Annotated in this window: 54 protein-coding genes, 1 other RNA gene and 2 pseudogenes (2 of these 57 only partly in view); 23 read left to right on the top strand and 34 right to left on the bottom strand. The window is 72.0% G+C overall.

Annotated elements, in window-relative coordinates:
- Positions 1 to 505 carry the 5' portion of a hypothetical protein gene (locus tag SRB17_RS04450; protein WP_153534719.1) on the bottom strand. The gene continues 155 nt to the left of window position 1, outside the view, so the window shows 505 of its 660 coding nt (coding positions 1–505); the start codon lies at positions 503 to 505; the stop codon falls past the left edge of the window.
- A 205-nt stretch (positions 506 to 710) separates the two neighbouring features.
- The gene (locus SRB17_RS04445) at positions 711 to 1,163 is read right to left on the bottom strand and encodes an RrF2 family transcriptional regulator (RefSeq protein WP_153534717.1); all 453 of its coding nucleotides are present in this window, start codon (positions 1,161 to 1,163) and stop codon (positions 711 to 713) included.
- 196 nt (positions 1,164 to 1,359) lie between these two features.
- Between SRB17_RS04445 and SRB17_RS04440 the strand changes: the two genes are divergently transcribed.
- From SRB17_RS04440 to SRB17_RS04430, 3 genes are all read left to right on the top strand, one after another.
- Positions 1,360 to 2,037 carry a DUF3105 domain-containing protein gene (locus SRB17_RS04440; protein WP_153534715.1) on the top strand — a complete coding sequence of 226 codons (678 nt, stop codon included), beginning with the start codon at positions 1,360 to 1,362 and terminating at the stop codon, positions 2,035 to 2,037.
- A complete protein-coding gene (locus SRB17_RS04435; protein ID WP_323374960.1) occupies positions 2,037 to 2,672 on the top strand; it encodes a DUF305 domain-containing protein in 636 nt (211 codons plus the stop codon). The genes SRB17_RS04440 and SRB17_RS04435 overlap by 1 nt, the downstream gene beginning before the upstream one ends.
- A gap of 234 nt (positions 2,673 to 2,906) precedes the next feature.
- Positions 2,907 to 4,850, top strand: coding sequence for a S53 family peptidase (locus SRB17_RS04430; RefSeq protein WP_153534713.1), 1,944 nt, complete (start codon positions 2,907 to 2,909; stop codon positions 4,848 to 4,850).
- A 55-nt stretch (positions 4,851 to 4,905) separates the two neighbouring features.
- Here SRB17_RS04430 and SRB17_RS04425 read toward each other — a convergent pair whose 3' ends face one another.
- From SRB17_RS04425 to SRB17_RS04400, 6 genes and pseudogenes are all read right to left on the bottom strand, one after another.
- Positions 4,906 to 5,190 (bottom strand): DUF397 domain-containing protein, encoded by a 285-nt coding sequence (locus SRB17_RS04425; RefSeq protein WP_153534711.1) that lies wholly within the window; start codon positions 5,188 to 5,190, stop codon positions 4,906 to 4,908.
- Positions 5,162 to 5,554 (bottom strand): annotated as a pseudogene (locus tag SRB17_RS04420) (DUF5753 domain-containing protein); the annotation flags it as partial. The pseudogene SRB17_RS04420 and the gene SRB17_RS04425, both read right to left, overlap by 29 nt.
- Before the next feature lie 47 nt (positions 5,555 to 5,601).
- Entirely contained in the window at positions 5,602 to 6,825 is a 1,224-nt protein-coding gene (locus tag SRB17_RS04415; RefSeq protein ID WP_153534709.1) for an MFS transporter, read from the bottom strand.
- A 121-nt stretch (positions 6,826 to 6,946) separates the two neighbouring features.
- Positions 6,947 to 7,996 carry an endonuclease/exonuclease/phosphatase family protein gene (locus tag SRB17_RS04410; protein ID WP_153534707.1) on the bottom strand — a complete coding sequence of 350 codons (1,050 nt, stop codon included), beginning with the start codon at positions 7,994 to 7,996 and terminating at the stop codon, positions 6,947 to 6,949.
- Positions 7,997 to 8,182: 186 nt separating this feature from the next.
- The gene (locus SRB17_RS04405) at positions 8,183 to 8,812 is read right to left on the bottom strand and encodes a TetR/AcrR family transcriptional regulator (protein WP_323374959.1); all 630 of its coding nucleotides are present in this window, start codon (positions 8,810 to 8,812) and stop codon (positions 8,183 to 8,185) included.
- 99 nt (positions 8,813 to 8,911) lie between these two features.
- Positions 8,912 to 10,498, bottom strand: a complete 1,587-nt coding sequence (locus SRB17_RS04400; RefSeq protein WP_153534705.1) for an MFS transporter — start codon at positions 10,496 to 10,498, stop codon at positions 8,912 to 8,914.
- 199 nt (positions 10,499 to 10,697) lie between these two features.
- Between SRB17_RS04400 and panB the strand changes: the two genes are divergently transcribed.
- The 3 genes from panB (at position 10,698) to SRB17_RS04385 (ending at position 13,675) form a co-directional block, all read left to right on the top strand.
- The gene (gene panB, locus SRB17_RS04395) at positions 10,698 to 11,582 is read left to right on the top strand and encodes a 3-methyl-2-oxobutanoate hydroxymethyltransferase (protein ID WP_153534703.1); all 885 of its coding nucleotides are present in this window, start codon (positions 10,698 to 10,700) and stop codon (positions 11,580 to 11,582) included.
- Positions 11,583 to 11,792: 210 nt separating this feature from the next.
- Positions 11,793 to 12,818: an ATP-binding cassette domain-containing protein gene (locus SRB17_RS04390; protein ID WP_153534701.1), complete on the top strand. Its 1,026-nt coding sequence runs from the start codon at positions 11,793 to 11,795 to the stop codon at positions 12,816 to 12,818.
- Positions 12,815 to 13,675, top strand: a complete 861-nt coding sequence (locus SRB17_RS04385) for an ABC transporter permease (RefSeq protein WP_153534699.1) — start codon at positions 12,815 to 12,817, stop codon at positions 13,673 to 13,675. Before SRB17_RS04390 ends, SRB17_RS04385 begins: the two co-directional genes overlap by 4 nt.
- A gap of 11 nt (positions 13,676 to 13,686) precedes the next feature.
- Here the strand turns inward: SRB17_RS04385 and SRB17_RS04380 are convergent, their stop codons facing one another.
- Together SRB17_RS04380 and SRB17_RS04375 are read right to left on the bottom strand one after the other, a co-directional pair.
- Positions 13,687 to 16,965, bottom strand: a complete 3,279-nt coding sequence (locus SRB17_RS04380; protein WP_153534697.1) for a BTAD domain-containing putative transcriptional regulator — start codon at positions 16,963 to 16,965, stop codon at positions 13,687 to 13,689.
- 14 nt (positions 16,966 to 16,979) lie between these two features.
- Positions 16,980 to 17,456, bottom strand: a complete 477-nt coding sequence (locus SRB17_RS04375) for a DUF6578 domain-containing protein (protein ID WP_153534695.1) — start codon at positions 17,454 to 17,456, stop codon at positions 16,980 to 16,982.
- 107 nt (positions 17,457 to 17,563) lie between these two features.
- Here SRB17_RS04375 and SRB17_RS04370 point away from each other — a divergent pair, with 107 nt between their 5' ends.
- Positions 17,564 to 18,334 carry a site-2 protease family protein gene (locus tag SRB17_RS04370; protein ID WP_153534693.1) on the top strand — a complete coding sequence of 257 codons (771 nt, stop codon included), beginning with the start codon at positions 17,564 to 17,566 and terminating at the stop codon, positions 18,332 to 18,334.
- Here the strand turns inward: SRB17_RS04370 and SRB17_RS45315 are convergent.
- The 3 genes from SRB17_RS45315 to SRB17_RS04360 form a co-directional block, all read right to left on the bottom strand.
- Positions 18,331 to 18,495, bottom strand: coding sequence for a hypothetical protein (locus SRB17_RS45315; protein ID WP_194293896.1), 165 nt, complete (start codon positions 18,493 to 18,495; stop codon positions 18,331 to 18,333). The genes SRB17_RS04370 and SRB17_RS45315 overlap by 4 nt on opposite strands.
- A gap of 62 nt (positions 18,496 to 18,557) precedes the next feature.
- Complete coding sequence (gene npdG, locus SRB17_RS04365) at positions 18,558 to 19,271, bottom strand: NADPH-dependent F420 reductase (protein WP_153534691.1); 714 nt, start codon at positions 19,269 to 19,271, stop codon at positions 18,558 to 18,560.
- A gap of 35 nt (positions 19,272 to 19,306) precedes the next feature.
- Positions 19,307 to 20,380: a sialidase family protein gene (locus SRB17_RS04360; RefSeq protein WP_153534689.1), complete on the bottom strand. Its 1,074-nt coding sequence runs from the start codon at positions 20,378 to 20,380 to the stop codon at positions 19,307 to 19,309.
- A gap of 208 nt (positions 20,381 to 20,588) precedes the next feature.
- Here SRB17_RS04360 and SRB17_RS04355 point away from each other — a divergent pair, with 208 nt between their 5' ends.
- A complete protein-coding gene (locus SRB17_RS04355; protein WP_153534687.1) occupies positions 20,589 to 21,191 on the top strand; it encodes a hypothetical protein in 603 nt (200 codons plus the stop codon).
- A gap of 48 nt (positions 21,192 to 21,239) precedes the next feature.
- Positions 21,240 to 22,526: an MFS transporter gene (locus SRB17_RS04350; protein WP_153534685.1), complete on the top strand. Its 1,287-nt coding sequence runs from the start codon at positions 21,240 to 21,242 to the stop codon at positions 22,524 to 22,526.
- Here the strand turns inward: SRB17_RS04350 and SRB17_RS04345 are convergent, their stop codons facing one another.
- Positions 22,527 to 22,760 (bottom strand): hypothetical protein, encoded by a 234-nt coding sequence (locus tag SRB17_RS04345; RefSeq protein ID WP_153534683.1) that lies wholly within the window; start codon positions 22,758 to 22,760, stop codon positions 22,527 to 22,529.
- A gap of 58 nt (positions 22,761 to 22,818) precedes the next feature.
- On the opposite strand from SRB17_RS04345, the gene map reads away from it, so the two are divergent.
- Together map and SRB17_RS04335 are read left to right on the top strand one after the other, a co-directional pair.
- Complete coding sequence (gene map / locus SRB17_RS04340) at positions 22,819 to 23,676, top strand: type I methionyl aminopeptidase (protein WP_153534681.1); 858 nt, start codon at positions 22,819 to 22,821, stop codon at positions 23,674 to 23,676.
- 108 nt (positions 23,677 to 23,784) lie between these two features.
- Positions 23,785 to 24,432: a heme oxygenase (biliverdin-producing) gene (locus SRB17_RS04335; RefSeq protein ID WP_153534679.1), complete on the top strand. Its 648-nt coding sequence runs from the start codon at positions 23,785 to 23,787 to the stop codon at positions 24,430 to 24,432.
- A 12-nt stretch (positions 24,433 to 24,444) separates the two neighbouring features.
- On the opposite strand, the gene SRB17_RS04330 is transcribed toward SRB17_RS04335, so the two are convergent.
- Both SRB17_RS04330 and SRB17_RS04325 read right to left on the bottom strand, forming a co-directional pair.
- The gene (locus tag SRB17_RS04330) at positions 24,445 to 25,089 is read right to left on the bottom strand and encodes a PhzF family phenazine biosynthesis protein (RefSeq protein ID WP_323374957.1); all 645 of its coding nucleotides are present in this window, start codon (positions 25,087 to 25,089) and stop codon (positions 24,445 to 24,447) included.
- Complete coding sequence (locus SRB17_RS04325) at positions 25,082 to 25,963, bottom strand: hypothetical protein (RefSeq protein WP_323374956.1); 882 nt, start codon at positions 25,961 to 25,963, stop codon at positions 25,082 to 25,084. Before SRB17_RS04325 ends, SRB17_RS04330 begins: the two co-directional genes overlap by 8 nt.
- A gap of 174 nt (positions 25,964 to 26,137) precedes the next feature.
- On the opposite strand from SRB17_RS04325, the gene efeO reads away from it, so the two are divergent.
- From efeO to SRB17_RS04305, 4 genes are read left to right on the top strand one after another with little or no spacing between them, the layout of a single operon-like run.
- Positions 26,138 to 27,274 (top strand): iron uptake system protein EfeO, encoded by a 1,137-nt coding sequence (efeO, locus tag SRB17_RS04320; protein WP_153534677.1) that lies wholly within the window; start codon positions 26,138 to 26,140, stop codon positions 27,272 to 27,274.
- A 2-nt stretch (positions 27,275 to 27,276) separates the two neighbouring features.
- Positions 27,277 to 28,539, top strand: coding sequence for an iron uptake transporter deferrochelatase/peroxidase subunit (gene efeB, locus SRB17_RS04315; protein ID WP_153534675.1), 1,263 nt, complete (start codon positions 27,277 to 27,279; stop codon positions 28,537 to 28,539).
- Between the two features lie 3 nt (positions 28,540 to 28,542).
- On the top strand, positions 28,543 to 29,415 hold the full coding sequence (efeU, locus tag SRB17_RS04310; protein ID WP_323374955.1) for an iron uptake transporter permease EfeU: 873 nt from the start codon (positions 28,543 to 28,545) through the stop codon (positions 29,413 to 29,415).
- Positions 29,375 to 30,367 carry a hypothetical protein gene (locus SRB17_RS04305; RefSeq protein ID WP_153534673.1) on the top strand — a complete coding sequence of 331 codons (993 nt, stop codon included), beginning with the start codon at positions 29,375 to 29,377 and terminating at the stop codon, positions 30,365 to 30,367. Before efeU ends, SRB17_RS04305 begins: the two co-directional genes overlap by 41 nt.
- A 26-nt stretch (positions 30,368 to 30,393) precedes the next feature.
- Here SRB17_RS04305 and SRB17_RS04300 read toward each other — a convergent pair whose 3' ends face one another.
- From SRB17_RS04300 to SRB17_RS04280, 5 genes are all read right to left on the bottom strand, one after another.
- The gene (locus SRB17_RS04300; protein ID WP_153534671.1) at positions 30,394 to 31,128 is read right to left on the bottom strand and encodes a bifunctional DNA primase/polymerase; all 735 of its coding nucleotides are present in this window, start codon (positions 31,126 to 31,128) and stop codon (positions 30,394 to 30,396) included.
- Positions 31,129 to 31,177: 49 nt separating this feature from the next.
- Positions 31,178 to 31,822, bottom strand: coding sequence for a TetR/AcrR family transcriptional regulator (locus SRB17_RS04295; RefSeq protein WP_153534669.1), 645 nt, complete (start codon positions 31,820 to 31,822; stop codon positions 31,178 to 31,180).
- A 26-nt stretch (positions 31,823 to 31,848) separates the two neighbouring features.
- Positions 31,849 to 32,838 carry a small ribosomal subunit Rsm22 family protein gene (locus SRB17_RS04290; protein ID WP_323374954.1) on the bottom strand — a complete coding sequence of 330 codons (990 nt, stop codon included), beginning with the start codon at positions 32,836 to 32,838 and terminating at the stop codon, positions 31,849 to 31,851.
- 109 nt (positions 32,839 to 32,947) lie between these two features.
- Positions 32,948 to 34,129, bottom strand: coding sequence for a serine hydrolase domain-containing protein (locus SRB17_RS04285; RefSeq protein WP_323374953.1), 1,182 nt, complete (start codon positions 34,127 to 34,129; stop codon positions 32,948 to 32,950).
- Positions 34,069 to 35,370: a multidrug effflux MFS transporter gene (locus SRB17_RS04280; protein ID WP_153534665.1), complete on the bottom strand. Its 1,302-nt coding sequence runs from the start codon at positions 35,368 to 35,370 to the stop codon at positions 34,069 to 34,071. The genes SRB17_RS04285 and SRB17_RS04280 overlap by 61 nt, the downstream gene beginning before the upstream one ends.
- A gap of 84 nt (positions 35,371 to 35,454) precedes the next feature.
- Here SRB17_RS04280 and SRB17_RS04275 point away from each other — a divergent pair, with 84 nt between their 5' ends.
- Complete coding sequence (locus tag SRB17_RS04275; protein WP_153535751.1) at positions 35,455 to 36,480, top strand: Gfo/Idh/MocA family protein; 1,026 nt, start codon at positions 35,455 to 35,457, stop codon at positions 36,478 to 36,480.
- Between the two features lie 73 nt (positions 36,481 to 36,553).
- Positions 36,554 to 37,312 (top strand): SDR family oxidoreductase, encoded by a 759-nt coding sequence (locus SRB17_RS04270; RefSeq protein WP_153534663.1) that lies wholly within the window; start codon positions 36,554 to 36,556, stop codon positions 37,310 to 37,312.
- A gap of 230 nt (positions 37,313 to 37,542) precedes the next feature.
- On the opposite strand, the gene SRB17_RS04265 is transcribed toward SRB17_RS04270, so the two are convergent.
- The 3 genes from SRB17_RS04265 to SRB17_RS04255 all read right to left on the bottom strand — a co-directional run bounded on the left by SRB17_RS04265 (position 37,543) and on the right by SRB17_RS04255 (position 40,335).
- The gene (locus SRB17_RS04265) at positions 37,543 to 38,781 is read right to left on the bottom strand and encodes a D-alanyl-D-alanine carboxypeptidase family protein (RefSeq protein WP_323374952.1); all 1,239 of its coding nucleotides are present in this window, start codon (positions 38,779 to 38,781) and stop codon (positions 37,543 to 37,545) included.
- A gap of 163 nt (positions 38,782 to 38,944) precedes the next feature.
- Positions 38,945 to 39,928, bottom strand: a complete 984-nt coding sequence (locus tag SRB17_RS04260) for an aldo/keto reductase (RefSeq protein WP_153534661.1) — start codon at positions 39,926 to 39,928, stop codon at positions 38,945 to 38,947.
- 80 nt (positions 39,929 to 40,008) lie between these two features.
- Positions 40,009 to 40,335 (bottom strand): nuclear transport factor 2 family protein, encoded by a 327-nt coding sequence (locus SRB17_RS04255; RefSeq protein WP_153534659.1) that lies wholly within the window; start codon positions 40,333 to 40,335, stop codon positions 40,009 to 40,011.
- 127 nt (positions 40,336 to 40,462) lie between these two features.
- Between SRB17_RS04255 and SRB17_RS04250 the strand changes: the two genes are divergently transcribed.
- Both SRB17_RS04250 and SRB17_RS04245 read left to right on the top strand, forming a co-directional pair.
- Positions 40,463 to 41,008: a DoxX family membrane protein gene (locus SRB17_RS04250; RefSeq protein WP_323374951.1), complete on the top strand. Its 546-nt coding sequence runs from the start codon at positions 40,463 to 40,465 to the stop codon at positions 41,006 to 41,008.
- Between the two features lie 58 nt (positions 41,009 to 41,066).
- The gene (locus tag SRB17_RS04245; RefSeq protein WP_153534657.1) at positions 41,067 to 41,411 is read left to right on the top strand and encodes a MazG-like family protein; all 345 of its coding nucleotides are present in this window, start codon (positions 41,067 to 41,069) and stop codon (positions 41,409 to 41,411) included.
- A 34-nt stretch (positions 41,412 to 41,445) separates the two neighbouring features.
- Here the strand turns inward: SRB17_RS04245 and rnpB are convergent.
- The 4 genes and pseudogenes from rnpB to SRB17_RS04220 all read right to left on the bottom strand — a co-directional run bounded on the left by rnpB (position 41,446) and on the right by SRB17_RS04220 (position 45,261).
- Positions 41,446 to 41,847: RNase P RNA component class A (rnpB, locus tag SRB17_RS04240), an RNA gene on the bottom strand.
- Positions 41,848 to 41,965: 118 nt separating this feature from the next.
- Positions 41,966 to 42,712, bottom strand: a pseudogene (locus SRB17_RS48410) (DMT family transporter); the annotation flags it as partial.
- Between the two features lie 55 nt (positions 42,713 to 42,767).
- A complete protein-coding gene (locus SRB17_RS04225; protein ID WP_153534653.1) occupies positions 42,768 to 43,589 on the bottom strand; it encodes an AraC family transcriptional regulator in 822 nt (273 codons plus the stop codon).
- A 238-nt stretch (positions 43,590 to 43,827) separates the two neighbouring features.
- Positions 43,828 to 45,261: an RNB domain-containing ribonuclease gene (locus SRB17_RS04220; protein ID WP_153534651.1), complete on the bottom strand. Its 1,434-nt coding sequence runs from the start codon at positions 45,259 to 45,261 to the stop codon at positions 43,828 to 43,830.
- Positions 45,262 to 45,594: 333 nt separating this feature from the next.
- On the opposite strand from SRB17_RS04220, the gene yaaA reads away from it, so the two are divergent.
- Positions 45,595 to 46,377, top strand: a complete 783-nt coding sequence (gene yaaA, locus SRB17_RS04215) for a peroxide stress protein YaaA (RefSeq protein ID WP_153535745.1) — start codon at positions 45,595 to 45,597, stop codon at positions 46,375 to 46,377.
- A 71-nt stretch (positions 46,378 to 46,448) separates the two neighbouring features.
- On the top strand, positions 46,449 to 47,114 hold the full coding sequence (gene eda / locus SRB17_RS04210; protein WP_153534649.1) for a bifunctional 4-hydroxy-2-oxoglutarate aldolase/2-dehydro-3-deoxy-phosphogluconate aldolase: 666 nt from the start codon (positions 46,449 to 46,451) through the stop codon (positions 47,112 to 47,114).
- A gap of 11 nt (positions 47,115 to 47,125) precedes the next feature.
- On the opposite strand, the gene SRB17_RS04205 is transcribed toward eda, so the two are convergent.
- From SRB17_RS04205 to SRB17_RS04195, 3 genes are read right to left on the bottom strand one after another with little or no spacing between them, the layout of a single operon-like run.
- The gene (locus tag SRB17_RS04205; RefSeq protein WP_323374950.1) at positions 47,126 to 48,394 is read right to left on the bottom strand and encodes a bifunctional RNase H/acid phosphatase; all 1,269 of its coding nucleotides are present in this window, start codon (positions 48,392 to 48,394) and stop codon (positions 47,126 to 47,128) included.
- 22 nt (positions 48,395 to 48,416) lie between these two features.
- Positions 48,417 to 49,160: a zinc ribbon domain-containing protein gene (locus SRB17_RS04200; RefSeq protein WP_153535743.1), complete on the bottom strand. Its 744-nt coding sequence runs from the start codon at positions 49,158 to 49,160 to the stop codon at positions 48,417 to 48,419.
- Positions 49,157 to 50,008, bottom strand: coding sequence for a Nif3-like dinuclear metal center hexameric protein (locus tag SRB17_RS04195; protein ID WP_323374949.1), 852 nt, complete (start codon positions 50,006 to 50,008; stop codon positions 49,157 to 49,159). Before SRB17_RS04195 ends, SRB17_RS04200 begins: the two co-directional genes overlap by 4 nt.
- Before the next feature lie 188 nt (positions 50,009 to 50,196).
- Here SRB17_RS04195 and SRB17_RS04190 point away from each other — a divergent pair, with 188 nt between their 5' ends.
- Positions 50,197 to 51,753 carry a hypothetical protein gene (locus tag SRB17_RS04190; RefSeq protein ID WP_153534645.1) on the top strand — a complete coding sequence of 519 codons (1,557 nt, stop codon included), beginning with the start codon at positions 50,197 to 50,199 and terminating at the stop codon, positions 51,751 to 51,753.
- Positions 51,754 to 51,849: 96 nt separating this feature from the next.
- Positions 51,850 to 52,008 (top strand): hypothetical protein, encoded by a 159-nt coding sequence (locus tag SRB17_RS45310; protein WP_194293895.1) that lies wholly within the window; start codon positions 51,850 to 51,852, stop codon positions 52,006 to 52,008.
- Positions 52,009 to 52,069: 61 nt separating this feature from the next.
- On the opposite strand, the gene SRB17_RS04185 is transcribed toward SRB17_RS45310, so the two are convergent.
- The 3 genes in view from SRB17_RS04185 to SRB17_RS04175 are tightly spaced (at most 55 nt apart) and all read right to left on the bottom strand, a layout consistent with a single transcriptional unit that may run on beyond the window.
- On the bottom strand, positions 52,070 to 53,011 hold the full coding sequence (locus SRB17_RS04185; RefSeq protein ID WP_153534643.1) for a 3-oxoacyl-ACP reductase: 942 nt from the start codon (positions 53,009 to 53,011) through the stop codon (positions 52,070 to 52,072).
- A 14-nt stretch (positions 53,012 to 53,025) separates the two neighbouring features.
- On the bottom strand, positions 53,026 to 54,102 hold the full coding sequence (locus SRB17_RS04180; RefSeq protein ID WP_153534641.1) for a Zn-dependent alcohol dehydrogenase: 1,077 nt from the start codon (positions 54,100 to 54,102) through the stop codon (positions 53,026 to 53,028).
- Positions 54,103 to 54,157: 55 nt separating this feature from the next.
- On the bottom strand, positions 54,158 to 54,616 hold the 3' portion of the coding sequence (locus SRB17_RS04175) for a MaoC/PaaZ C-terminal domain-containing protein (RefSeq protein ID WP_153534639.1). It continues 417 nt past the right edge of the window; only the last 459 of its 876 coding nucleotides appear in the window; the start codon falls outside the window, past its right edge; its stop codon occupies positions 54,158 to 54,160.

Here is a 54,616-nt window from a genome sequence, read left to right as displayed (position 1 = left end):
GCCCGCTGTCCGCCGGCAGCGTCCTCAGACCGGATCCGGCGGGCGGCACCAGCACGCCCACTTCGTAGTCGGTGGGGTGCGAGCCCAGCGCGCCGACCAGGTGGGGGACGTCGGCCTGGTCCTTCATGCCGAACGCGACGATCGTGTACTGGTCGTCCGACGCGTCCTTGTACAAAGCCCCGATCACGCCACGGCAGCCCTTGCTCGCCCCGATCAGCGCGGTCAGGTTCGGACCGACCATGCCCGAGCCGGTGCAGTTCGGTCCGCCCGACTGCTTGACCTTGGTGTAACCGTCGACGTGTGCCGGGAACGCCTGGTCCGCGGTGACCATGGACATCGGCACCGCGGACTTCGCCGGTTCCGACGGCCCCTCCGAGGGAGCGACCGGCGCGTACCCCGCCGCCTTCGCCGCTGTCTCGTGCCGCGTTCCGTGCCCCGCGCTCAGCCAGAATCCCACCCCGGCCACCACGGCCACCACGGCCACGGCACCGACCGTGGCAGTCACCGCTGCGAGCTTGCGGCGTGGCGGACGCTTCGCAGGGGCCTCGCGCTCAGCCGCGCCCGGCTCGTGGATCCCCCCGCTGTGGATCCCCCTGCTCTTCTCGAACTCTCTGACGAACTCGTTCCACCGTTCGTCATCCGTCCCCTGGTTCCCCTCCATCACACGCGCACCTTAACGGCCACCGGTGAACGCGCCGCGTCGAGAGCCGTCAACCGGCTTGCGGCCCCCGGGAGATGCCCAGCAGCAGCGAGCCCGTCGGCTCGGCGACGATCTCGGCGACGGTGACCGGGTCCAGCGCCGCGTAGAAGGCCTCCTGGGCCCGGCGCAGGGCGCCGCGCAGCCGGCAGCCGGTGTTCAGCGGGCAAGGGGCCGTACCCGTCGTACCCTCGCAGTCGACCACGTCACCGTCGCCCTCGAAGGTGCGCACCACCGCGCCGACCGAGGCCGTACGGCCCTCGGCGGTGAGGGTGAGGCCGCCGCCCCGGCCGCGCCGGGCGTCGACGAGGCCCAGGTGCTGGAGTTCGGCGACGACCTTCGCGGCGTGCGTGTAGGGCACGTCCATGTCCGCCGCGACCTGGCGGGTGGTGGGCATGGTGTCGGCGGCCACGGCCAGGCGCATCAGGACGCGCAGGGCGAGGTCGGTGGAGCGCAGGAGCCGCATGTCACGAGCGTAGGTAATACGCATCCACGGTTCAAATTATCCCGCCCCAGTCGCCCCGCCCCCGATCGCCCCATCCCTCCCCCCGCTCCCGGTTGCCTCTTTGCCGAGCCCTCTCTACGGAAGTCGACCCCTGCCCCATTACGATCAGCGGGCCCCACCCTTCCCGTTGCCGCCCCTTTCCCCAGAAGGACACCTCATGGGTTCCGCCAAGAACAGCAGCGCGGCGCGCAAGGCGCGCATAGAGGAGATGCGCCGCGCCGAGCGTGCGCGCGAGCGCCGCAGCCGCGTACTCACCATCGCCGCGAGCGTGGTGATCGTCGCCGGCCTCGTCGTCGGCGGCGTCGTCCTCGTGAACTCCCAGTCCGGGAAGAAGAAGGACGCCGCGAGCGACTCCAAGGGCTCCGGGAGTGCCGGGGACTCCGGGCACTGGACCGCCGACAAGGACGGCGTGAAGACCTGGTCCGGCAAGCTGTCGCGGACGCACGTGCAGACCAAGGTGTCCTACCCGATGCACCCCCCGGTCGGCGGCAACCACAACCCGATCTGGGCGACCTGCGACGGCACCGTCTACACCAAGCCGCTGCAGGACGAGAACGCCGTGCACTCGCTGGAGCACGGCGCGGTCTGGGTGACGTACACCAGCAAGGCGAAGAAGGCCGACGTCGACGCGCTCGCGGCGAAGGTGAAGAAGACGCCGTACTCGCTGATGAGCCCGTACGAGAACCAGGCCGCGCCGCTGATCCTCTCGGCCTGGGGCCACCAGGTGACCGTCAAGAGCGCGGACGACCCCGAAGTGAGCAAGTTCTTCGCCGCCTACGTCCAGGGCCCGCAGACCCCGGAGCCGGGCGCCGCCTGCACCAGCGGGGCGATGTAGTGAAGCGTCGGCACGTCGGCTGGGTCGCCGGGGCCGCGGCGGCGGTGCTCGTCGCGGCCGGTGCGATCACGTACGCGGTCGCCGAGGACACGAGCGGCGGCTCGTCCGTGCAGACGCCGGCCGCCGAATCGGCGGACGCCGGGTTCGCCCGGGACATGGCCGTGCACCACCAGCAGGCCGTCGAGATGTCGTACATCGTCCGGGACCGCACGCAGAACGCGGAAGTGCGGCGGCTCGCCTACGACATCGCGCAGACGCAGGCCAACCAGCGCGGCATGCTGCTCGGCTGGCTGGACCTGTGGGGGCTGCCGAAGGTGTCGGCGAAGCCGCCTATGGCCTGGATGGGTATGGGCGACATGCCCGAGCGCGGGGACGGCTCGCTGATGCCGGGTATGGCGACCGACACGGAGCTGAAGAAGCTCCAGTCGCTGAGCGGCGGGCAGGCCGAGGTCTTCTACCTGCAGCTGATGACGGACCATCACAAGGGCGGGATCCACATGGCCGAGGGCTGTGTCGCCAAGTGCGCCGTCGGGGTGGAGAAGCGGCTCGCGCAGGGCATGGTCGACGCGCAGCAGTCCGAACTCCGGATAATGGCCCAGATGCTCAAGGAGCGGGGCGCGAAACCGCGTTCGTGAACGGCGGGCAACCCCTTTCACAACACCGCCGCACGGACGAAAGCCTCAAATCACCCCAACTGACGGTTCCTTGAGCTTCTCTTGACCTTTCCGTTCCCCTGGCATGAACGGTTCATCGAAAGAGTGACCCCCATCGTGTGATCCATACGGTCGGCCGAAACCGCCGCGGGCCGGCACGCGGACGCATGACGTACCGACCACGACATGCATGCGAACCGCATCGCAGGGGGTTCTATGAGATCCAACCGCGCCAAGCTGCGCGCCATGAGCATGGCAGCGACGCTGCCCATGGTCGCCGGCGCGCTGGCGCTGGGCATACCCGCGGCACACGCTGCGGACAGCCCCGCTCGTGAAACACTCAAGGGCACCAAGCCGCTGTGGGCCACGGCCAAGGCGGACAAGGGCGCGACCTCGAACAGCGCCCAGGTGAACGCCCGGGTCTACCTGGCCGGCAAGAACGCGGCGGGCCTCGCCGCCTACGCCAAGTCCGTGTCCGACCCCAGCTCGCCGCTCTACGGCAAGTACCTCAGCGCCAAGAAGGCGCAGGCCGCCTTCGGGGCCACCAAGGCCCAGGTGGCCGCCGTCAAGACCTGGCTGACGTCGGCCGGTCTGAAGGTCACCGAGGTCACCCAGCACTACGTCGCCGTCTCCGGTGACGTCGCCGCCGCCGAGAAGGCGTTCGGCACCCAGCTGCACAACTACGCCAAGGGCTCGGCGACCTATCGCGCCCCGGCGCAGACGGCCACCGTGCCGACCGGCCTCAAGGGCACCGTCCTGACCGTCACCGGCCTGGACAACGCCCCGCACAGGTCCGACCACGACGACCAGCTGCCGCCGCCGGACGCCGTGTTCAAGAACGCCGGGCCGTTCTCCTCGTACTACGGCTCGAACACCGCGAGCACGCTGCCGGACGCGTACGGCGGCAAGATCCCGTACGCGATCAAGGGCTACACCGGCAAGCAGCTGCGCGCCGCGTACGGCGCGGGCTCCTACACCGGCAAGGGCGTCCGGGTCGCCATCACCGACGCCTACGCCTCGCCGACCATCGCCTACGACGCCGGCACGTACGCGGTCAAGCACGGTGACGCGGCCTGGAAGACCGGCCAGCTGCACCAGGTGCTGCCGAAGAACTACACCAAGACCAAGGAGTGCGGCGCGGCCGGCTGGTACGGCGAGGAGACCCTCGACGTCGAGGCCGTCCACGCGGTCGCCCCGTCCGCCGACGTCACGTACGTCGGTGCGGCCTCCTGCTACGACGACGACCTGCTGGACTCGCTCAGCAAGGTCGTCGACAACCACCTGGCCGACATCGTCTCCAACTCCTGGGGCGACGTCGAGGCCAACCAGACCCCGGACCTCGCGGCCGCCTACGACCAGGTCTTCCAGCTGGGCGCGGTGCAGGGCATCGGCTTCTACTTCTCCTCCGGTGACAACGGCGACGAGGTCGCCCACACCAAGGTGAAGCAGGTCGACACCCCGGCCAACTCCGCCTGGGTGACGGCGGTCGGCGGTACGTCCCTGGCCGTCGGCAAGGGTGACGCGTACGAGTGGGAGACCGGCTGGGGCACCGAGAAGGCGACCCTGTCGACCGACGGCAAGAGCTGGGTGGGCTTCCCCGGCGCCTTCACCTCGGGCGCGGGCGGCGGCACCAGCAAGACGGTCGCCGAGCCGTACTACCAGAAGGGCGTGGTCCCGGACGCACTCGCGACGGCGAACAACGCCGCCGGCAACCGCGTCGTCCCGGACATCGCGGCCATCGCCGACCCGAACACCGGCTTCCTGGTCGGCCAGACCCAGACCTTCGCGGACGGCTCGGAGCAGTACAGCGAGTACCGCATCGGCGGCACCTCGCTCGCCGCTCCGGTCATCGCGGCGGTCCAGGCCCTGGCCCAGGAGGCGCGCGGCGGCAAGGCGATCGGCTTCGCCAACCCGACGATCTACGCCAAGTACGGCAAGCAGGGCGTCTTCCACGACGTCACGGACAACCCGACCGGCTCCGGCCTGGCGGTCGCCCGCGTGGACTTCGCCAACGGCTACAGCGCCGCCGACGGCCTGCTGACCTCGGTCCGCAGCCTGGGCAAGGACAGCTCGCTGTCCGCGGTGAAGGGCTACGACGACGTGACGGGCGTCGGTTCACCGGCGGACGGGTACGTGCAGTCGTACGCGAAGAAGCACTGACGCTCCGCTGAGGGGCGGGGGCCCGGGGTCGCGAAGACCCCGGGCCCCCTTTGCGTTACTCGGACTTGAGCGCGGTGATGAAAGGGGTCCAGGCGGTGGGGGGGAGGAGGAGGGTGGGGCCGTGGGGGGCGGTCTTGGAGTCGCGGAGGGGGATGAGGTTCGGGATATTGGCTGCTACTTCGACGCGGTTGCCGCCGCTTTCGTTGCTGTGGCTCGACTTGCGCCAGAGGGCGGCACCGGGGAAGTCGCTGGCCACTTCTACGCAGTCCCCGCCGTCACCGTTGCTGTAGCTGCTCTTGAACCAGAGCGCATCACTCAAGTCGATCCGGTCGCTTGCCATTTCGGTAATCCTCTGCCGCTGCCTTGATCATGGCCAGGGACGTGTCTGGTGACAGCGCGACGGCCCTGAGCCGATCGTTTGCCTTGCGGTACTGCTTCACGAGGGCCGGATCGTCGATGGTGTCACCGCTGTACGACGCCTCGATGCAGAGCAGCGGCGGCGCGTCCGGGAAGGCCGTGACCTTGATGGATGCGGCCATCAGGGGATACGCCCCACACGTCCGCGGAACGATCTGCGGAGTGATCCGGTGCCGCTCGGCCAATGCCACCAGCCGGTCGAGTCGTTCGGCCATCTCCGGCGGCGACAGGATCGGAGCGGTGACCAGCGACTCATGCAGGATCGCCCAGTACTCCGGAGTCGGGTGGGCGGGTGGGCGGAAAACGGGGGTCCAGGAGGGCACAGCCCCCTGGGTCAGTGGTGCAGTGCCGCCGCCCCCTCCGGCAAGTGAGAGGCAACCAACCTCTCCCGCCCCACCGACGGAGTCCCCCGGCGACGGTCCACCGCCCACGCCACGCTCGCCACGCCCAGACCCAGCACCGCGAGCATCGCGCCCGCCAGTGCCGGGGACGTCGTACCGAAGCCCGCCGCCAGTGCCAGGCCGCCGATCCAGGCGCCGCCGGCGTTGGCCAGGTTGAAGGCGGCCTGGTTGGCGGAGGAGGCCAGGGACGGGGCCGCGGCCGCCTTCTCCATCACCATCAGCTGGAGCGGCGAGCCCGTGATGAACGCCGCCATGCCCAGCAGGGCGACCGCCGGCGCCGCGCTCCACTCCGCCCGCATCAGCACCGGGAACAGGAGCAGCACGAGCCCCAGCGAAGTCAGGCCGCCGAACAGCGTTCCCCGCAGGGAGTGGTCCGCGAGGCGGCCGCCCAGCAGGTTGCCCGCCGTCGCGCCCACGCCGAACAGCGCCAGGAGCAGCGTCACGTTCGTCTCGGCGTACCCCGCAGTCCGCGTCAGCATCGGGGTCACATAGCTGTACGCCGCGAAGAGCGCGCCGAAGCCGGCGACCGTCGTACCCAGAGCCAGCCAGACCGGCAGGGACTTCAGCGCGGCCAGTTCGCCGCGCAGGCCCGTCGGAGCGGACGCGTGCGCCCCGTCCCGCGGAACGAGCAGCGCCAGCGACGCGATCGCCGCGAGGCCGATGACGCTCACGCCCAGGAAGGTGGCCCGCCAGCCCAGGTGCTGGCCGACCAGCGTGGCCACCGGTACGCCCGCGATGTTGGCGACGGTCAGACCGAGGAACATCAGGGAGACCGAGCGCGCCTTGCGCTCCGGCGGGACCATCGTCGTGGCGACGACCGCTCCCACGCCGAAGAAGGCGCCGTGCGGCAGGCCGCTGAGGAAGCGGGCGGCCAGCAACGCGTCGTTGCCGGGGGCGAACGCCGACAGGGCGTTGCCCAACACGAACAGCGCCATCAGGGCGATCAGCACCGTGCGGCGGGACATGCGGGCGGTGAGTGCGGCCAGCAGCGGGGCGCCGATGACGACGCCGAGCGCGTACGCCGAGACCAGGTGTCCGGCGGTGGGGATCGAGATGTGCAGGTCGTCCGCGACGTCGGGCAGCAGGCCCATCATCACGAACTCGGTCGTACCGATTCCGAAAGCGCCGACGGCCAGAGCGAGCAGGGCCAGGGGCATGAAGGGCCTGTGCCTTTCCAGGTGGGAGTCGACTCGACGGGAGAGTCGACGAGAGCGGAGTTCCGTACCAGCATATGTTCAGCTGCGGAACAAAGCCTCTCAGGCCCAGTATTCCAAGGGGTTACGAGGACGTGTCGAGCTTCACACGGGCGGCCACCGGAAGGTGGTCGCTGCCGGTGCGCGGCAGCGTCCAGGAGCTCTCCGGCTCCACGCCCCTGACCATGATCTGGTCGATCCGCGCCATCGGGAACGACGCCGGCCAGCTGAACCCGAAGCCGCTGCCCGCCGCGCCCTGGGTGGAGCGCATCTGGGAGGTGACGGCGTTGAGCGAACGGTCGTTCATCGTGCCGTTCAGGTCGCCGAGCAGCACCACCCGCTTCAGCGGCTCGTCGGCGATGGCCTCGCCGAGCGCGTCGGCGCTCCTGTCGCGCTCCCGGGCGGTGAACCCGGCCTTCACCTTCACCCGCACCGAGGGCATGTGGGCGACGTACACCGCGATGGGGCCGTGCGGGGTGGTGACCGTGGCCCGCATCGCGCGCTTCCAGCCGAGCTTGATGTCCACCGCGCGCACCTCGCTCATCGGGTACCTGCTCCACAGGCCGACCGTGCCCTCGACCGCGTGGTACTTGTACGTCGGCGCGAGCGCCTTCTCGTAGGTGGACACGGCCGTGGCGGGGACCTCCTCCAGGGCCAGGACGTCGGCGCCCGAGGCGGCCACCTGGCGGGCGGTCCCGACGGGGTCGGGGTTCTCGGCGTTGACGTTGTGGGTCGCCACCATCAGGTCGCCGCCCGCGCCCGTCCTGTCGGTGAGCAGCCCGCCGAAGAGGTTCAGCCACACGATCGCCGGGAGGAGTACGGCGATCAGCGCGGTCGCCGACCTCCGCAGCAGCCCGAGGAGCAGCAGGACCGGGACGGCGAGGCCCAGCCACGGCAGAAACGTCTCGGTGAGGCTGCCGAGGTTGCCCACCCGGTTCGGGATGTGCGAGTGGAGCAGCATCACCAGGGCGAGGAGGAGGGCGAGGGCCGCGAGGACGGCGCCCCGGCGCCAGATGCGCGGGTCGCCGCGCCAGCCGGCGAGCAGGCGGTGCAGCAGGCGCCGAAGCCGGGTTCCGGGTCGCTCGGGCCCCGAGCCGCCGTTGTCCGTCTCCGTCACGTATGCCTGCTGCGCCATACCGTCTGCCTCACTGCCTGCCGTGCACACCGTCGTTCCCCTGTGTTCTTCCGACCCTAGGGGATGATCGGCTCGGTTCCCGCCGTCCATGACGGCCGTACGGAAGACGAGGACGAGGGAAGCGGGACAGGGAGTTCCGTTATCCCCGGGACACCCGGGGTTTGTGACGAAACGCGCACATGAGCGCTACGAGGCTGTCGAGCTGACGGGCCGTAGGCCGTCCAGGACCGTGTCGACGATCCGCTCCGCCAGGTCCTCGGGCAGGTCGCCGTCGGGGCGCATGATGGTGCGCACGAGCATGGGGCCGACGAACAGGTCGTTGGCGAGTTCCAGGTCGACGTCCGGGCGCAGTTCGCCGTTCTCCCGCCCTCGGCGCAGCACCTCCAGCGCGAGTGCACGGCGGGGCGCGACGACACTGGCGTGGTACGCCGACCAGATCTTCGGGCTGTGCTTCATCTGCGCGTAGACGTTGTGCAGGATCACCGAGGAGCGGTGGACGAGCCCGCGCCGGCGCAGGGACTCCAGCAGCACGACGAGGTCGTCGCGCAGGGAGGTGCCGGGGAGTTCGGGGTCGGGGGGTTCGGCGGCGCGTACGACGTCGACGAACAGTTCCTCCTTGCCGCTCCAGCGGCGGTAGATGGTGGCCTTGCCGACACCGGCCGTCCGCGCGACGCGCTCGATGGAGAGTTCGGCGAGCGGTACGCCGTCCTCCAGGAGCTTCATCACGCCTTCCAGAATGGCCCGTTCCACGGCCTCGCTGCGGGGTCGTCCCCGCACGGGTCCGTCGGGTCGCGGCCGGCTGTCGGCAAGGCTCACGTCGTTCCGTCCTCTCACTGTGCTGCGGGAATTGTCCCGCAGCACGCCTCCTTCCCCCGTGTACGACTGCGTACGACCGTGTACGACCGCGGTTCCGCGTCAGTCCGCGGCCGCGACCAACTCCGCTTCCTGTTCGCCCTCCTGTGCGGCCGGCGGCTTGCCGGGCAGGAACAGGGCCGTCACCACGGCGCCGATCAGCGCGACGCCCACGCCGCACAGGGCGGTGACGTGCATGGCGTGCAGGAACGCGTCATTGGCGGGCGTGACCAGGGCCTTGCCCTGCGGGCCGAGCTTGCCGGCGATGCCGAGCGTGGCCTCGATGGACTCGGCGGCCTTGTCGCGCAGGGCGGGCGGCAGCATGCCGAGCTTGCCGTCGATGCCGTTGCGGTAGGACGTGGCCAGCACCGAGCCGAGGACGGCGATGCCGAGCGCGCCGCCGACCTGCCGGAAGGTGTTGCTGAGCGCGGAGGCGGAGCCGGCCTTCTCGCGCGGCAGCGCCTGCATGATGACGACGGAGGTCGGCGTCATGATGTGCGCCATGCCGGTGCCCATGAGGAAGAAGACGACCTCGAGGATCCAGATCGGCGTGTCGGCCTCGAACGTGGCGAACGCGGCCAGGGTGGCGGCGATCAGGACCAGGCCGGCGGTGGTGGTGGCCTTGTTGCCGAACCGGTCGACCAGCAGCCGGGCGCGCGGCGCGAAGATCAGCTGGGCGCAGGCGAGCGGCAGCATCAGCACACCGGACTCCAGCGGCGAGTAGCCGCGCACGCTCTGGGTGTAGAAGACACCGAAGAACGTGACGCCCATCAGCGCGAAGAAGACCAGCGCGATGGCGGTCATGGCGGCCGAGAAGACCTTGTTCTTGAAGTAGGTGACGTCGAGCGACGGGTGGTCGCTGCGCTTCTCGAAGACGACGAAGCCGGCCAGGACGACAAGACCGGCGACGATGGTGGCGAGCACCTTGGCGTCGGTGAAGTCGGCGAGTTCGCCGCCCTTGATGATGCCGTAGACCAGCAGGACAAGGCCGACGACGGACAGGACGACACCGACGGGGTCGAGGCGGCCCGGCCTGGGGTCGCGGGAGTCGGGTACCAGCCAGGTCATCAGGATCAGCGCGACGATCACGATCGGCACGTTGACGAAGAAGACCGAGCCCCACCAGAAGTGGTCGAGGAGTGCGCCGCCGGTGATCGGTCCGATGGCGATGGCGAGGCCGACGCCGCCGGCCCAGATGCCGATGGCCTTGGGCTGCTCCCCGCGCTCGAAGACGTTCATCAGCACGGCGAGGGTGGCGGGCATGACGAAGGCGGCACCGAGGGCCATCAGGGCGCGGTAGGCGATCAGCTGGCCCGGCGAGCCGGACTCGGCGGCCAGGGCCGAGCCGATGCCGAACACGGCGATGCCGCCGAGCAGCACCTTCTTGCGGCCGAGGCGGTCACCGATGAGGCCGGAGGTGAACAGCAGGCCGGCGAAGACGAGGGTGTAGGCGTTGATCGCCCACTCGATCTGCCCCTGGGTGGCACCGAGACCGGTCGGCGCGGGGCTGGAGATGGTCTTGATGGCGACGTTCAGGATCGAGTTGTCGAGCACCACGATCAGCAGGCTCAGCATCAGAACGCCGAGGATCGCCCAGCGGCGCCGGTGCACCGCTTCCGGTATCCGGGAGACAGGGACGGGACTTGTCATGTGTTCGAGCCTAAAGCCATTTCGATACGGAACGGTCTCGTATCTTTGTTCTTTACCAAGGCCTTACACAGGGGCCGGTACCGGCCATCGGCGGGGATCACAAGGGGTCCCTCTGGCCCTGCCCGGCACGAAGTGCCACCATGGAGGCGATCCGGGGACGCCGTCAGGGCGCCTCGAGATGACTGAAGGAGCCGTTGCCATGACGCAGCTCTCGGCTGCCCAGAACGCGCAGAGCGCGCCGCACAAGTCCTCCGACGGCAGCAAGGCGCTGTACGGGGGGAAGGGCACCCGCCGCATCACCGTTCGCGACATCGCCCTCGCCAAGGAGCGGGGCGAGAAGTGGCCCATGCTCACCGCCTACGACGCGATGACCGCGTCCGTCTTCGACGAGGCCGGGATCCCGGTGATCCTGGTCGGCGACTCGGCGGGCAACTGCCACCTCGGGTACGAGACGACCGTGCCCGTCACCCTCGACGAGATGACCATGCTGTCGGCGGCCGTGGTACGCGGCACGCAGCGCTCCCTGATCGTCGGCGACCTCCCCTTCGGCTCCTACCAGGAGGGCCCGGTGCAGGCGCTGCGCTCGGCGACCCGGCTGGTGAAGGAGGCGGGGGTCGGCGCGGTCAAGCTGGAGGGCGGCGAGCGCTCGCACGAGCAGATCCGGCTGCTGGTCGAGTCCGGCATCCCGGTCATGGCGCACATCGGCCTGACCCCGCAGTCCGTCAACGCGATGGGCTACCGCGTGCAGGGGCGGGGCGAGGAGGCGGCACAGCAGCTCCTGCGCGACGCGAAGTCCGTCCAGGACGCGGGCGCGTTCGCCGTCGTCCTCGAACTGGTTCCGGCGGAGCTGGCGGCCGAGGTGACGCGGGTGCTGCACATCCCGACGGTCGGTATCGGTGCCGGGCCCGACACGGACGCGCAGGTCCTGGTCTGGACGGACATGCTCGGGCTGACCTCCGGCCGGGTGCCGAAGTTCGTGAAGAAGTACGCCGATCTGCGTGAGGTCATGGGCGACGCGGTGAAGTCGTTCGCCGAGGACGTCGTCTCCGGGACCTTCCCGCTGGAGGAGAACTCCGTCCACTGAGCCACTGCGGCAACACCCCGGCAGCCCCGCTGATCTTCCCCCGTCAGCGGGGCTGTCGCCGTTTGCGCCTGAGCCGGCGCCGCTCTCGCGGGGCTGGTTGCTCGCCGTCGTGGTTCCTCGATCGATGGTTGCGGTGGTCGTCGGCAGGTTGTCGGTGGCTGTCGGTGGCCTGTCGGTGGTTTGTCGGCAGGCCCTGGCACCGTCTCTGTCATGACGCGAATCCATGAGAACCCCGTCGGCGCGAGCCACGCAGTGACGGTACGGGGGCTGGTCAAGCACTACGGCGAGACCAAGGCGCTGGACGGTGTCGACCTGGACGTGCGCGAGGGCACCGTGATGGGCGTCCTCGGTCCGAACGGCGCCGGCAAGACCACCCTCGTGCGGATCCTGTCCACCCTGATCACCCCGGACGCCGGCCAGGCCACCGTGGCCGGCTACGACGTCGTACGGCAGCCGAGGCAGCTGCGCCGGGTCATAGGGCTCACCGGGCAGTACGCCTCCGTCGACGAGAAGCTCCCGGGCTGGGAGAACCTGTACATGATCGGCCGGCTGCTGGACCTGTCCCGGAAGGACGCCCGCGCCCGCGCCGACGAGCTGCTGGAGCGGTTCTCCCTGACGGAGGCGGCCAAGCGGCCGGCGAGCACCTACTCGGGCGGTATGCGGCGGCGACTCGATCTCGCCGCCTCGATGATCGGCCGGCCGGCCGTCCTCTACCTCGATGAGCCGACCACCGGACTCGACCCCCGTACCCGCAACGAGGTGTGGGACGAGGTGAAGGCGATGGTCGGCGACGGCGTCACCGTGCTGCTGACCACCCAGTACATGGAGGAGGCCGAACAGCTCGCCTCCGAGCTGACCGTGGTCGATCGCGGCAAGGTCATCGCCACGGGTGGGATCGAGGAGCTGAAGGCCCGCGTCGGCGGGCGCACGCTCCGGGTCCGGACCGTCGACCCGCTGCAGCTGCGCCCGCTCTCCGCGATGCTGGACGAGCTCGGCATCACCGGGCTTGCGACCACCACCGTCGACACCGAGTCCGGGACCCTGCTGGTGCCGATCCTCAGCGACGAGCAGCTGACCGCCGTGGTCGGCGCGGTCACCGCGCGCGGCATCACCATCTCCTCCATCACCACCGAACTGCCCAGCCTGGACGAGGTGTTCCTGTCGCTCACCGGCCACCGCGCCAGTGCCCCGCAGGACGCCGTGCCCGCCGACGCCCGCGAGGAGGTCGCCGTATGAGTTCCCACCCGTCGCCCGCCACCACCCTGAACGAGGCGCTTCGCGCCGCACCCGCGTTCCCGATCACTTCGACCGACACCCGCATCCCGCTGCGCGGGCACCTGCGGCACACCGGAGCCCTGCTGCGCCGCAATCTGCTCTGGATCCGCCAGGACCCGGAGTCGATGTTCGACGCGCTGCTGATGCCGGTCATCTTCACCCTGCTGTTCGTGTACGTCTTCGGCGGCTCGATCGGGAAGGCGCTGGGCGGCGGACAGCAGGCCTACGTCCAGTACGTCGTGCCCGGCCTCCTGGCCATGACCAGCCTGTCCATGGCCCAGGGCGTCGGCACCGGCTTCAACCAGGACTTCAACAGCGGGGTCATGGACCGCTTCCGGTCCCTGCCGATCGGACGCGGCTCCGTGCTCTTCGCGAAGATCGCGGTGGAGCTGGCCCGGATGCTGATCGCGACGGCCGTGCTGTTGGTCGTCGGTGTCCTGGTGGGCTTCGACATCACCCACTGGGCCGGGCTGTTCGCCGCCGTGGGTCTGGCGACCCTCTTCGCCTCGTCCATCATGTGGGTGTTCCTGACCCTCGGTGTGATCATGAAGAACGCACAGTCCGTGCAGGCGATGGGCTTTCTGACGCTGTTCCCGCTCCAGTTCGGCTCGTCGATCTTCGCGCCGACGAACTCGATGCCGGGCTGGCTGCGCCGCTTCACCGACTACAACCCGATGTCGGGCCTGGCCGACGCCGCACGCGGGCTGATGAACGGCGGACCGATCGCGCACGGCCTGTGGGTGACACTGGCCTGGTCGGTGGGCATCACCGTGGTCATGGCGCCGGTGGCCATCCACAAGTTCCGTACGAAGAGCTGACACCCCCGGTGTCACACCAGGGCGGTGGCCTCCGCGAGGGAGAGGCCACCGCCCTCGGCGTACGCGGCCCGGTAGGCGGCGTCGTCCAGGATCTCCCGGATCCGGCTCTCGGCCATGTCCTGGCACCGGCGCTCGACTCCGGAGAGGACGTGCCCGGACGGCAGCAGGGCGTGGGCGGCGCCCAGGCAGCGGGCGGCGTCGACGGCGCGGCCGCCGGCATCGACGCGGGCGAGGGCCATCGCCGCGGTGTAGAGGCAGATGGAGAACATGTGCGGGGCGATGGCCGTGGTCAGCGGGTCCTGAGCGAGTCGCAGCGCCTGCCTGATCCCGTTCAGGGCGTCCTCGGCACAGCCGTCGAGGGCGTCCAGCCAGGCCTCCTGGGTGAGGATCATGGAGTCGAAGACGACGAAGTGCGCGATCTTGAACTCCTCGCGCAGCACCCGCAGTTGCTCACGGGCCTCGGCGGTACGGCCGGTCAGGCCGAGCCAGCAGGCGAGGAACAGCCGGGCGGCGGGCATGGCCTCGTTGAGGGATCCGTCCCTGCTCGCGACGACGTCCCGGAGCAGCTGCTCGCCGCGCTCCATGTCCCCCGCCTCCATGAGCACGCTGCCGAGGCGGGCGCGGAGGATGGCCATCTGGCCGCGGGCGCCGAGGCGTTCGGCGTGTTCGATGGCCGCCCGGTAGTCGGCGGCGGCCTCCCGGTTGGCGCCCTGGCGTTCATGGGCCTCGCCACGGGCGGACAGCGCCTCGGCGGTGCCCCAGGCGTCACCGAGGCGCCGGAAGATCTCCAGGGCCTCCTCGGCGTCACGGGTGGCGTTGCCGGCCCAGGCGGCGCGGTTGGCGAGCAGGTTGGCGCGCAACTGCAGGGCGCCGGCCAGCTCCCACTCGAAGCCGGGGGTCTCCCGGCAGGTCCGCACGCAGGCGTCGACGACCTCCCGCATCCGGTCCGCCCCGCCGCCGACCAGGATCACGGCGTAGAACCACACCATGCCGGGCGCCCGGCAGGTCTGCGGCAGCCCGGGGTGGTAGACCTGGGTGACGGCACGCAGCTTGGCCTGCGCCTCGGGGGTCTGCCAGGCGTCCAGCTCGTGGTCCATGCAGGCGAGGTGGGCGAGGTGGACGCCGCGCCGGGCCTCGGCGAGGACCTCGCCGGTGTACGGGGGCGGGTCGTCGGTGCAGCGCTGCCACACCGGCTGCGCGGGCCGGACGGGTTCGGTGAAGGGGTCGGGGCCGAGCTCCATGACCTCCCGGCACCAGTTGCGGGTCTCGATGCGCTGGTCGCGCATCTGCCAGAACCACACCAGGGACAGCACCAGGCACAGCGCCTCCTGCTCGTCCTCCGCGGCGACGGCGTGCCGCAGCGCCGTGCGCAGGTTCTCGTACTCCAGCTGGAACCGGTCGATGGCGGTGCGCTGCTCGGGGCCGCGCAGCAACGGGTCGGTGGTGCGGGCGAGTTCGCGGTAGTACGTCAGATGGGCGCGCCCGGCCTCGCTGCGGCGCCCGGCCTCGTCGAGCCGTTCGCCGGCGTACTCGGCGACGGTCTCCAGGAGCCGGTAGCGCATCCCGCCCTCGGCCCCCTCACCTGGCAAAGGTGCGGCCACCACCAGGGACTTGTCGACCAGGGAGCCGAGCGCGTCCAGGGCGACCGGCCCGCACACGGCCTCGGCGGCGGCCAGGTCGCAGCCGCCCGCGAAGACGGACAGCCGGGCGAGGACGTCCCGTTCGTCCGCGTCCAGCAGCTCCCAGGACCAGTCCACGACGGCCCGCAGGGTCTGCTGGCGGGGCAGCACGGTGCGGCTGCCGGAGGTGAGCAGCCGGAAACGGTCGTCGAGGCGGTCGGCTATCTGGCGCGGGGTCAGCATCCGCAGCCGGGCCGCCGCCAGCTCGATCGCGAGCGGGAGTCCGTCGAGCCGCCGGCAGATCTCCGCGCAGGCCTCGGGGTGGTCCTCGACACGGAATCCGGGCCGGGCCGCGGCACCCCGGTCGGCGAGCAGCCGCAGCGCGACCGGCTCCGGCAGCGGCTCCACGGGACGCACCAGCTCCCCCGGCACGCCGAGGGGTTCGCGGCTGGTGGCGAGGACGGTCAGCTGCGGGCAGCGGGCCAGCAGGCGCTCGGTGAGGTGGGCGGCGGCCTCGATCACATGCTCGCAGTTGTCCAGGACGATCAGCATCCGGCGCCGGGCGCAGTGCTCCACGATCCGTTCGAGGGGGTCGTCGTGCCGGTCGGTGACGGCGCGGATGCTCTCGGCGCCGGCACCGTGCAGCACGGTGTCGCGGGCGCCGATCGCGGTGAGCACGGCCTGCGGTACGGCCCCGGGGTCGTCCACGGGCGCCAGCTCGGCCAGCCACAGCCCGTCCGGGACGGTGTGCCGTACCGCCTCGGCGGCCTCCTGGGACAGCCGGGTCTTTCCGGCGCCGCCCGGACCGAGCAGGGTGACCAGGCGGGCGGCGGCCAGGTCGGCGCGGATGGCCTCGATGTCGGACTCCCGGCCGACGAAGGAGGTGAGCCGGGCGGGCAGATTGCCCGGAGCCGTCGGCACGGGCCTCGACGCCGGGGTTTCCTTCGCGGTCAGCAACTCGGCGTGCAGGGCCCGCAGTTCGGGCCCCGGGTCGGAGCCGAGCCGGTCCGCGAGCAGCCGTCGTACGTCCTCGTAGGCGGCGAGCGCCTGGGCCGGGCGGCCGGCGTCGCGCAGGGCGCGCAGCCGCAGCGCCTGGAGCGGCTCGTCCAGCGGGTGGTCGTCGCACAGGGCGGTCAGCTCGGGCAGCACCTGCTCGGCGTGTCCGAGGGCGAGGGCGGCGGTGTGCCGGGCACGCAGGGCGTCCAGCCGGCGGGTCTCCCAGCGGGCCGCCTCAGCGTGGTGGTCGGGCAGGTCGGCGAGGGCGGGGCCGCGCCACAGGGCGAGCGCGTCGTCCAGGACGCCGGCGGCCTTGGCGGGGTCGCCGTCGGCGAGGGCCCGCAGGCCGTCGCCGGTCAGCCGCTCGAAGCGGGTGAGGTCGACGTCGTCGGGCGCGGCGGTCAGCCGGTAGCCGCCCTCGGCGGAGGCGACGGCGTCCGCGCCGAGGGTACGGCGCAGCCGGCCGACCAGCGCCTGGAGCGCCCCGGCGGCGTCGGCGGGCGGTTCGGCGCCCCAGACCTCGTCGACGAGCACGCCCACGGGCACGGTCCGCCCGGCCCGGAGCGCGAGCACGCCCAGCAGGGCACGCAGCCGCGCCCCGCCGACCGGGACGGCCGTACCGTCGGGGCGGAGTACCTGGGTGGTGCCGAGCAGGGAAAGGCGCACGGGGTCCATTGTCCCCGGAGCGGTCACCGGTGGTCACCGGGTTGGGGCGGCGTGGCGTCGGGAACGTCCAGGGTGACGAGGGCGCCGCGGGTGCGGCGCACCCTGCCGAGGCCGTCCACCGTGCCGCGGTCCACCTCCTCGAACCACTTCGGACAGCTGTCGGAGGGCTCCAGGGTGAGGGTGCCGGGCACCGGTTCGAGGCCGCGCCCCGTGCTCCGGAACACGACTCCGTCCCGCGGCTCCACGGGTTCGGGCGCCGGGTCGGGCAGGCTGAAGCTGTACTCCTCGTGGACCAGGTCGACGGCGTGGACCCGGCCGACGGCCGGCCGGTCCGGACCGCCGTGGTTCTCCACCCACGCCCGGGCGCCGTAGCCGTGACCCTCCCGGACGCCTTCGGCGTCGTAGGCGACCAGCGGCCAGGACACCTCGTCGCCCACCGCGAAGGGTGTGCCGCAGCACTCCATCTGCCAGTTCTCGTAGAACACCCTCATTCGTGGCATCCCCCCAGGGTCCAGGAACCCGACGGCGAGCGCGAGACGTTTCCCCCGCGAGGGCGCGGCCGGTACGGTCGCACTCCGCACCGTCCCGACCGCACAGGAGCCCGCCGATGACCATCGCCTCCACCCGCCGCGGCGACCGCCGGGTCAGCCCCGTGTTCGTCGGGATCCTGGCCGTGACGGCGGTGGCGGGCTGGGCCACCTGGACGGGGTGGGCGGCACGGCCGGGCGTCCCGGTGTTCCTGTTCGTGACGGCGGCCTGGATCGTCTCCCTGTGCCTGCACGAGTACGCGCACGCGCGCACGGCCCTGCACAGCGGCGACATCACGGTCGGCGCGAAGGGCTACCTCACGCTGAACCCGCTGAAGTACACGCACGCGCTGCTGAGCATCGTGCTCCCGGTGCTCTTCGTGATCATGGGTGGGATCGGTCTGCCCGGCGGCGCGGTGTTCATCGAGCGCGGCCGGATCCGGGGCCGCTGGCGGCACAGCCTGGTCTCGGCGGCGGGCCCGCTGACGAACGCGCTGTTCGCGGCGGTGTGCACGGCCCCCTTCTGGCTGCACGCGCTGGACGGCGTACCGAGCGACTTCCGGTTCGCGCTCGCCTTCCTGGCCCTGCTGCAGGTGACGGCGGCGATCCTGAACTTCCTGCCGGTGCCCGGCCTGGACGGCTACGGAGTGATCGAGCCCTGGCTGTCGTCCAAGGTCAAGCGGCAGGTGCAGCCGTTCGCGCCGTTCGGCCTGCTGTTCGTGTTCGCGCTGCTGTGGCTGCCGTCGGTCAACGGGCCGTTCTTCGACATGATCGACGCGATCCTGCGCGGACTGGGGGTCAGCGACACGGACGTCTCGTTCGGCTGGAGCCTGTACCGCTTCTGGGCCTAGGCCGCCCGGTCGCGCTTGATGTAGTACCAGGTCATGTTGGACGTCAGGCCCGCCAGCAACACCCAGACGATCCCCAGCCAGCTGCCCTGGACGAACGAGACGACGGCGGCGGCCACGGAGAGGACGCAGACGACGAGGGCGTAGAGGGCGATGCGGGGCATGGGGTCGGCTCCTGTCGGGGACACTGCTCGGAACTGCTTCGCCGACCAGTGTCCCCCATCGCTCAGACGTCGGTGATGCGGAGCCCGGCGTGTGCCTTGTAGCGGCGGTTGACGGAGATCAGGTTCGCGACCAGCGACTCGACCTGGTGGGCGTTGCGCAGCCGCCCGGCGAAGACGCCGCGCATGCCGGGGATGCGCCCGGCGAGGGCCTGCACGATCTCGACGTCGGCCCGCTCCTCTCCGAGCACCATGACATCGGTGTCGATCTGCTCGATCTCCGGGTCCTGGAGCAGCACGGCCGACAGGTGGTGGAAGGCGGCGGTGACCCGGGAGTCCGGCAGCAGGGCGGCGGCCTGCTCGGCGGCGCTGCCCTCCTCGGGCCGGATCGCGTAGGCGCCCTTCTTGTCGAAGCCGAGCGGGTTGACGCAGTCCACGACGAGCTTTCCGGCCAGTTCGTCGCGCAGGGCCTTCAGGGTGTCGCCGTGGCCGTCCCACGGTACGGCGACGACGACGATGTCGCTGCGGCGCGCGGCCTCGGCGTTGTCGGCGCCCTCGACGCCGTGACCGCATTCCTGGGCGGCGGCGTGGGCGCGGTCGGCGGAGCGGGAGCCGATGATCACCTTCTGGCCGGACCGGGCGAGCCGGTAGGCGAGGCCCTTGCCCTGCGGTCCGGTGCCGCCGAGCACGCCGACGACGTGTCCGGAGACGTCGGGCAGGTCCCAGGGGTCTTTGGCGGGGGCCTTGGCAGGGGTCTGTGCACTGTCGGTAGTGGTCATGGTGCGAGCCTACGTCCGTGGCCCTTGCGGCACGCTCAAGCGAGGCGGCGCACGGGCACCCGGCGGAAGGTGATGGTCTCGTTGGCGCTGAAGTCGCCGGTCTCGTAGAGGAGTCCCACCGTGTCCCGGTCGACGCGGACCAGGTCGGAGTAGGCGGCGGGCAGCCCGTCGACGGTGAACGCCGGGCGCCAGGTGGTGCCGCCGTCGGCGGAGGCGCGGATCGTCATCAGGGCGCGGAAGGCGGGGTCGGCGGGGCCGGAGCAGAGGAGCAGGTCCGGGTCTCGGAGTTGCAGGACCGAGGCCTCGCAGACGGGTGCGGTCAGCCCCGCCTGGGGCCGGAAGGGTGTGACGAGCGTCCTCCCGCCGTCCTCGGAATGGGCGTCGGCGCGGTTGCCGGGCGAGGGAGAGTCGTTGCGGGTGTTGAAGTAGACGCGCCCGTCGGACAGTTCGGCGGCGGTGGTCTCGTTGACGTTGATGTACCCGTCGGTGTTCTCGTCGACGTACCCGAGGTACCAGGACTCTCCGCGGTCGTCGCTGAGCAGGCAGTGGCCGCTGTTGTACCGCGGTTCGGCGCCGGTGTCGGTGCCGGTGGGCGGCAGGGTGTGGTTGGCGGGGACGAGGACCCGGCCGGTGCTCAGCTGGAGGGCGTGGCCGGGGGTGGTGGCGTACCAGCGCCAGCCGGGCCTCTTCACCTGCGCGGTGATCTCCCGGGGCGCGGACCAGGTCGCCCCCTCGTCGTCACTGTGCTGCACCCACACCCGCCGCCCGTCCGCGTCCGGCACCTGGCCGCGCAGGATCGCGGCCTCGGTGGCGCCGGCGGCGGCCCGGATGTGCACGAGCAGGACGCGGCCGGTGTCGAGGACGACGGGGGCGGGGTTTCCGGCGAGGTCGTCGCCGTTGCTCGCGGCGACCTGGAGCGGCCCCCAGGTGCGTCCGCCGTCCGTGGACCGCTTGAGCACGATGCCGATGTGCCCGTGGTCGGCGGCGGAGGTGACGCGGCCCTCGCAGAAGGCGAGCAGTGTGCCCGCCTCGGTGGCGACGACGGCCGGGATCCGGAAGCCGGCATAGCCCTCGTGTCCGGCACGGAAGGGGACGGTGACGTCGGTCATGGGGCGGCTCCTCGGGGCTGGGGGGAGGGGGAACCGGTTCGTAAGGCGACGGGTGCGTACGGCGACGGGTGCGTACGGCGACCGGTTCGTACGGAGATCTGTTCGCACGGAGATCTGTTCGCACGGTGACCGGTGCATGTCCCCGGGGCGGGCGAATTCCGGGTGAACTCCGCGTCACGAGTGACCGGTTGCGGCAGGATGCGGGCGCATGGACGCCGTACGGGTCGCGTTGCTGCGGGAAGTGCTCGCCGGGACCGAGTGGCTGGGGGCCACCCGGAGATTCGCGGGGGCGCTGCGCGGGTCGGTGGTGGCGCACGGGGGCGGGTTGTTGCTGGTGGGCACGCCGGAGTACGAGCCGTGGCATCTGGCGGCGCATCTGGTGGACGAGGCCGCGTGGTCCGGGACGCCCGAGCTGGCCCCGACCCTGGTACGGCATGACGCGCGCCCCTCCGACCCGGCTCACCTGGCCGTGGGACCGGGCCGGATCGAGGCGGCGCGGCGGGGTGAGACCCTGCTGGTCGTGGCCCCCTCGGAGCCCGCGCCGCTGCTCGAGCGTGTCCACTCGGCCCGGCGGGCCGGGGTGACGGTCCTGGCCCTCGGCCCGGCTGACGGCGACCTCGCGGCGCTGGCCCACGACACGCTGGCCGTACCCCAGGGGGCGGAGCTGGACCTGGACACCGTCCAGCACCTGGTCAGCGCGGCGGCGGGTGAGAACGGTGGCGGTGTCTCTCCGAGGGTTCGACGGGGGTTCCGGGACCGTCTCTCTCGGCTCGCGGAGGCTTTGACGGCACCGCCGCCGACCCCTTGGTGACGTGGCGCCCGGGAAAAGCAGTTGCCCGGTGATCTCGGGCAGCCGAACATGCCTGAAGTGACCCCCGCTCTCCTCCCCGATCTCTCCCCCTGGAAGGCCTCCGCGGACTTCCGCCGGCTCTGGAAGTCGGGGCTGATCAGCAACTTCGGCAGCTTCCTCACCTTCGTCGCGCTGCCGGTCCAGCTGAAGGACCTCACCGGGTCCGCGGCAGCGGTCGGAGCGATCGGCGCCGTAGAGCTGCTGCCGCTCATCGTGTGCGGCCTGTACGGCGGTGCCCTCGCCGACGCGCTCGACAAGCGGAAGCTCATCGTGTGGACGGAGGCCGGGCAGGGCGTGCTGAGCGCGGCCCTGCTGCTCAACGCCCTGCTCCCGCACCCGGCCGTCTGGCCGCTGTACGCCGTCGCCGCCCTCTCCTCCGCCCTGGTCTCCGTCCAGCGCCCGGCGCTCGACTCCCTGTGGCCCCGGATCGTCGCCCACGCCGACATGCCCGCCGCGGCCTCGCTGAACTCCCTGCGCTGGACCGTCGGCGGAGTCGCGGGACCGGCGCTCGCCGGCGTCGTCGTCGCCTACGCGGGCCTCGGCTGGGCGTACGCCGCGGACCTGCTGACCTTCGTCGTCTCGCTGGCGTACATCGTCCGGATCGCCCCCTCCCCCGCCTCCCACGAGGCGGCGAAGCCCTCCCTGAGCGCCATCCTGGAAGGCGCCCGGTACGCGTGGAGCCGCAAGGAACTCCTCGGCACCTACGTCGTCGACCTCGCGGCGATGTTCCTGGCCATGCCGCTCGCGGTGCTGCCGTTCCTCGCCGACGAGCTGCACGCCGACTGGGCGCTCGGGCTGATGTACGCGAGCGTCCCGGCCGGGGCGATGCTGGTGAGCCTGACCAGCGGCTGGGCGTCGCGGATCCACCGGCACGGGCTGATGGTGGTGCTGTCGGCGGCCGGCTGGGGCCTGGCGGTCGCGGCGGCAGGCCTGTGCGGGAACGTGTGGCTGGTCCTGGTCTTCCTGACCGTCGGCGGCGGCTTCGACATGGTCAGCGGGATCTTCCGGGCCGCGATGTGGAACCAGACCATCCCGGACGAGCTGCGCGGCCGGCTCGCCGGGATCGAGCTGCTGTCCTACTCGGTCGGCCCCCAGCTCGGCCAGGTCCGGGCGGGAGGCATGGCCGCCTGGGCGGGCGTACGGACCTCCGTCGTCTCCGGCGGGCTGGCGTGCGCGGGCGCCATGGGGCTGCTCGCCCTGTGCCTGCCGGGACTCATGAAGTACGACGTCCGCACCAACGAGCACGCGGTCCGGATGCGCGAGCAGCGCGCCGCCGCCGTATCCACGGAGGTGTGATCACTCCTCGTCGCCGCTTCCGCCGGCCGGCGCGTCGTGCCAGCGCGGGTCGTTCTCCCACTGCAGGTTGCGCTCGGCGGCGGTCTCCATGGCGTGCTGGGCCTCCTGCGGGGAGGCGTACGGCCCGAACCGGTCCTTGCCCGGGCAGTCCGGGCCCTCCTCGACCTTCTTGTGCTCCAGGCAGTAGTACCACTCGCCGGGCTTACCGACGGTGCGCTTCTTGAACAGGGGCATGAACAGCTCCTCTCGCCAACGACATGGTGCCCCATGTCGGCTGGATAGACTCGCTGTCATGTCTGGCCAGTCGCTGCTCGTACCGGGGGAGCTGTCCCCCACCCGTTCCGTCCCCGGAAACATCCGCCGCCCGGAGTACGTCGGCAAGCCCGCGCCGGCGCCGTACACCGGTCCGGAGGTGCAGAGCCCCGAGACCATCGAGGCGATGCGGACCGCCGGCCGTATCGCCGCGCAGGCGATGGAGGAGGCCGCGAGGATCATCGCGCCGGGGGTCACCACGGACCGGCTGGACAAGGTCGCGCACGAGTACATGTGCGACCACGGGGCCTACCCCTCCACGCTCGGCTACCGCGGCTTCCCCAAGTCCCTGTGCACCTCCGTCAACGAGGTCATCTGCCACGGCATCCCGGACTCGACGGTCCTCAGGGACGGCGACATCGTCAACCTGGACGTGACGGCGTACATCGGCGGGGTGCACGGCGACAACAACGCCACCTATCTGGTCGGGGACGTGGACGAGGAGTCCCGGCTGCTGGTGGAGCGGACCCGGGAGGCGCTGAACCGGGCGATCAAGGCGGTCAGGCCGGGCCGGCAGATCAATGTCATCGGCCGTGTCATCGAGTCGTACGCCAAGCGGTTCGGCTACGGAGTCGTCCGTGACTTCACCGGCCACGGCATCAGCTCCTCCTTCCACTCGGGGCTGATCATCCCGCACTACGACAGCCCGCACGCGACGACGGTCATGCAGCCGGGCATGACGTTCACGATCGAGCCGATGCTGACGCTGGGCACCCACGAGTACGACATGTGGGAGGACGGCTGGACGGTCGTGACGAGGGACCGCAAGCGGACCGCCCAGTTCGAGCACACGCTGGTGGTGACGGAGACCGGCGCGGACATCCTGACCCTGCCGTAACGCCGCGCTCGCTCCGGCCACGACCGCACGGCCCGCCCTCTGCGAGGGCGGGCTTTCTCTTGTAGACTTTTACCGACACGATGTCGGCAAGATGCAGGGGACGGCCACATGGACTCCTTCTCGACCCTCATCCGTACCGCGTCCCATGAGGCACACAGGGAGGCGGAGACATCGGCGTTCATGAGCGACCTGCTCGGCGGCCGGCTGGGCGTGGCCGCCTACGCGCGCTACACCGAGCAGTTGTGGTTCGTGTACGAGGCGCTGGAGAGCGGCGCCGGACGACTGGCGGCTGATCCGGTCGCGGGACCGTTCGTCCGGCCCGAACTGTTCCGGCTGGCCGCGCTGGAGCGGGATCTGGCGCATCTGCGGGGGCCGGGGTGGCGGGCTGGGCTGAGCGCGCTGCCCGCCACGCGAGAGTACGCGGACCGGGTCCGCGAGTGCACCGAGCACTGGCCCGGCGGCTATGTCGCCCACCACTACACCCGCTACCTGGGCGACCTGTCCGGCGGCCAGGTCATCCGCGACCGGGCGGAGAAGACCTGGGGATTCACGAGGAAGGGCGACGGCGTCCGCTTCTACGTCTTCGAGGGCGTCTCCAACCCGGCTTCGTTCAAGCGGAGTTACCGCGCGCTGCTGGACGACATGCGGGTGGACGAGCTGGAGAAGCAGCGGATCGTGGCCGAGTGCAAGCGGGCCTTCGCGCTGAACACCGCCGTGTTCCGGGCGCTCGGGGACGAGTTCCCGCTGAGCGCCTAGCGTTCGGAGCGGTCAGCGCTCCAGGAACACCCGCCCCCCGACCTCCACCCAGCCCTCCGGCTGGGGTGCCGTCAGGATCTGGGAGCCGCCGCCCTGGGTGATGTTGAGGGCGCGGCCCAGTCGGTCGGTGAGGAGGAGGGCGGCGGCGCCGGTGGCCTCGTCCTCGTCGATGCCGTCGTTCCGGCCGGGGAAGGCGCGGGCGCGGATCCGGCCGGCCGCCTCGTCCTCCCAGGCCCAGGCGTAGATCCACTCGCCGGGCGGCGGCACATCGAGCGCGTCGACCTCGGCGGCGCTCGCGTACTGGCGCAGGGTGCGCGGCGGCGCCCACTCCGCGCGCGCCTCGATCCAGCTGAACTCGCCGTCCAAGCGGGCGCCGACGACCCCGGCGGGCGTGACCAGTTCGGGCACGTCGAGCAGCCAGGCGGTGCCGACGCAGGGGTGACCGGCGAAGGGCAGGCGCAGGGTGGGGGTGTAGATGTCGATCACGCCGCGCTCGGGGTCGTCCACGAACACGGTCTCGCTGAAGCCGAGTTTGGCCGCCAGCTCCTGCCGGTCGCTCCGCTCGGGCAGTACCGAGCCGTCGCGGACGACACCGAGTTCGTTGCCGTAGCCGCCGTCGGGTCCGCAGAAGACGCGGAGTACGTCGTAGTCAGTCACGGGGGAATTGAAACATCGCGGCGGCCGCGAGCGCGTCCCAGGCGGGGGCGCCGCCGGGGAGGGGCCAGGAGCGGGTGCGCGCCGGCTCGTAGGGCAGCGAGGACAGGGTGTCGGCGTAGGCCCGCAGCATGGTCTCCCGCTGCCGCTCGATGCCGGGGGCGGCGGGGCGGGCAGCGAGTCGTTCCAGCCGTGCCTCGTGCGAGTCGGTCACCTCGTCGGCGGTGTGACGCCAGTCCTCCTCTTCCGGCACCCGGGTGAGCACCACACACGGCGGGGTCAGCCCCTCCGCGAGCGCCGCCACGGCCCGGTCGTGCCCGTCGAGGAGCAGCCAGCCGTCGAGGGCGGTGACCCACCACAGCAGAACCGGCGCCAGGGTGCCGTCACGGGCGTGCTTGCGGTAGGCCTTCACCCGAGGCGCGTCCTCCGGCGAGAGCGGACGCAGGGGTACGACGCCGTGCCAGCCGGCAGCGGACCAGTCGAGGTGGCAGTGGGGCCACGCACGCACGAAGTCCTCGCCGTGCCAGACGTACGGCGGGAAGGCGGAGCGCGCTCCGAGGAGCCAGCGGGAGTCGTGCAACGGCCCTTCGCGGGCTTCCGCCAGCCATCCGGCGTACGTGTGGACCCAGTTGGCGGGGTTGCGCATCAGCGCCGAACCGATCGGCGGGAGCGGCGGGCGGTAGCCGTCGTACCGGCTGACGTACACGCCCTGGTTCCACTCCTCGACCCGGCCCAGCAGGACAGCGCGCTCACTCTGCCGCAGCAGCATCCGGCCGCCGTCGGCCACTTCGAAGCGGAGCGGCGGCGGCCCCGGACATCCCCGCACGTCGAGCACCAGGGCCCCGGCCCCCAGCAACTCCCTGCGCGCGTTTCCCACGCCGGTCAGCCTCTCACCGCCGGCTCGGTCAGCGCACGCGCCCGAGGTGGATGACGGTCACGCGGATGTGCCGGTCGCTGTTGAGACCTGAATCACGACCCCGAAGGGTAGGAGGAAGGTAAGGCTCAGGTAAGTTAGGGCAGCCTCACCAAACCAGACCTACCAGGAGCCCGCATGCGAGCCGTCCGACTGACCGTCACCGCCGCCACCACCGTGGCCGCTCTGACCGCCCTCACGGCCTGCACCGCGAAGAGCGATGCCAAGGGCGGCGGCGCGATCCAGGTCACCGCGGCCGACTCCACGTGCGACACCTCGGCCAAGTCGGTACCGGCCGGCCAGGTCACGCTGAAGATAGAGAACAAGGGTGCCAAGGCCACCGAGGTCGAGATCCTGTTCCCGGACGACCGGATCGTCTCCGAGAAGGAGAACATCGGACCGGGGACCAAGTACACGCTGACCGCCGAGGTGAAGGCAGGCTCGTACGAGATCGCCTGCCGCCCGGGCATGAAGGGGCACGGCGTCCGGCAGAGGCTCACCGTCACCGGTGGCGGCAGCAGCGCCGAGCGGGACCCGAGGCTGGACAAGGCCGTCGCCGAGTACCGCCAGTACGCCCAGGACCAGGCCGACGAGACGCTGCCGCGGGTCGAGAGTTTCGCCCAGGCGGTCAAGGACGGCGACCTGGACGCCGCGAAGAAGGCCTACGGCCTCTCCCGCCTGGGCTGGGAGCGCACCGAGCCGGTCGCCGAGTCCTTCGGTGACATCGATCCGAAGGTCGACGTCCGCGAGGACGGCCTGGAGGACGGCCAGAAGTGGACCGGCTGGCACCGGCTGGAGAAGGCCCTCTGGCAGGACAAGAAGACCGGCGCCGAGGAGAAGGCGCTCGCCGGCCGGCTGGTGACCGACCTGAAGGACTGGCAGAAGCGGGTCGGCAAGGCCGAGATCACCCCGACCTCCATGGCCAACGGCGCCAAGGAACTGCTGGACGAGGTCGCCACCGGCAAGGTCACCGGCGAGGAGGACCGCTACGCGCACACCGACCTGGTCGACTTCAAGGGCAACGTCGAGGGCGCCCAGAAGGCGTACGAGCTGCTGAAGCCGGTCGCCGCCGAGAACGACCCGGCGCTGACCGAGGAACTGGACAAGCAGTTCGCCGCGCTGAACGCGCTGCTGGACACCTACCGCTCCGGCAAGGACTCCTACGGCTTCGTCTCCTACGACAAGGTCACCGAGGACCGGCGCAAGGAGCTGTCGGACGCGGTGAACGCGCTCGCCGAGCCGCTGTCCAAGCTCGCCGCCGCGGTGGTGAAGTAGCCATGACCGGCCACACCAACGACAGCGGTCCGTCGCGCCGTGCGCTGATCGGCTGGGGCGGTGCCGGGCTCGCGCTCGGCGCCGCCGTAGCCGGTGGGGCCGTGGCGATGACCGGGGCGGGCGACGACGCGGACCCGGTGGCGGCCGAGACCGGCGCCGCGGTGCAGTTCCACGGCGCCCACCAGGCCGGTATCGCCACCCCGGTGCAGGACCGGCTGCATTTCGCCGCGTTCGACGTGAAGACCGACGACCGCGAAGAGTTCGTCCGGATGCTGAAGGACTGGACGGCGGCGGCCCGGCGGATGACCGCCGGAAAACCCGTCGGCGAGGGCGCCTTCGACGGGCTCGCGGAGGCCCCGCCGGACGACACCGGCGAGGCGATGGGCCTCAAGCCGTCGCGGCTGACCCTGACCATCGGCTTCGGGCCGTCGCTGTTCGACAGGTTCGGGCTGCGGGACCGGCGGCCCGAGGCCCTGGTCGACCTGCCCACGTTCCCGGGTGACAACCTGGAGAAGGCCCGCACCGGCGGCGACCTGTGCATCCAGGCCTGCGCCGACGACCCGCAGGCCGCCGTGCACGCCATCCGCAACCTCGCCCGCATCGGCTTCGGCAAGGTCGCCGTGCGCTGGTCCCAGCTGGGCTTCGGCAAGACCTCCTCGACCACCCCGGACGCGCAGACCCCGCGCAACCTCTTCGGGTTCAAGGACGGCACCCGCAACATCGCGGGCACCGAGACCGACCGGTTGAAGAAGTTCGTCTGGGTCGGCGACGGGGACGCCGGCGACAAGGACGCCTGGATGGCCGGTGGGTCGTACCTCGTCGCCCGGCGCATCCGCATGAACATCGAGACCTGGGACCGGACCTCGCTGCAGGAGCAGGAGGACGTGTTCGGGCGGGACAAGCGCGAGGGCGCCCCGGTCGGCAAGGCCGAGGAGCACGACGCGCCGTTCCTGAAGGCGATGAAACCGGACGCGCATGTGCGCCTCGCGCACCCGGACGCGAACAACGGGATCACCATCCTTCGCCGGGGCTACTCCTTCACCGACGGCACCGACGGCCTCGGCCGCCTCGACGCCGGCCTGTTCTTCCTGGCCTACCAGCGCGACGTGCGCGAGGGGTTCATCCCGCTGCAGCGCAGGCTGTCCGCGCACGACGCCCTCAACGAATACATCCAGCACGTGGGTTCGGCGCTCTTCGCGATACCGCCCGGCGTCCGGGACGCGGACGACTGGTGGGGCCGCCCGCTGTTCTCCAAGGAGGCCTAGCCCGTGTTCTCCAACTACCTGATCGGCCTGCGCGAGGGTCTCGAGGCGTCGCTCGTCGTCTGCATCCTGATCGCCTACCTCGTCAAGACCGGCCGCCGGGACGCCCTGAAGCCGATCTGGATCGGCATCGGCATCGCGATCGCCCTCGCGATGGGCTTCGGCTGCGCCCTCGAATTCGGCTCCCAGGAGCTGACGTTCGAGGCGCAGGAGGCGCTCGGCGGCTCCCTGTCGATCGTCGCCGTGGGCCTCGTGACCTGGATGGTGTTCTGGATGCGGCGCACCGCCCGGCACCTGAGGTCGGAGCTGCACGGCAGGCTGGACGCTGCCCTCGCCATGGGCACGGGCGCGCTGGTCGCCACCGCCTTCCTCGCCGTCGGCCGGGAGGGCCTGGAGACCGCGTTGTTCGTGTGGGCGTCGGTGCACGCGGCGTCCGACGGCACCCCGCGCCCGCTGATCGGCGTGGCGCTGGGCCTCGCCACGGCCGTCCTGCTCGGCTGGCTGTTCTACCGGGGCGCCCTGAGGATCAACCTGGCGAAGTTCTTCACCTGGACCGGCGGCATGCTGGTGGTGGTCGCGGCCGGCGTCCTCGCCTACGGCTTCCACGACCTGCAGGAGGCCGACTGGCTCCCGGGCCTGACGCACCTTGCCTTCGACATCAGCGACACCATCCCGCCGGACAGCTGGTACGGCACGCTGCTGAAGGGCGTGTTCAACTTCCAGCCCGACCCGACCGTCCTCCAGATCACGGTGTGGCTGCTGTACCTGGTCCCGACGCTCGCGATCTTCCTCGCCCCGGTAGGGTTCGCCTCCGGGAAGGGGAAGGTGAAGGGACCCGATGAGCAGGGAACGCAGCCCGCGCAGGCTCCGCAGGCGTGACCGGAACGCACTCATAGCGGCCTCGCTGACCGCTTTGTCGCTGACGGCGAGCGGATGCGTGGTGGTGCACGGGGAGCGCGAGGTGCTCCCCGCCGCCACCCGCGCCGAGGCCGCCAAGGCGCTCACCGCGTTCACGACCGCGTACAACAAGGCCGACAAGGCCTACGACAACTCCCTGGACGCGCCCTACCTCACCGGCCCGTTCGGCGACATCACGGCCGCGCGGCTGAAGGCCGGGCACGCCAACAGCCCCTCGGGCAACCCGAACCACGTGCCGCTGAAGCTGACGGACGTGAAGATCACGATCCCTGAGAAGGCGGGCTGGCCGCGCTGGTTCGTCGCCGACGCGCAGGGCAACAAGACCGGCACGGTCCGCTGGCTGATGGTGTTCACCCGGGGCGACCTCGGCGAGCGCTGGCGGGTGGCGTACGTCACCCTCGTGGCGCCCGGCGCCGTACCGGAGTTCAAGACCGACAAGGACGGCTGGGCCGAGGCGGTACCGGCCGGCTCCCGGCAGCTCGCCGTCGCCCCGGGGAAGCTGGGCCGGGAGTACACGACGTACCTGAAGAAGGGCGGTCAGACCTTCGCCGACGGCAGGTACACCAGCGTCGAACGCGCCGACCGGGCCAAGCGGGCCCGTAAGCCGGGCCTGGTCACCCAGTTCATCGACGGGTCGCTGGCGAACGGCGGCTACGCACCGCTGGCGCTGCGCACGGCGGACGGCGGGGCGCTCGTGTTCTTCACCACCCACCACTACGAGAAGCAGACCGCCGCCACCGGCACGACGGTGCCCACCCAGAGCAAGGACGTCCAGGCCCTGACCGAGGGCGAGGTGAGACAGTCCCTGACGCTGGAGTTCATGTCGGCGGAAGTCGCCCTCGACCCGGCGGGAAGCGGCAAGGTGTCAGTGCTGGGAAGAGTGCCGGGGCTGACTTCTGCACAAGGGGAGTGATCCGCGCCCGGCATCCCCTGGCGCGCTCAGTGCCGCAACGGCCAGGCTGCCCCATGTTGGTCGGTGCCGGCGCCGGCGTGTCGCGCACACGCGTCCGTGAGCACCTCCAGCAGACTCAGGGGATCCGGCAACGCGTGCTCCGGCCCCCGCACCCACCGCACCCGCTGCTCGTCACCGGGCAGCCGGGCCGGCGGCACCAGCACGTACGACCCCCGGCAATGCCAGCGCAGCCCCGGATGCTCGTCCATGGTCTCGGGGTGGCAGTCCAGCTCGCACGGCCACCACTCGTCCTCGTCCTCGGGGGTGCCGCGGGTGAGGGTGAAGAACAGCATGCGGCCGTCGTCGCTCTCGGCGACGGGCCCCACCTCGACACCGGAGGAGAGCAGCCGCTCCAGGGCCTCCCGCCCGGCTTCCAGGGGGACGTCGAGCACGTCGTGGACCATGCCGGTCGCGGTGATGAAGTTGGCCTGCGGCTGGTGCCGGGCCCAGCGTTCGATCTGCGCGCGGTCGGTGGTGGACTGCGTCTGCCAGGCGAACGACACCGGGTGCCGGGCCGGGGTGGGACAGCCGACGCGGTCGCAGGAACAGCGGTAGCCGGGGGCGGGGTGCGCGGCGGGGGCGAGCGGCAGGCCCGCGGCGGCGGCGGCGAGCAGCAGGGTCTCCCGGCCCCCGTCGTCGGCGGCCTCCTTCGGGCGGCGTCCGAGCAGCCACTGGGAGAGTTTGCCCTGCCGGCCGGACCGGCCGCCGAACGTCGCGCTCATCTATCCCCTCAGTCTGGTGGTCGCCTCGCTGGTGTGCGGACAGTGTGCCTTATCGTCCCGTCTTCGTGCGCTTCGGGGTGGCTGGGGGTGCGATTCCGTGCAGTGCGTACTCGACCAGGGTGTCCGTGTAGTCGTACGAGATCGGTCCCGTCCGTTGCAGCCAGCGCTGCGCGAGCGGCGAGACGAACAGCTCCAGGGCGATACGGGGATCGACGCCGGCCCGTACGTCCCCGGCGTCCTGTGCGGCGCGCAGCCGGTCGACGTACAGCTGGAGCTGGGGTTCGAGGAGCTTGGCGACGAACTCGCGGCCGAGCGGCTCGTTGACCACGCCCTCGGCGGCCAGCGCCCGGGAGGGCACCTCGAAACGTGGGTCGAGGAGCTGGTCCACGGTGATCCGCAGCACCGCCTTGAGGTCGGCGGCCAGGTCACCGGTGTCCGGGATGACGTACGGCTCCTGGCCCGCTTCCCGTGCCGCCTGCGCGGAGAGGTCGAGGAACGCCTCCAGCAGCACGTCCGCCTTGGAGGACCACCAGCGGTAGATCGTCTGCTTGCCGACGCCGGCCCGCGCGGCGATCCCCTCGACGGTGGTCTTCGGGTAGCCGACCTCGCCGACCAGCGCGAGGGCGGCGGCGTAGATCGCTCTGCGGGACTTCTCGCTGCGGCGGGCGGCGTCGGGAGACGGCTTCTTGACCATGAGACGACGCTAACAAGCCACGGCGGCTACGCGGGTGGCTCCTCCGAGGAGTCCTGCGGCGGCCATGGGTCTCCCCACTCGGCGTCCCGGGCCGCCTTGTAGAGGGGGCCGTGCCGCTTGGTGACCGTCGTGCGGCTCAGCTGCTCGTCGGCCTCGCACAGGTCCAGGAGCACCTGGCCCTTGCGGATCTGCGGGCGCCGGATCACCCGGGAGGGGGCCGGCGCGGCGGGCAGGCGGGTCGCGGCGACGTACGAGAATTTCTCGTCCTCGTACGGCAGGCTGCCGCCCTTGACCTGGCGGTGCAGGGAGGAGCGGGCCACCCGGGCGGAGAAGTGGCACCAGTCCGTGCCGGGCTCGATGGGGCACGCGGCGCTGTGCGGGCAGGGGGCGACGATGTGCAGTCCGGCGCGGATCAGGTGGTCGCGGGCCTCGATGACGCGGGCGTAGCCGGCCGGGGTGCCGGCCTCCACGATCACCACGGCCCGGGCGGCGGCCGCGGCGGCGTCGACGAGGGCGGCGCGGTCGGGCTCGGAGAGCTCGTTGAGGACGTACGACACCGTGACGAGGTCGGTGTCGTCCAGGGTGAGGTCGGCACCGATCCGGGCGCGCTGCCAGCGGGCGCCGCGCAGGTCCGGGTTGGCGGCGGCGATCTCCCGGCCGAGGGCGAGGGCGGGCTCGGCCCAGTCCAGCACGGTGACGCTGCGCTCGCCGGGCCAGGTCGCGGTGACGGCCCAGGTGGCGGCGCCGGTGCCGCCGCCGAGGTCGACGTGGCTGCGGGGCGTCCAGTCGGGGACGGCCTGTGCGAACGCCTCCAGCGCCGAGTGGACCGCTTCGAAGGTGGCCGGCATGCGGTAGGCGGCATAGGCGGCCACGTCGGCACGGTCGCGGAGGATCGGGGTGTGGGTGGGGGTGTCGCCCCGGTAGTTGGCGATGAGCCGGTCGACGGCGCCTGCGGCTTGGGTGGGCGGGAGCCCGGCGAGAAGCTCCGCGAGGGTGCTACGGAGGGTGTCGTTCACCTGGCGATTGTATGGCTGGGCGGGGTCGTGCCGGGCTGGGGGCTCCGCCCCCAGATCCCCGGTTCCCCACCCGTCCGCCGGTCCGGCTCGGTCGGCCGGCAGGTGGGGGTCAGATCACCGCCCTCGCCAGATGCGTCGCCAGTCTCGCCCTCGGGGCGCTGTTCGACGGTCTGCGCCGCGGGTGGACCGTGTTGGCCAGCAGTACCAGGAACGTGTCCGTCCTCGGGTCCACGACCAGGGACGTACCGGTGAAGCCCGTGTGGCCCGCCGCCCCGTTGCCCGCGAGTTCGCCCATGAACCCGGGCTGGTCGACGGCGAAGCCCAGCCCCGGCGGGGTGAGCAGGAGCTCGACGAAGTCGGGGCCGAGGATGCGGGCGGGGCCGTAGGAGCCGCCGGCGAGCAGGGTGCGGCAGAAGACGGCCAGGTCGCGGGCGGTGGAGAACAGGCCCGCGTGCCCGGCGACCCCGCCGAGCGCGAAGGCGTTCTCGTCGTGGACCACGCCCCGCAGCATCCCCCGGTCCGCCTTGGCCCAGGGGCGCCGCTGGTCCTCGGTGGCGGCCGCCCCGGGGCAGGGCCCGAAGCAGGTCGCCGTCATGCCGAGCGGGCGGGTGATGCCGTCCTGGACGAGGACGTCGAGGGCACGGCCGGTGATGCGCTCCAGCACGGACTGGAGCAGGAGCATGTTCAGGTCCGAGTACAGATGGCGGCCCGGCTCACCCGTGGGGGGCTCGGCGCGCAGCAGGGCCAGTCGGCTCGCGTCGTCCGGGCAGTCGTACAGCGGCAGCTCGGGGCGCAGCCCGGAGGTGTGGGTGAGCAGCTGCCGCACGGTGATGCCGTGTGCGGCGGCGGCGTGGAAGTCGGGCAGGTAGTCGCCGACCCGGGCGTCCATGCCGAGCGTGCCGCGCTCGATCTGCTGCACGGCGGCGACGGAGGTGAACAGCTTGGTGAGGGACGCGAGGTCGAAGGGCGTGTCGACGGTGGCCGGGACCCGGGCGGCGGGCGGCAGTTCGACACCGGTGTCGGTCTCGGGGTCGTAGGCGGAGTAGCGGACGGCCCAGCCCGTGGCCTCGGCCACGGCGATCACGGGTCCGCGTGCGGCCAGCACGACGGCGCCGGCCGCCCAGGGGCGGTCTCCGGCGGTGAGGGCGTGCACCTCGCCGACCAGGTGCCCGAGTTCCACCGGGTCGAGCCCGGCGCGTTCCGGTGTGTCGGCGCGCAGTCTCGGTGCGCTCAGTTCTCGTCTCCCTCCGACCCCGCACGTGTGTTCCCACGTGTGTTCCAGGGACGGCACATTCCCATGAAGCAGGCCGCCGCGACCAGTGCTCCCGCCAGTTGGACCACCGCCATGGGTACGGCGGTGTGCTCTCCGGCGACGCCGACGAGCGGTGAGGCGACCGCTCCGACGAGGAAGGAGGAGGTGCCGAGCAGCGCGGAGGCGGAGCCGGCGGCGTGCCGGGTGCGCAGCAGGGCGAGGGACTGGGCGTTGGGGAGGGTGATGCCCATGGCGGACATGAGGACGAAGAGCGCGGCGGCGATCGGCGGCAGACCGACCTGGCCGAGGACGCCGGTGGCCATCAGCAGCAGGGCGCTCGCGGCGAGCACGATCACCGCGAGGCCGCAGGCCAGCACCTTCTCCAGGGCGACCCGCCCGACCAGCAGCTTGCCGTTGACCTGCCCGGCGACCACCAGGCCGACCGAGTTGAGGCCGAACAGCAGGCTGAAGGTCTGCGGGGAAGCGCCGTAGATCTCCTGGATGACGAAGGGGGAGGCGCTCACATAGGCGAACAGCGCGGCGAAGGCGAAGCCGCCGGCCAGCATGTAGCCGGTGAAGGGGAGATCGGCGAGCAGGGTGCGCATGGAGCGCAGGGCGTGTCCCACTCCCCCGCTGTGTCTGTGCGCGGCAGGCAGGGTCTCGGGCAGCCGCAGCCAGACCAGCGCGGTGAGCAGGACGCCGACCGCCGTGAGGACCACGAAGACGCCCCGCCAGTCCGTCACCCGCAGGATCTGGCCGCCGATCAGCGGCGCCACGATCGGGGCGGCTCCCGATATCAGCATCAGGGTGGAGAAGAAGCGGGCCATGGCCACGCCGTCGTAGAGGTCGCGTACGACGGCCCGGGCGATGACGACCCCGGCGGAGCCGGCGAGGCCCTGCAGCAGGCGCACGGCGATCAGCGTCTCGGCGTTCGGGGCGAGGGCGCACAGGGCGGTCGCGAGGAGGTAGCCGGCGAGGCCGGCCAGCAGCGGGCGGCGGCGGCCCCAGCGGTCGCTCATCGGGCCGATGACCAGCTGCCCGAGGGCCAGCCCGGCCATGCAGGCGGTGAGGGTGAGCTGGACGGTGACGGCTGGGGCGTGCAGGGAGCGGGTGACCTCGGGCAGGGACGGGAGGTACATGTCCATCGCGAGCGGTGTGGTCGCGGTGAGGCCGCCGAGGAGGAGGGTGACGAGCAGGCCGGTGCGGTGGGTGGCGGCGGACAGCGGGGACGGGGTCGAGTGCTGGGTGTCCGGTGTCGGTGCCGCCGCATGCTCGGTCATGTGTCCCTCCCTGTTTCAACCAACCGGCACCTATGCTCTCAGCTCGTACACACTGCCGGGGCACACATGACCGAGGGCGGGGCGATGGTGGAGCAGAAGGTGCGCTGGGGGATTCTCGCGACGGGCGGGATCGCGGCGGCGTTCGCGGCGGACCTGGTGGATCTGCCGGACGCGGAGATCGTGGCGGTGGCCTCGCGGCGCCGGGAGTCGGCGGAGGCGTTCGGGGAGCGGTTCGGGGCGGCGCGGGCGTACGGCGACTGGGAGTCGCTGGCGGCGGATCCGGACATCGATGTCGTGTACGTCGCCACTCCGCACGCGGCGCACCGCGCGGCGGCCGGGCTGTGCCTGGAGGCGGGGCGGAACGTGCTGTGCGAGAAGCCGTTCACGCTGAACCTGCGCGAGACGGAGGAACTCGTCGCGCTGGCCCGCGAGCACGACCGCTTCCTGATGGAGGCCATGTGGATGTACTGCAACCCGCTGGTCCGGCGGTTGAAGGCGCTGGTGGACGACGGGGCGATCGGCGAGGTCCGCACCGTGCAGGCCGACTTCGGCCTCGCCGGTCCCTTCCCGCCGGCGCACCGGCTGCGGGATCCGGCCCTCGGCGGCGGGGCGCTGCTGGACCTCGGTGTGTACCCGGTGTCGTTCGCGCAGCTGCTGCTGGGTGAGCCGGACGCGGTCACGGCGAGCGCGCTGCTGTCGCCGGAGGGCGTCGACCTGCAGACGGGCGCGGTGCTGTCCTGGGAGAGCGGGGGGATGGCCGCGCTGCACTGCTCGATCGTCGGCGGTACGGGCGGCACGGCCTCGGTGACCGGGTCGCGCGGCCGGATCGACGTGCCGTCCGGCTTCTTCCACCCGGAGCGGTTCGTGCTGCGCCGCGACGGGAGTGAACCCGAGGAGTTCGCCGCCGACCCGGCCGACGGTCCGCGCACCACCCTGCGCCACGAGGCGATCGAGGTGATGCGGGCCCTGCGGGCGGGCGAGAAGGAGTCGCCGCTGGTGCCGCTGGAGGGTTCGCTGGCGGTGATGCGCACGCTGGACGCGGTTCGGGAGCGGATCGGGGTGCGGTATCCGGGAGAGGCGGGCGTGGGCGCGGCCGCCGTCGCGGGGTAGCCACCACTCTCGGACAACCGTATGGCGGACATGGCATTCCGCATGGCGGACTTGCCGCCTACGCTGCGGTGCCATGACTGACAGGCAATCGAAGATCGCGGTGGTGACCGGCGCCGGTTCCGGCATCGGGCGGGCCGTCGCCGTGGAACTGCTGCGGGCCGGCTGGTCGGTGGCGATGGCCGGCCGGCGCACCGAGACGCTCGCAAAGACCGCGGCTCTGGTGCCGGAGGGCACCTCCCTCGCCGTACGCACCGACGTGTCGCGGCCCGAGGACGTGGACGCGCTGTTCGCGGCGACCGTGGACCGGTTCGGCCGGGTGGACCTGCTGTTCAACAACGCGGGGACCTTCGGGCCCGGCGGGGTCCCGGTCGAGGAACTGTCGTACGACGCCTGGCGGCACGTGGTGGACACCAACCTCAACGGGGCGTTCCTGTGCGCCCGGGCAGCGTACCGGCGGATGAAGGAGCAGGATCCGCAGGGCGGCCGGATCATCAACAACGGCTCCATCTCGGCCCACACGCCCCGCCCGCTCTCGGTCGCCTACACCGCGACCAAGCACGCCCTGACCGGCCTCACCAAGTCGCTGTCCCTGGACGGGCGGCCGTACCGCATCGCCGTCGGGCAGATCGACATCGGCAACGCGGCGACCGACATGACGGCCCGGATGGAGACCGGCGCGCTGCAGGCGAACGGTGAGGTGGTCCCGGAGCCGGTGATGGACGTGGCCGACGTGGCGCGGACCGTGCGGCACATGGCCGAGCTGCCGCTGGAGGCGAACGTGCAGTTCGCGACGGTGCTGGCGACGGCGATGCCGTACATCGGGCGGGGCTGAGGGACCGGGCTGGACCCGACCCCAAGCGGAATTCGAACATCCGCGGTATTGCGGCGCATCCAGCCTATATGCTCAACTCTCCTTCACGAGAGCTTCACAGTTGGAGCTAGTGGATTCCGCGGCCAACACCGAGGGGGAGGCGACGGCCGTTCCACCGGGCCGGAGTTGGGGGTGGACCTCGCCACGGGACGCGAGGTGCACGCCGGTCGGTGGAACGGCCGTCGCACTGTTCAGCGCCGGTGCCGCCCGCCGGGCTCCGCTGACCCCTCGGACGTCTCGGCCTCTTCGGCCGCGTCGGCCATCGCTGCCGTCTCGGCCATCGCTGCCGCCGCGGCCGCCCTGCGCCGCCGCCTGACCACCAGCGCCCCCGCCGCCGCCAGCAGCAGCGTCGTACCTCCCGCGCCCTCCACCAGCCGGCCGGTGGACGGGCCGCCGGAGCCCGAGTCCGCCGCGCCGGCCGCCGCCTGCGCCGCCGTCTTCGCGGGCGCCGGACTCGCCTTCGCCCCTCCCTCGCTGAGCGGATCGACCAGCGTGCCTACGGCCTGCGCCGAACGCCCGTGCCCGAAACCCCAGTCGAGCAGCGCGGCGGTCTGCTCGTAGACGGCGTTGCTCCCGGTGGCCGGGTGCATCACGGTGACCAGCAGGGTGCGTCCGCCCCGGGTGGCCGCGCCGGTGAAGGTGTTGCCGGCGTGGCTGGTGTAGCCGTTCTTCACGCCGATCAGGCCGTCGTACGTCCTCAGGCCCCACGCCCCGGTCAACAGGCGGTCGGTGTTCTGGATCTGGAAGGTCTTCTTGCCGCCCGCCGGGAAGTTCGCGGTGCGCGTGCCGCAGTAGCCGCGGAAGTCGGCGTCCTTCAGGCCGTGGCGGGCGAACAGCGTGAGGTCGTACGCCGAGGAGATCTGGCCCGGATGGTCGAAGCCGTCGGGGCTGACCACATGGGTGTCCAGGGCCTGCAGGTCCTCGGCCTTGGCCTGCATCTCGGCGACGGTCCCGGCGATGCCGCCGTTCATGTGCGCGAGCACGTGCACGGCGTCGTTTCCGGAGCGCAGGAACACGCCCTGCCACAACTGCTCGACGGTGTAGGTGAGGCCGGGCTTGATGCCGACCAGGCTGGAGCCGAGCGGCACGTCGGCGACATCGGAGTCCTTGACGGTGTACCGCTCGGTGCGGTCGAACTTCTTCAGCAAGGTGTCCGCGAACAGCATCTTCAGCGTGGACGCGGGCGGGAGCCGCCGGTGCGCGTTGAACGAGGCGAGCACCTCGCCGCTCTCGCAGTCGGCGATCAGCCAGGAGCGGGCGGTGAGCTTCCCGGGCAGTCCGGAGGCACCGCGCACCTGGACGCCGGTACGGGCCAGTTGCTCGCCGCCGATCACGGTCGCGGCGGACGCCGGAGTGGTCGCGGACAGGGGAAGGGCGGCGGCCGTCAGTCCGAGGACGGCACGTCGGCTGAGCCGGGAACATTCGCGCACTCGGGGACGGTACACCGCGCCCAGCAGCGGTTTCCGCACCGCGGGTCCGTCACCGCCGTGGAATTTGCCACGTTATGAAAATCCGATGAGCTACCCGGCCACCTTCGTCGTCACCCACGACTCCTCCATCGCCCGCCGCTGAGACCGGCTGAGGCGGGGCCGCTCACCTGCCCAGGATCCGGTCGATCTCGGCCAGTTGCCCGGCGGTGAGCGGCCCCTTCTCGATCGCCCCCGCGTTCGCCTCGGCCTGCGCGACCGACCGGAAGCCGGGGATGGGCACGGTACGCGGACTGCGGGCCCAGATCCACGCCAGGGCGCCCTGGGCGAGGGTGCGATCGCCGCTGGTGAGGATGTCCCGCAGGGCGTCGATGCGGGTCAGCCAGTCTTCGTCGGCACCGGACCCGCCACCGTCGTACCCCTGCATCCAGGCCGGCGGCCGGCTCCGGATGTCCCCGGCCTCCAGCGGCCCGCCCCTCCTCCCGGCGAGCAACCCCATGGCCAACGGGCTGCGGTTGATGCTCGCAAGCCCCATCCGCTCGCACAGTTCGAGGAGTTGGGGCGCGTCCTGGAGGACGTTGAGGGCGTGCTGTACGGCCGTGCAGTGCGGCCCCTCGGCGAAGACGGCGGCACGGTCGGGGTCGTCGGTGCTCCACGCGTAGGCGCGGACGAGTCCCTCCCCGACCAACTCCTCGCACAGATCCCGGAGTTCGGCAGCCCGTACCGGATCGGCGTCGGACAGATGGAACTGGTACAGATCGATGTGGTCGGTGCCGAGGCGGCGCAGGGAGGCGGTGAGTGCGCGGCGGGCGTACTCCGGGGTGTCGTCGCTGCCGGTGAGGGTGCGGGTGTCCGGGTCGAAGACGTTGCCCCACTTGGTGGCGAGCACGACGTCGTCGCGCCGCTTGCCGAGGGCACGGCCGAGGACTTCCTCACTGTGCCCGGTGCCGTAGACGTCGGCGGTGTCGAAGAAGGTGACGCCGAGATCGAGCGCACGGCGTACCGCCCGCACGGACTCCTCGTCGTCCACCTTCCCCCACCCGAGCGGCTGCCCGTCGGCGGACTGCCACTCCCCACCGATGGCCCAGCAGCCGAAGCCGAGCGGGCTGATGCCGATACTGCTGCGTCCCAGGGTCCTTGTCGTCTCCATGCCCAAGGACGGTAGGAGTTGGAGCGCACGCTAAGGCAAGACCCCCGGAAGCAATGTACGGCCGGCCGGCTGACCGGTGTTCACGCCTGCCCGGTCTCGAACCGGGAGATCCGCCCGTCGTCCTCCACGGTGAACGTCCACTTGGTGCGCATCTCGCCCCAGGTGTCGTTGCGGTAGCGGGCGACCAGGGCCCGGCCGCCGGAGGACTCGTTGTCGACCTCCATATGGCCGTGGGAGGTGAAGATCTCCCGGTCGATCCACTCGGCGAGGTCACGGTCGGAGCCGTCGTCGGACATGGTGGCGCCGGGGGCGAGCAGCGCCATGAAGCCCTCCCGGTCATGGGAGTTGACCGCGTTGACGAAGGCCCGGACGGCCGGATCGCTGAGTTTGGCTGGCTGAATCGTCATGGCGCCAGATTCACACCGCCACTCCGGCTCCGCCACCCGAACGCCGTCCACAGCGGGCCGACGAGTGCCGGACCTGCGACGGTGGATACGCGAGGGGGAGCTGCTTACCTGCTGATGGGGAGTGACCGTGACCTGTTTCGACCGACGTGATCTGGGCCTGCTGCTGCTCCGGCTGGGGACCGGCGGGGTGCTGGCCGCGCACGGCGCGCAGAAGCTGTTCGGCTGGTTCGGCGGGCACGGCCTGGAGGGCACCGGCCAGTTCATGGAGTCCGTCGGCTACGCGCCCGGCAAGGCGAGCGCCACGGCGGCGGGCCTCGCGGAAGCCGGCGGCGGCACCCTCCTCGCCCTGGGCCTCGCGACCCCGGCGGCGGGCGCGGCTGCGGCCGGAGCGATGGCCGGGGCGGCGACCGTCCACATGCCCAACGGCTTCTTCGCCCAGGAGGGCGGCTACGAGTACGCGGCGAGCCTGGGCCTGGCGGCAGCCGGCCTCGCGGTGACGGGCCCCGGCCGCCTCTCCCTCGACCACGCCCTCGGCCACGTCTTCGACCGGGGCTGGATGGTGCCGGTCGCCCTGGGAGTCACGGCGGCGGCCACGGCGGTGGTGATCGGCGCGCGGAACCAGCGGGTACGGGCGAAGAAGGAGGGGGAGCAGGAGGTGCTGTTCGAGGAGTAGCAGCCGGTACGGCGCAGTGCCGAGGGCATGGGAACGGGGGCATGGGAAGCTGCCCGGCATGACCGATCATGATTCCGCCGCCGCCCTCTGGCCGACCATCGACGCCCTCTGGTCCCGCCTGGAGGCCACCCGCAAGCACGCAGGCCAGGAAGGCGTCCTCCTGCGCGTCCTCAAGCTGTCGGAAGAGGTCGGCGAAGTCGCGGAGGCGGTGATCGGGGCCACCGGCCAGAACCCCCGCAAGGGCGTCACCCACACGTGGGAGGACGTCCAGGCGGAACTGTGCGACGTGGTGATCACGGCACTGGTGGCCTTGCGGACGCTGACGCCGGAGGCGCGGGAGGTGTTCGAGGGGCATCTGGCAAGGGTGAGCGCCCGTCCCCTTCGGCCCGGCAACCCGGCGTGATTTCCCCACGCGCCCCCAAAGAGAACCTGGCCGGCAGACGAGTCGGGCTGTACGCCGGGTTCTGTTCCCCGGAGCCCTCGCGGGCGCCGGGGCGACGGCCATCCATCTAGGGCCGGTGTTGCCACCGGTCTCGTGCGGTCTACCCGCGGACTCGGGCGGGCAGCCCTCGAACGTCCGCGCAGAAACACCGGAGTGTTTCCTTTTGACCTTGCTCCGGGTGGGGTTTACCTAGCTGCCCAGGTCACCCTGGGCACTGGTGGTCTCTTACACCACCGTTTCACCCTTACCAGGGGCCGAAGCCCCGGGCGGTCTGCTTTCTGTGGCACTGTCCCGCGGGTCACCCCGGGTGGCCGTTAGCCACCACCCTGCCCTGTGGAGCCCGGACGTTCCTCGGGAAGCCCCTAGGGGGACTCCACGCGGCCGTCCGCCCGGCTCGTCTGCCGTGTCGACCATGGTACCGGGCGCCGGGAGCGGCGTGGACCGGCGGCCGCCGTCGCCAGGACCGAGCCCGTCAGGATCAGGGCGAAGGCCGCCAGGACCGTCGTGGTCAGGCGCTCGTTCAGGAAGAGCGCGCCCGCCGCGACCGCCACCGCCGGGTTGACGTACGTGATCACCGTCGCCCGTGTCGGGCCCGCCTCCTTGATCAGCTCCAGGAACGCCACGAAGGCCACCGCCGTGCAGAGCACGCCCAGGCCGGCCAGGGCCGCCAGGGTGGAGGAGGACGGGAGGGAGGAGGGGCGCGTCGCGATCGCCATCGGGGCGTAGACCAGCGCCGCCAGGGTCAGGCAGGCCGAGGTCAGATGGAGTGAGGGGACGTCCTTCATGCGGCGCGCGGCTATCAGTGGAGCCGTCGCGTAGCCCACGACCGTCACCAGCACCTCCGCCAGGGAGCGGGCGTCGCCCCCGGTCAGGTGGGGCAGGGTCAGGACCGTCACGCCGGCCAGGCCCAGGGTGAGGCCGGTCAGGCGGCGGGCGCCCAGGTGTTCCGTGTCGCCCAGAAAGCGGGCGCCGATCAGGCCCACGATCGGTACGCCCGCGATCAGCAGCCCCGACGTCGAACTGGACAGGTGCCGTTCGGCGTCGGTGAGGGTGAACCAGGGGATCATGATCTCCAGGCACGCGAAGGCCAGCATGGGGCGCCAGTGGGTGCGTACGGTCGCCAGAAGGCCGCCCTGGCGTACGGCGAACGGCAGCAGGAGGGCCGCGCCGAGCGCACAGCGCGTGAACACCAGCGCCGGCGGGGACACCTCGGCCACCGCCACCTTGATCAGCAGATAGGGGATGCCCCAGACGACTCCCATCAGGGAGAACAGGAACCAGCCGCGTGCAGTCATACGGCGAGTTTCGGCCGCCGTCTCACCGGGCGTCTTGAACGCTGTTGCGGTACGCCGCCGGCGTCACCCCGAGCACCCGGCGGAACCAGCGGGTCAGGTGCGCCTGGTCGGCGAAGCCCACCAGGCCGGCCACCTCCGCGGGGCGCAGGCCCGCCTCCAGCAAGGCCCGCGCCCTGTTCACCCGGTACTGGGCGAGCCAGGCGTACGGCGGTATGCCCATCGTCGTACGGAAGGCCCTCAGCAGCTGGTAGCGGGACAGGCCCAGTTCGGCGGCCAGGCCGGCCAGCGGGGGCGGTGCGGTGAGTTCGTCGGCGAGGCGGTTTCGGACCGTCAGGGCGATCGCGCCCGCGCCGGGGATCTCGTCCGACGCGGACCTGGCGGTGGAGTGGCGGCGGGCCAGGGCCATCAGCAGCCAGGGGAGGCGGGATTCGGCCTCCAGGGGGTCGGGGCAGCTGCTGAGTTCGGTGTGCGCGAGGCGGAGGGCCATGGCCAGTTCGGGGTCGTCGAGGAGGGGCTCGCGGAAGTGCGGAAGGCCGCCGAGGGTGCCGTCGGCCAGCAGGGACGGCTCGGCGTACAGGGCACGGTAGGCGTAGCCGTCGGTGGCGTTGCCGGGGCCGCCGGTGTGCATCTCGCCGGGATCGAGGACGACGATCGTGCCGGGGCCGGTACGGATGTGGCCGCCCCGGTAGTCGATGACCTCGGAGCCGCCGACGCAGACGCCGATCGTGTACTCGTCGTGGGCGTGCGGGGCGTAGGTGTGCCGGCGGAAGTTGGCCGTCAGGAGGTCCAGCGGCGGGCCGCCGTCGCCCAGCCGGGCGCGCGTCCACAGCGCCTGCTCCGCCATCCCCGTCACCCCTTCCCGCCAGTTCCCGCCAGTTCTGCCAAGAGTGCAACGCCTTCAGGGCCCGCTTCATGCCGCGTCCAGGTCGGCGTCCGCGGGAGGACCGGCCGACAGCGCCCCGGCGGCATTCAGGACGGCCGGGGCCGGGTGGCTCCAGGGGCGGGCGAGGGAGATGAGGGTGCCGGGAGCGACACCGGAGTCGCTGTGGGTGCCGGCGAGCCCGGCAGTCTCGTGCGGGCCCTCACGCCACAGTGAAGAGGATCTTCGCCGTCCCCGGGTCGGCCCGGCTGAGCCGGACCCGCAGGCGTTCGCCGAGCGGCAGCCGGTCGCCCTCGATGCGGCCGATGACCGCCGGGGAGTCGACCTGGACGGTGCCGACGGTCGGCCGGTGCTCGTCGACGTCCACCACACAGCCGTCGAAGACGTCCCCGACCCGGTCCTTGAGCAGGGCCGCCTCCACGATGTCCACGCACTCGCGCTCGACCGTGCCGGCGATCCGGGAGCCGTCGGCCATCCGCCGGGGCAGCGCGTCGAGCGCGTCGAGCACCCAGTCGGGCGGGGACTGACCGGCCACGGCGGCGAGGCAGATCTCCGAGGCGTAGCGGTCGGCGAGGCGGCGCAGCGGGGCGGTGCAGTGGGTGTAGGGGGCGGCGACGGCGGAGTGGGTCGTGATCGCGGGGAGGACGCCGTCGCGGAAGACGGTGTAACCGGCGCCGCGCAGCAGGGTGGTGCACTCCTGGAGGAAGGCCGCGTGGTGGGTGTCGTGCGGGTCGAGGGTGCGGATCAGGGCGGCGTACGACACATGGTGCGGCCAGTCGATGTGCAGCGCGGTCGCGGTGTGGCGGAGGCGGGCCACGGCGCCGTCCGGGGCCGCCGGGAGCGTGCGCAGGACACCGGTGCCGTACGCGAGCATCAGGTCGGCGGCGGCCATGCCCGTGAGGAGGGAGAGCTGGGCGTTCCAGCCGTCGGCGGGCAGCGGGGCCCGGTAGCCGAGGACGTAGGTGTGGTCCCGCTCGGTGATCTCCTGCTCGGGCACGTTCAGGGAGATGCCGCCGCGCTCGGCCTCCTGCCGCTCCCGGGCCTCGCCGATCTCCTTGAGCAGCGCGAGAGGCTCCTCGGCGGTCCCGGCGTCGATCCGCTTCTGCACGCCCGCGTAGTCGAGCTTGGCCCGGCTGCGGACCAGGGCACGGCGCACGTCGACGGCTACGGTACGGCCCTCCGCGTCCAGGTCGATCGTCCACAGCACGGCCGCGCGGACCTGGTCCGGCAGCAGGCTGGCCGCGCCCTCGCTGAGCACGGTGGGGTGCAGCGGGACCTTCCCGTCGGGGAAGTACAGGGTGTTCACCCGGCGGTGCGCCTCGGCGTCCAGCGCTCCACCGGGTACGACGAAGGCGGCGACGTCGGCGATGGCGTACCGGACCCGGTAGCCGGTGCCCTGCCGGGACAGGTGGGTCGCCTGGTCGAGGTCGGTGGCGGCCGGGGGGTCGAGGGTGAAGAAGGGGATGTCCGTGGCGTCGTACGACGGCAGGGCGGGCGCTTTCGCCGCGCGCTCGGCCTCCGCCTGGGCCTCCGGCGGGAAGGCGTCCGGGAGGCCGAGCTCGACGCGCAGCGCGGCGAGGGCAGCCCGCAGCGGGGCCTCGGGGGCGCCGGTCACGCGGATCTTGCGGCGGGGCATACAGCGAGCGTAGGGCCTGTCCGGCGGATCAGGTCGGAGGAAGCCGACGGAATCTGATCCGAAGAGGTGAGCGGGGTCTGGTGCGTCCAGATGCAAGGCGGAGGAGGGCGGCGACGCGATGGGGGTCCCCCCGCGGTGGGGGCCCCTCCCGCTCGAGCGAAGCCGAGAGGGGGGAGAAGCCGAGCGTGGGGGAGTCGACAACCGACGACAACGCCGCAGATGGGCGTGGCAGACCCCGCGTCTCCGGCAGGATCCGCCGGGCAGGCCGTGCGGTCGGGGGCGCGAGGGCGGCACGCCGTACGCTGTCGCGGAGGTCTACGTGAGGAGTACGTGTTGCTGGTCCTGCTGCCGCCCTCGGAAGGCAAGGCGAACTCGGGCGAGGGCGCCCCGCTGGAGCTTCGGTCGCTGTCCCTGCCGGGGCTGACCGCCGCACGGGAGGCCGTGCTCACCGAGCTGGTCGAGCTGTGCACCGGCGACGAGGAGAAGGCGCGCGAGGTGCTCGGGCTGAGCGAGGGGCTGCGCGGCGAGGTCGCGAAGAACGCCGGCCTGCCGACGGCCGGCGCCCGCCCCGCCGGGGAGATCTACACCGGTGTCCTCTACGACGCTCTCGGCCTGGCCACCCTGGACGCGGCGGCGAAGGGGCGTGCGGCCCGGTCGCTGCTCGTCTTCTCGGGGCTGTGGGGCGCGGTGCGGGTGACGGACCCGATCCCCTCCTACCGCTGCTCGATGGGCGTGAAGCTGCCGGGGCTCGGCGCGCTGGCCGGGCACTGGCGGGCGCCGATGGCCGAAGTGCTGCCGGAGGCGGCCGGGGACGGGCTGGTGCTGGACCTGCGGTCCTCCGCCTACGCGGCCGCCTGGAAGCCCAAGGGCGAGCTCGCGGGGCGCACGGCGACCGTACGGGTGCTGCACGCGCCGACCCGGAAGGTGGTCAGCCACTTCAACAAGGCGACCAAGGGCCGGATGGTACGAAGCCTGCTGACAGCCGGTGCCGCGCCGAAGGACCCCGCCGAGCTGGTGGAGGTGCTGCGGGAGCTGGGGTACGTCGTGGAGGCGGAGGCGCCCGGCAGGGCGGGCCGGGCGTGGTCGCTGGACGTGCTGGTGGAGGAGATCCATTAAGAGAACCTCGCTTCATTGCAGCATGCGCAACGCTCATTGCATGTACTGCAGCCGCTGGGCACGATGAGGGCATGACCTCACCGCTGCCCTCCTCCTCGGCTGCCTCCGTGCTGGATCTCGCCCCTGTCGTGCCCGTGGTGGTCGTCTCCGACGCCGCCGACGCCGTACCGCTGGCGCGGGCACTCGTGGCGGGCGGCCTGCCGGCCATCGAGGTGACGCTCAGGACACCGGGGGCGCTGGACGCGATCCGGGCGATCGCCGGTGAGGTGCCCGAGGCCGTGGTCGGCGCAGGCACGGTGATCACGCCGGAGCAGGTGGGGGCGTGCATGGCGGCGGGGGCTCGGTTTCTGGTCAGCCCGGGGTGGACGGACGCGCTGCTGGAGGCGATGCGGGGGGCCGGGGTGCCGTTCCTGCCCGGGGTGTCGACCACCTCGGAGGTCGTGGCGCTGCTGGAGCGCGGGGTGCGGGAGATGAAGTTCTTCCCGGCGCAGGCGGCGGGCGGTACGGCGTATCTGCGGTCGCTGGCCGGTCCGTTGCCGCAGGCCCGGTTCTGTCCCACGGGTGGGATCGGTCCGGCCAACGCGCCCGAGTATCTCTCGCTGCCCAACGTGGGCTGTGTCGGCGGCAGTTGGATGGTCCCGGCGGACGCGGTGGCCGCCGGGGACTGGGCGCGGGTCGAGGAGCTGGCGCGGGGCGCGGCGCGGCTCGGGCGGGACCCGGGACGTAGCGGCGGTTGACGGCGGCAGGCTCAGGGACGCAGGTGGGACGTGTCGTTGAACAGCCGTACGCTCGCGTTGCCGTCCGCGTAGTACGCCACCGCCGACAGGGAGGCCGCCGACAGTTCCATGCGGAACAGGGACTCGGGCGGTGCGCCGAGGGCGAGGCGGAGGAAGGTCTTGATCGGGGTCACATGGCTGACCAGCAGGACCGTGCGGCCGGCGTGGGCCGCGACCAGCTTGTCGCGGGTGGCGGCGATCCGGGTGGCCGTCTCGGCGAAGCTCTCGCCGCCGCCGGTGGGGTGGGCCTCCGGGTCGGCGAGCCAGGCGTTCAGGTCGTCGGGGTAGTGCTCGCGGACCTCGCCGAAGGTGAGGCCCTCCCAGGCGCCGAAGTCCGTCTCGCGCAGGCCGTCTTCGATCGTCACGTCCAGGCCGAGGCGGGTGGCGACGATGCCCGCGGTTTCGCGGGTGCGGGCGAGGGGGGAGGCGATGACGGCCTGGATGGTGCCGCGCTTGGCCAGGGCCTCGGCTGTACGGTGGGCCTGTTCTCGGCCGGCGGCGGAGAGGGAGGGGTTGGTGCCACCGCTGCCGGAGAAGCGCTTCTGGGGGGTCAGGGGGGTTTCGCCGTGCCGGAGCAGCACGAAGGTGGCGGGGGCGCCGAGGTCGGGGGCGCTGCTCCAACCCGGTGTCGAGACGTGCTGCTCGTCAGGGGTGGCAGGGCGGCGCTCCCCGGAAGGTGCCGCTTTCTGCGGGACGGGCGCCGCCTCAGTCGCACGACTGCCCACAGCTGCGGCGGTGTCGCTGCTCGCAGCTGCGGCCGTGGCGCCCTCGGCTGCGGTGGATGACGAGATGTCCAGAGCCGCCCTGGACTGCGAGGGCGACCACTGCTCCCCCTTCGCGCCCGCGTCCATCGCCTCGTTCGCCAAGCGGTCCGCGTGCTTGTTCTGCTCGCGGGGGATCCACTCGTAGGTGACCTGGTCCGGGGGGAAGACGGTCTTCGCCTCCGTCGCCAGGGGCTTCATGCCGGGGTGTTTGATCTTCCAGCGGCCCGACATCTGCTCGATGACGAGCTTGGAGTCCATCCGGACGTGCACCGACGCGGCCGGGTCGAGGGTGTGGGCGGCGCGCAGGCCGGCCAGCAGGCCCCGGTACTCGGCCACGTTGTTGGTGGCGACGCCGATGTACTCGGCCACCTCGGTCAGCGGCTCACCCGTGGCCGCGTCGCGGACCACCGTGCCGTAACCGGCGGGACCCGGGTTGCCCCGTGACCCGCCGTCCGCCTCGACGATGAACTCCCGCACCCCAGAAGCCCCTTACCGACCCTTACAGGCCCGACTCGGCCGTACGCACCAGGATGCGGCGGCAGTTCTCGCAGCGCACCACGGTGTCCGGCGCCGCCGCACGGATCTCGTTCAGCTCGGTGATCGCCAGCTCCTGGCGGCAGCCCTGGCAGGTGCGGGCGTACAGCTTGGCCGCGCCGATGCCGCCCTGCTGCGCGCGCAGCTTGTCGTAGAGCTTCAGCAGATCAGCGGGCACGGAACCCGCGATGACCTCGCGCTCCTTCGTCACCGAGGCGACCTCGCCGTCGATCTCCTCGAACGCGGCGTCGCGGCGGCCGCCCGCGTCGTCGATCTTCGACTGCACCGACGCGACCCGCTCGGTCAGCTCGCTCACCCGCTCCTGCGCGGCCTCGCGGCGCTCCATGACCTCCAGGACCACGTCCTCCAGGTCGCCCTGGCGCTTGGCGAGGGAGGCGATCTCGTGCTGGAGGTTGGACAGGTCCTTGGGCGAGGTGACCGCGCCCGAGTCCAGGCGCTGCTGGTCGCGGGCGGCGCGCTGGCGCACCTGGTCCACGTCCTGCTCCGCCTTGGTCTGCTCGCGGGCGGTGTCGCTCTCCTCGGTCTGCGCGGCGACGAGGAGGTCCCGCAGCTGGGTGAGGTCCTTGTTCAGCGCGTCGATCTCGGCGTGCTCGGGCAGGGACTTCCGCCTGTGCGCCAGCTGCTGCAGGCGGACGTCGAGGCCCTGGACGTCGAGGAGTCGGATCTGGTCGGCGGGCGCGGCGTTCAGTTGGGGGCTCCTGCGGTTTTCGTCGTGGACGCCGCGTGGGCGGTCCAGGGGTCGGTGACCGTCTTGGAGACGTGGACCCGGAGGTCCCAGCCGTGACGGTCGGAGATCTCGTCGAGCTGGCTCGCGGCCAGCTCGCACCAGGGCCACTCGGTGGCCCAGTGCGCCGCGTCGAGCAGCGCGAGGGGGCTCTGCGCGACGGCCTCGGAGGCCGGGTGGTGGCGCAGGTCGGCGGTGAGGAAGACGTCCACCCCGGCGGCGCGTACGTCCTCGAAGAGGCTGTCGCCGGAGCCGCCGCTGACGGCGACCGTGCGGACGACGGCCTCGGCGTCGCCGGCCACCCGGACGCCCTGCGCGGTGGCGGGCAGCCGCTGGGCGGCGCGCTCGGCCAGCTCGCGGACGGTCAGCGGGTGGTCCAGTTCGCAGACGCGGCCGAGCCCGCGGCGGCCCTCCGGATCGGTGGGGTCCGGGACCAGGGGCCGTACGACACGCAGGTCCAGCGCACCCGCGAGCGCGTCGGAGACACCCGGATCCGCCGTGTCGGCGTTGGTGTGGGCCACGTGCAGCGCGATGTCGTTCTTGATCAGCGTGTGCACGACCCGGCCCTTGAAGTGGGTCGCCGCGACCGTGGTCGTCCCGCGCAGATAGAGCGGGTGGTGGGTGACCAGCAGGTCGGCGCCGAGCTTCACCGCCTCGTCGACGATCTCCTGCACGGGGTCGACGGCGAACAGGACCCGGGTGACCTCCTGCTCGGGGTCGCCCACGACCGTGCCGACCGCGTCCCAGGACTCGGCCCGCTCGGCGGGCCACAGGCTCTCCAGCGCGGCGATGACTTCAGACAGACGGGGCACGTAGCAAAGGCTACCTGGCCGGTCTGCCGGGCCGTACCGCATCCGGCCGCTCTGACCCTCCTCAGCACAAAGGTCCCGTTTTCCTCAGGTGAATCGCTTCTGCACCACCCGTATGTGTGAAGCCGGGGTCGGCCCGTCCCACGCCTGCACGTGCGAAAACTAGCTTCGTCGCCGGAGGTGAGCGAACGATGACGGCCTGTGCGATCGAACCCCCGTCGACGGGCGGGGCCGACGGTGCGCCGGGGACGGCGTTCGCCGTGACGGCGGACGGTGCGTACGCGGCCCGGCTCGCGCCGGCCGGCGACTGCTGGTTCCCGGAGCGCTGGACCCTGGACGGCCCGGAGCCGTACGCGGTGCCGCTGCCCGGCAACCAGCCGGAGGAGCCCGGCACCGAGGTGCAGCCGCTGTCCGACGGCCGGGTGCTGATCCACCGGCTGGTCGAGCAGCGGCACGCCTTCTCGCTGCTGTACCCGACCGGGCCCGGCACCGGAGAGCTGCCACTGGGCACGGTGGAATGCCCCGAGCCCGGCACCCGGCTCACCCTGCTGCCGCCCGCCCCCGGCGGTGTACGGGCGTACGCCCTCGCCGTCGGGCCGCGGTCGAGCGTGGTGTGGCTGGTGGCGGGCGGGGCGTTCGGGCCCGAGCGGCTCGCCGAGGTGCCGGGACGCTGTTCGGGCGGGGTCTGGCTGGACCGTGCGGGGCGGATGCTGGCGCTGGACCGGGAGCTGAGCGGCGGCCCGGTCAAGACGGTCGTGGTGGACCTGGAGCGCGCGGAGGTCTCGCCGCTGCTGCAGATCGCGGCCGGCAGCGCCGACCGGCTGCTGCTCGCCGACCCCGACAGCGGGCTGCTGCTCATCTCCTCCGACGCGCCCTCGCCGGGGCAGGAACGATTGGGCTGGGGGGTGCTCGGCAGCATGCTGCCGGTGCGCTTCCCGGAGAGCCTCAGGGTGCCGGACTGCGCGGTGACGCCGTTCGCGATCCAGCCCGAGCAGGTGCTGACGCCGGAGCACTGCGCGGTGGCGTTGCGCGTCGACGGGCCGTTCGGCAACAGCTGGGTGGGCGTCTGGCGGCCGGCGGGGCGGCAGACGAGCCATCTCCCGGCGCCCGAGGGCTGGCTGACCGGGGCCGGGCTGTGGACACGGGACGGGGTGCTGCGGCTGCCGTACGCCACGGGGGAGACTCCGTGCGGCGTGGCGGAGCTGACGGTGCCCAGGGGGGAGACGGCCGCGGGGAGCAGTACCGCCGCGGCACGGGGGGAGGCGGGTCCGGAGGGTCCGGTCCGGGACGGCACGGCTGCGGGGGCGCTCGGGGCGTCACCGGGGCCGACGGAACCGGATCCTCCGGAACCTGCGGGGTGGGATGCCGCGGAACCTGCCGGACGGGACGGTTCGGAACCTGCGGGGTGGGCTGCTACGGAACCTGCCGGACGGGACGGTTCGGAACCTGCGGGGTGGGATGCCTCGGAACCTGCCGGACGGGACACCTCGGAACCTGCGGGGCGGGAAGCTTCGGAACCTGCGGGGCGGGAAGCTCCGGCATTTGTGAGGTGGGATGCCTCGGTGCCTGCGGAGCCGAAGATTCCGGAGCCTGCGGAAACGGTCGGTCCGGCGTCCGTGGAACCCCTTGTTCCCGAGTCGGCGGAACATCTTGTTCCGGAAGTGGTGGAACCGTTTGTTCCGGAGCCCCTGGTGGCACGTCCGGTGCCGTTGCAGCAGGCGCCTCTGGGACGTCTTGTAACGAACTAGTGCCGGTTGGCGTGTGCGCCTGGATTCGGCCCGCGGTGCGCCGGTTAGACTCGCCCGGCTGTACGAAAGATCATGTTGACGGGGTGAATACTTCCGATGAGCGACACCAGCACGACGGACCAGCTGTCTGCCGACTCGCAGGAGGCTGCCGGCCACGGCCGGCACCGGGGCCCGATCGCGGCCCAGGAGAGCGAGACGGCTCCGCACGGCCGGCACCGCAAGCCGGCCCAGCAGACCGCGGAAGCCGCTGCCTGACAGCGGTGACGGAAGAGGGGGCGCCCGACCGGCGCCCCCTCTTTCGCGTCCGGAAGCCTCCTCAGCCCCGTTTGAGTCCCAGCACCTCGGCCGCCGCGAAGGTCTCCCCCGGCGGCCGGTCCGCGTAGTGCGGGGTGAGGAGCGCGTCGAGTTCGTCGTAGCTGAACGTCTCCTGCTTGCTGTCGAACTTCGCCTGCACCCGCGGCCGTTCGACGATCGCGACCATGCCGCCGTGGACGACGAACAACTGGCCGTTGACCCCGGCCGCGGCCGGCGAGGCCAGGTAGCCGACGAGCGGGGCGACATGTTCGGGGGCCAGCGGGTCCAGGCCCTCGGCGGGCCGCTCGAACCCGGCGAAGACGTCCTCGGTCATGCGGGTCCGGGCGCGCGGGCATATCGCGTTGGCCGTGACGCCGTACTTGGCGAGGGCGAGGGCGGTGGAGGTGGTCAGGCCGACGATTCCGCCTTTCGCGGCCGCGTAGTTCGGCTGCCCCGCGGAACCGGCGAGGAACGCCTCGGAGGAGGTGTTCACGATCCGCCCGTGGACCTGCTCTCCCCCGGCCGCCTTGGACCGCTCCCGCCAGTGCGCGGCGGCGAAGCGGGTGGTGTTGAAGTGGCCCTTGAGATGGACGCGGATCACCGAGTCCCACTCGTCCTCGGCCATGGAGAAGACCATGCGGTCGCGCAGGATGCCGGCGTTGTTGACGAGGATGTCCAGCTTGCCGAACTCGCCGATCGCCAACTGGACGAGTTCCCGCGCCTGCCGGAAGTCGGCGACGTCCCCGGTGTGGGCGACCGCCCGCCCGCCCTGTGCGCGTATCCCGGCGGCCACCTCCTCTGCCGGTCCCGCCGAGGCCCCGCCCGAACCGTCCCGGCCCGGCTGCCCGTAGTCGTTGACGACGACGGCCGCGCCCAGCCGGGCGAGTTCCAGGGCCTCGGCCCGCCCGAGCCCGCGTCCGGCGCCGGTGACGACGGCGGACAGACCTTCCAGTGGCAGTGCCATACCGGTCCCCGTCCTCAGATCTCGATGCACGTACGCAGGGCCGTCCCGGTGCGCATCTGGTCCAGTGCCTCGTTGATCTCGGCCAGTTGGACCCGGTGGGTGATCAGTCCTGCCAGGTCGACCCGGCCGGCCCGCCACAGGGCGATCGTGCGCTCGTAGGAGCGCAGCACGTCGCCGCCGCCGTACATGGACGGCAGGATGCGCTTCTCGTCGAAGAACAGCTCGAACATGTTGAGCTGCAGGAAGTCGTCCATGGCGCCGGCGCCGACCACGACGAGGGTGCCGCCGCGCCGGGTGTTCTCGTAGGCGGTGCGGGCGGTGGCCGACCTGCCGACGACCTCGAAGACGTAGTCGAATCCCTCGCCGCCGGTGACCTGCTGCTTGGCGTCGGCCAGCTCATCCGGTGATATCGCCTTCGTGGCGCCGAACCTGAGGGCGGACTCGCGCCGGGAGGCGACCGGGTCGACGGCGACGATCTCGGCGGCGCCCTTCAGCCGGGCCCCCTGAACCGCCGAGATGCCGACGCCCCCGCACCCGATGACGGCGACCGACGAACCGGCCTCCACGTCGGCGGTGTTGAGGGCGGCGCCGAGACCGGTGGTGACCCCGCAGCCGATCAGTGCGGCGATGTCGTAGGGCACGTCGTCCGGGATCGGCACCGCGCAGCCGGCGTCGACCACGACCTCCTCGGCGAAGGTGCCGGTGCCGGCGAAGCCGAAGACGTCACCGCCGGAGCGCTGGAAGTTGGGGGTGCCCGCGTTCATGAACCCGGCCAGGCACAGCTCGGTCTGGCCGCGCCTGCAGGCCGGACAGGTGCCGCAGGCGGGCAGCCAGCAGATGACGACCCGGTCGCCGGCCTTCAGGTGCCGTACGCCCTCCCCCACTTCGAGGATCTCGCCCGCGCCCTCGTGGCCCGGCACGAACGGCGCGGGCTGCGGCAGCACCCCGCTCATCGCGGACAGGTCCGAGTGGCACAGCCCGGTCGCCCGCACCCGGACCCTGACCTTGCCGGGGCCGAAGCCCACCGCCTCGACGTCGTCGAGGACCTCCAGCTTTTCCTGGCCGATCTCGTGCAGTACGGCTGCGCGCATGGTGCGGCTCCCCTCGATGCTGGGTTCAGGAGTGCACGTTTCAGGAGTGCACGTTTCAGGAGTGCTCTACGACGGTGTCCGCGAGGACCGGCGCGTCCTGACGCTCCACGGCGCTCACCTCCGCCCGGACGCTCCCCTCCTGCCGCCACATGCGGATGCGCAGGGTCTCTCCCGGGTACACGACGCCCGCGAACCGGGTGGTGTACGACCGCACCCGGCTCACATCCCCGCCGAGCAGCGTGTCCACGACCGCCTTGAGCGTGATGCCGTAGGTGCACAGCCCGTGCAGGATCGGCTTGTCGAAGCCGGCGAGCTTGGCGAACTCGGGGTCGGCGTGCAGCGGGTTCCAGTCGCCGGAGAGGCGGTAGAGCAGGGCCTGGTCCTCGCGGACGGGGCGTTCGACGGTCTTGTCGGGGTCGCCGGTGGGCGGATCGAGCCGGACCGAGGGGCCGCGATCGCCACCCCATCCGCCCTCTCCCCGTACGAAGATCTGGGCGTCGTTCGTCCACAGCGG

It is taken from the genome of Streptomyces sp. RB17 (assembly GCF_009604455.1).
Taxonomy (GTDB): Bacteria; Actinomycetota; Actinomycetes; order Streptomycetales; family Streptomycetaceae; genus Streptomyces.
Note: the sequence above shows the minus strand (reverse complement) of the source record. Positions and strands in the feature narration are given on the sequence as shown.

Bases quoted from the DNA above. Each gene is read 5' to 3' on its own strand.
- npdG (WP_153534691.1), bottom strand. From the start codon at position 19,271: ATGACCACTACCGACAGTGCACAGACCCCTGCCAAGGCCCCCGCCAAA.
- eda (WP_153534649.1), top strand. From the start codon at position 46,449: ATGACCTCACCGCTGCCCTCCTCCTCGGCTGCCTCCGTGCTGGATCTC.
- SRB17_RS04270 (WP_153534663.1), top strand. From the start codon at position 36,554: ATGACTGACAGGCAATCGAAGATCGCGGTGGTGACCGGCGCCGGTTCC.
- SRB17_RS04295 (WP_153534669.1), bottom strand. From the start codon at position 31,822: ATGGTCAAGAAGCCGTCTCCCGACGCCGCCCGCCGCAGCGAGAAGTCC.
- efeO (WP_153534677.1), top strand. From the start codon at position 26,138: ATGCGAGCCGTCCGACTGACCGTCACCGCCGCCACCACCGTGGCCGCT.
- SRB17_RS04390 (WP_153534701.1), top strand. From the start codon at position 11,793: ATGACGCGAATCCATGAGAACCCCGTCGGCGCGAGCCACGCAGTGACG.
- SRB17_RS04335 (WP_153534679.1), top strand. From the start codon at position 23,785: ATGGACTCCTTCTCGACCCTCATCCGTACCGCGTCCCATGAGGCACAC.
- SRB17_RS04440 (WP_153534715.1), top strand. From the start codon at position 1,360: ATGGGTTCCGCCAAGAACAGCAGCGCGGCGCGCAAGGCGCGCATAGAG.
- efeB (WP_153534675.1), top strand. From the start codon at position 27,277: ATGACCGGCCACACCAACGACAGCGGTCCGTCGCGCCGTGCGCTGATC.
- SRB17_RS04220 (WP_153534651.1), bottom strand. From the start codon at position 45,261: ATGCCCCGCCGCAAGATCCGCGTGACCGGCGCCCCCGAGGCCCCGCTG.
- SRB17_RS04245 (WP_153534657.1), top strand. From the start codon at position 41,067: ATGACCGATCATGATTCCGCCGCCGCCCTCTGGCCGACCATCGACGCC.
- SRB17_RS04445 (WP_153534717.1), bottom strand. From the start codon at position 1,163: ATGCGGCTCCTGCGCTCCACCGACCTCGCCCTGCGCGTCCTGATGCGC.
- SRB17_RS04280 (WP_153534665.1), bottom strand. From the start codon at position 35,370: ATGACCGAGCATGCGGCGGCACCGACACCGGACACCCAGCACTCGACC.
- SRB17_RS04225 (WP_153534653.1), bottom strand. From the start codon at position 43,589: ATGGCGGAGCAGGCGCTGTGGACGCGCGCCCGGCTGGGCGACGGCGGC.
- SRB17_RS04185 (WP_153534643.1), bottom strand. From the start codon at position 53,011: ATGGCACTGCCACTGGAAGGTCTGTCCGCCGTCGTCACCGGCGCCGGA.
- SRB17_RS04305 (WP_153534673.1), top strand. From the start codon at position 29,375: ATGAGCAGGGAACGCAGCCCGCGCAGGCTCCGCAGGCGTGACCGGAAC.
- SRB17_RS04260 (WP_153534661.1), bottom strand. From the start codon at position 39,928: ATGGAGACGACAAGGACCCTGGGACGCAGCAGTATCGGCATCAGCCCG.
- SRB17_RS04275 (WP_153535751.1), top strand. From the start codon at position 35,455: ATGGTGGAGCAGAAGGTGCGCTGGGGGATTCTCGCGACGGGCGGGATC.
- SRB17_RS04355 (WP_153534687.1), top strand. From the start codon at position 20,589: ATGGACGCCGTACGGGTCGCGTTGCTGCGGGAAGTGCTCGCCGGGACC.
- SRB17_RS04380 (WP_153534697.1), bottom strand. From the start codon at position 16,965: ATGGACCCCGTGCGCCTTTCCCTGCTCGGCACCACCCAGGTACTCCGC.
- SRB17_RS04400 (WP_153534705.1), bottom strand. From the start codon at position 10,498: ATGACAAGTCCCGTCCCTGTCTCCCGGATACCGGAAGCGGTGCACCGG.
- SRB17_RS04345 (WP_153534683.1), bottom strand. From the start codon at position 22,760: ATGCCCCTGTTCAAGAAGCGCACCGTCGGTAAGCCCGGCGAGTGGTAC.
- SRB17_RS45315 (WP_194293896.1), bottom strand. From the start codon at position 18,495: ATGCCCCGCATCGCCCTCTACGCCCTCGTCGTCTGCGTCCTCTCCGTG.
- SRB17_RS04180 (WP_153534641.1), bottom strand. From the start codon at position 54,102: ATGCGCGCAGCCGTACTGCACGAGATCGGCCAGGAAAAGCTGGAGGTC.
- SRB17_RS04190 (WP_153534645.1), top strand. From the start codon at position 50,197: ATGACGGCCTGTGCGATCGAACCCCCGTCGACGGGCGGGGCCGACGGT.
- SRB17_RS04425 (WP_153534711.1), bottom strand. From the start codon at position 5,190: ATGGCAAGCGACCGGATCGACTTGAGTGATGCGCTCTGGTTCAAGAGC.
- SRB17_RS04410 (WP_153534707.1), bottom strand. From the start codon at position 7,996: ATGGCGCAGCAGGCATACGTGACGGAGACGGACAACGGCGGCTCGGGG.
- SRB17_RS04255 (WP_153534659.1), bottom strand. From the start codon at position 40,335: ATGACGATTCAGCCAGCCAAACTCAGCGATCCGGCCGTCCGGGCCTTC.
- SRB17_RS04375 (WP_153534695.1), bottom strand. From the start codon at position 17,456: ATGCCACGAATGAGGGTGTTCTACGAGAACTGGCAGATGGAGTGCTGC.
- map (WP_153534681.1), top strand. From the start codon at position 22,819: ATGTCTGGCCAGTCGCTGCTCGTACCGGGGGAGCTGTCCCCCACCCGT.
- SRB17_RS04385 (WP_153534699.1), top strand. From the start codon at position 12,815: ATGAGTTCCCACCCGTCGCCCGCCACCACCCTGAACGAGGCGCTTCGC.
- SRB17_RS45310 (WP_194293895.1), top strand. From the start codon at position 51,850: ATGAGCGACACCAGCACGACGGACCAGCTGTCTGCCGACTCGCAGGAG.
- SRB17_RS04430 (WP_153534713.1), top strand. From the start codon at position 2,907: ATGAGATCCAACCGCGCCAAGCTGCGCGCCATGAGCATGGCAGCGACG.
- SRB17_RS04415 (WP_153534709.1), bottom strand. From the start codon at position 6,825: ATGCCCCTGGCCCTGCTCGCTCTGGCCGTCGGCGCTTTCGGAATCGGT.
- SRB17_RS04350 (WP_153534685.1), top strand. From the start codon at position 21,240: ATGCCTGAAGTGACCCCCGCTCTCCTCCCCGATCTCTCCCCCTGGAAG.
- panB (WP_153534703.1), top strand. From the start codon at position 10,698: ATGACGCAGCTCTCGGCTGCCCAGAACGCGCAGAGCGCGCCGCACAAG.
- SRB17_RS04370 (WP_153534693.1), top strand. From the start codon at position 17,564: ATGACCATCGCCTCCACCCGCCGCGGCGACCGCCGGGTCAGCCCCGTG.
- SRB17_RS04360 (WP_153534689.1), bottom strand. From the start codon at position 20,380: ATGACCGACGTCACCGTCCCCTTCCGTGCCGGACACGAGGGCTATGCC.
- SRB17_RS04300 (WP_153534671.1), bottom strand. From the start codon at position 31,128: ATGAGCGCGACGTTCGGCGGCCGGTCCGGCCGGCAGGGCAAACTCTCC.